General features: G+C 62.1%; 47 protein-coding genes, 5 tRNA genes and 2 pseudogenes (1 of these 54 running past the window's edge). 28 read left to right on the forward strand and 26 right to left on the reverse strand.

From position 1 onward, the window contains the following. Positions 1-7,614, forward strand: a 7,614-nt coding sequence (locus tag G7009_RS25105; RefSeq protein ID WP_181132834.1) for an Ig-like domain-containing protein, incomplete at its 5' end; no start/stop codon positions are given. Between the two features lie 42 nt (positions 7,615-7,656). On the opposite strand, the gene G7009_RS25110 is transcribed toward G7009_RS25105, so the two are convergent. Together G7009_RS25110 and G7009_RS25115 are read right to left on the reverse strand one after the other, a co-directional pair. Continuing rightward, the gene (locus G7009_RS25110) at positions 7,657-8,022 is read right to left on the reverse strand and encodes a YbaN family protein (RefSeq protein WP_181132836.1); all 366 of its coding nucleotides are present in this window, start codon (positions 8,020-8,022) and stop codon (positions 7,657-7,659) included. 7 nt (positions 8,023-8,029) lie between these two features. Further along, positions 8,030-8,617 carry a UPF0149 family protein gene (locus tag G7009_RS25115; protein WP_181132839.1) on the reverse strand — a complete coding sequence of 196 codons (588 nt, stop codon included), beginning with the start codon at positions 8,615-8,617 and terminating at the stop codon, positions 8,030-8,032. A 237-nt stretch (positions 8,618-8,854) separates the two neighbouring features. Between G7009_RS25115 and recQ the strand changes: the two genes are divergently transcribed. Further along, a complete protein-coding gene (recQ, locus tag G7009_RS25120; protein ID WP_181132841.1) occupies positions 8,855-10,996 on the forward strand; it encodes a DNA helicase RecQ in 2,142 nt (713 codons plus the stop codon). A gap of 133 nt (positions 10,997-11,129) precedes the next feature. Next, positions 11,130-11,567 (forward strand): MarR family transcriptional regulator, encoded by a 438-nt coding sequence (locus tag G7009_RS25125; RefSeq protein ID WP_181132844.1) that lies wholly within the window; start codon positions 11,130-11,132, stop codon positions 11,565-11,567. Between the two features lie 55 nt (positions 11,568-11,622). Here G7009_RS25125 and G7009_RS25130 read toward each other — a convergent pair whose 3' ends face one another. Continuing rightward, on the reverse strand, positions 11,623-13,809 hold the full coding sequence (locus G7009_RS25130) for a patatin-like phospholipase family protein (RefSeq protein ID WP_181132846.1): 2,187 nt from the start codon (positions 13,807-13,809) through the stop codon (positions 11,623-11,625). A 67-nt stretch (positions 13,810-13,876) separates the two neighbouring features. Between G7009_RS25130 and G7009_RS25135 the strand changes: the two genes are divergently transcribed. Next, complete coding sequence (locus G7009_RS25135; protein ID WP_181132848.1) at positions 13,877-14,158, forward strand: SelT/SelW/SelH family protein; 282 nt, start codon at positions 13,877-13,879, stop codon at positions 14,156-14,158. Here the strand turns inward: G7009_RS25135 and G7009_RS25140 are convergent, their stop codons facing one another. The 5 genes and pseudogenes from G7009_RS25140 to G7009_RS25160 form a co-directional block, all read right to left on the reverse strand. After that, a complete protein-coding gene (locus G7009_RS25140) occupies positions 14,159-15,049 on the reverse strand; it encodes a DMT family transporter (RefSeq protein ID WP_181132850.1) in 891 nt (296 codons plus the stop codon). Positions 15,050-15,128: 79 nt separating this feature from the next. Next, positions 15,129-15,221, reverse strand: a pseudogene (locus tag G7009_RS25145) (AraC family transcriptional regulator); the annotation flags it as partial. 138 nt (positions 15,222-15,359) lie between these two features. Further along, positions 15,360-16,037 carry a response regulator transcription factor gene (locus tag G7009_RS25150; protein ID WP_181132852.1) on the reverse strand — a complete coding sequence of 226 codons (678 nt, stop codon included), beginning with the start codon at positions 16,035-16,037 and terminating at the stop codon, positions 15,360-15,362. 49 nt (positions 16,038-16,086) lie between these two features. Continuing rightward, positions 16,087-16,386 (reverse strand): YciI family protein, encoded by a 300-nt coding sequence (locus G7009_RS25155; protein ID WP_181132855.1) that lies wholly within the window; start codon positions 16,384-16,386, stop codon positions 16,087-16,089. 1 nt (position 16,387) lies between these two features. Beyond that, a complete protein-coding gene (locus G7009_RS25160) occupies positions 16,388-16,984 on the reverse strand; it encodes a septation protein A (RefSeq protein ID WP_181132858.1) in 597 nt (198 codons plus the stop codon). Positions 16,985-17,051: 67 nt separating this feature from the next. Here G7009_RS25160 and G7009_RS25165 point away from each other — a divergent pair, with 67 nt between their 5' ends. The 6 genes from G7009_RS25165 to G7009_RS25190 all read left to right on the forward strand — a co-directional run bounded on the left by G7009_RS25165 (position 17,052) and on the right by G7009_RS25190 (position 23,733). Beyond that, positions 17,052-17,912: a PHP domain-containing protein gene (locus G7009_RS25165; protein ID WP_181132860.1), complete on the forward strand. Its 861-nt coding sequence runs from the start codon at positions 17,052-17,054 to the stop codon at positions 17,910-17,912. Between the two features lie 13 nt (positions 17,913-17,925). Then, positions 17,926-18,555, forward strand: coding sequence for an L-threonylcarbamoyladenylate synthase (locus G7009_RS25170; protein WP_308813353.1), 630 nt, complete (start codon positions 17,926-17,928; stop codon positions 18,553-18,555). A gap of 95 nt (positions 18,556-18,650) precedes the next feature. Next, complete coding sequence (locus G7009_RS25175) at positions 18,651-19,376, forward strand: segregation and condensation protein A (protein ID WP_181132928.1); 726 nt, start codon at positions 18,651-18,653, stop codon at positions 19,374-19,376. Between the two features lie 23 nt (positions 19,377-19,399). Next, positions 19,400-20,206, forward strand: a complete 807-nt coding sequence (gene scpB / locus G7009_RS25180) for an SMC-Scp complex subunit ScpB (RefSeq protein WP_181132866.1) — start codon at positions 19,400-19,402, stop codon at positions 20,204-20,206. 139 nt (positions 20,207-20,345) lie between these two features. Continuing rightward, positions 20,346-21,419, forward strand: coding sequence for a 23S rRNA pseudouridine(2605) synthase RluB (rluB, locus tag G7009_RS25185; RefSeq protein ID WP_181132868.1), 1,074 nt, complete (start codon positions 20,346-20,348; stop codon positions 21,417-21,419). A gap of 895 nt (positions 21,420-22,314) precedes the next feature. After that, entirely contained in the window at positions 22,315-23,733 is a 1,419-nt protein-coding gene (locus tag G7009_RS25190; RefSeq protein WP_181132871.1) for an amino acid permease, read from the forward strand. 57 nt (positions 23,734-23,790) lie between these two features. On the opposite strand, the gene G7009_RS25195 is transcribed toward G7009_RS25190, so the two are convergent. Next, entirely contained in the window at positions 23,791-24,675 is an 885-nt protein-coding gene (locus G7009_RS25195) for a LysR substrate-binding domain-containing protein (RefSeq protein WP_181132874.1), read from the reverse strand. Positions 24,676-24,824: 149 nt separating this feature from the next. On the opposite strand from G7009_RS25195, the gene ydiJ reads away from it, so the two are divergent. Then, positions 24,825-27,845 carry a D-2-hydroxyglutarate dehydrogenase YdiJ gene (gene ydiJ / locus G7009_RS25200; RefSeq protein WP_181132875.1) on the forward strand — a complete coding sequence of 1,007 codons (3,021 nt, stop codon included), beginning with the start codon at positions 24,825-24,827 and terminating at the stop codon, positions 27,843-27,845. 152 nt (positions 27,846-27,997) lie between these two features. On the opposite strand, the gene G7009_RS27920 is transcribed toward ydiJ, so the two are convergent. The 3 genes from G7009_RS27920 to phhA all read right to left on the reverse strand — a co-directional run bounded on the left by G7009_RS27920 (position 27,998) and on the right by phhA (position 29,577). Further along, positions 27,998-28,129 carry a hypothetical protein gene (locus G7009_RS27920; RefSeq protein WP_258198049.1) on the reverse strand — a complete coding sequence of 44 codons (132 nt, stop codon included), beginning with the start codon at positions 28,127-28,129 and terminating at the stop codon, positions 27,998-28,000. A gap of 260 nt (positions 28,130-28,389) precedes the next feature. Continuing rightward, positions 28,390-28,746 carry a 4a-hydroxytetrahydrobiopterin dehydratase gene (locus tag G7009_RS25205; RefSeq protein WP_181132878.1) on the reverse strand — a complete coding sequence of 119 codons (357 nt, stop codon included), beginning with the start codon at positions 28,744-28,746 and terminating at the stop codon, positions 28,390-28,392. Positions 28,747-28,788: 42 nt separating this feature from the next. Continuing rightward, positions 28,789-29,577 (reverse strand): phenylalanine 4-monooxygenase, encoded by a 789-nt coding sequence (phhA, locus tag G7009_RS25210; RefSeq protein ID WP_181132880.1) that lies wholly within the window; start codon positions 29,575-29,577, stop codon positions 28,789-28,791. 265 nt (positions 29,578-29,842) lie between these two features. On the opposite strand from phhA, the gene G7009_RS25215 reads away from it, so the two are divergent. Next, entirely contained in the window at positions 29,843-31,402 is a 1,560-nt protein-coding gene (locus G7009_RS25215; protein WP_181132883.1) for a sigma-54-dependent transcriptional regulator, read from the forward strand. 135 nt (positions 31,403-31,537) lie between these two features. Here G7009_RS25215 and G7009_RS25220 read toward each other — a convergent pair whose 3' ends face one another. After that, positions 31,538-31,795: a DUF2790 domain-containing protein gene (locus tag G7009_RS25220; protein WP_181132884.1), complete on the reverse strand. Its 258-nt coding sequence runs from the start codon at positions 31,793-31,795 to the stop codon at positions 31,538-31,540. A gap of 413 nt (positions 31,796-32,208) precedes the next feature. On the opposite strand from G7009_RS25220, the gene acs reads away from it, so the two are divergent. Continuing rightward, complete coding sequence (acs, locus tag G7009_RS25225; RefSeq protein ID WP_181132887.1) at positions 32,209-34,164, forward strand: acetate--CoA ligase; 1,956 nt, start codon at positions 32,209-32,211, stop codon at positions 34,162-34,164. Positions 34,165-34,488: 324 nt separating this feature from the next. Here acs and G7009_RS25230 read toward each other — a convergent pair whose 3' ends face one another. Together G7009_RS25230 and G7009_RS25235 are read right to left on the reverse strand one after the other, a co-directional pair. Further along, on the reverse strand, positions 34,489-34,971 hold the full coding sequence (locus G7009_RS25230; protein WP_181132890.1) for a GreA/GreB family elongation factor: 483 nt from the start codon (positions 34,969-34,971) through the stop codon (positions 34,489-34,491). After that, positions 34,968-35,369 carry a hypothetical protein gene (locus tag G7009_RS25235; RefSeq protein ID WP_181132892.1) on the reverse strand — a complete coding sequence of 134 codons (402 nt, stop codon included), beginning with the start codon at positions 35,367-35,369 and terminating at the stop codon, positions 34,968-34,970. Before G7009_RS25235 ends, G7009_RS25230 begins: the two co-directional genes overlap by 4 nt. A gap of 132 nt (positions 35,370-35,501) precedes the next feature. Between G7009_RS25235 and earP the strand changes: the two genes are divergently transcribed. Both earP and efp read left to right on the forward strand, forming a co-directional pair. After that, positions 35,502-36,635, forward strand: coding sequence for an elongation factor P maturation arginine rhamnosyltransferase EarP (gene earP, locus G7009_RS25240; RefSeq protein WP_181132895.1), 1,134 nt, complete (start codon positions 35,502-35,504; stop codon positions 36,633-36,635). Positions 36,636-36,683: 48 nt separating this feature from the next. Further along, a complete protein-coding gene (efp, locus tag G7009_RS25245) occupies positions 36,684-37,253 on the forward strand; it encodes an elongation factor P (RefSeq protein WP_181132897.1) in 570 nt (189 codons plus the stop codon). A gap of 133 nt (positions 37,254-37,386) precedes the next feature. On the opposite strand, the gene G7009_RS25250 is transcribed toward efp, so the two are convergent. Further along, positions 37,387-37,842: a MarR family winged helix-turn-helix transcriptional regulator gene (locus tag G7009_RS25250; RefSeq protein ID WP_181132900.1), complete on the reverse strand. Its 456-nt coding sequence runs from the start codon at positions 37,840-37,842 to the stop codon at positions 37,387-37,389. A gap of 58 nt (positions 37,843-37,900) precedes the next feature. Next, positions 37,901-38,854: a LysR family transcriptional regulator gene (locus G7009_RS25255; protein WP_181132929.1), complete on the reverse strand. Its 954-nt coding sequence runs from the start codon at positions 38,852-38,854 to the stop codon at positions 37,901-37,903. A 109-nt stretch (positions 38,855-38,963) separates the two neighbouring features. On the opposite strand from G7009_RS25255, the gene G7009_RS25260 reads away from it, so the two are divergent. Beyond that, positions 38,964-39,713 carry a sulfite exporter TauE/SafE family protein gene (locus G7009_RS25260; protein ID WP_181132903.1) on the forward strand — a complete coding sequence of 250 codons (750 nt, stop codon included), beginning with the start codon at positions 38,964-38,966 and terminating at the stop codon, positions 39,711-39,713. A gap of 11 nt (positions 39,714-39,724) precedes the next feature. Here the strand turns inward: G7009_RS25260 and G7009_RS25265 are convergent, their stop codons facing one another. Continuing rightward, positions 39,725-41,071, reverse strand: coding sequence for a class II 3-deoxy-7-phosphoheptulonate synthase (locus G7009_RS25265; protein ID WP_181132905.1), 1,347 nt, complete (start codon positions 41,069-41,071; stop codon positions 39,725-39,727). A 125-nt stretch (positions 41,072-41,196) separates the two neighbouring features. Here G7009_RS25265 and G7009_RS25270 point away from each other — a divergent pair, with 125 nt between their 5' ends. Together G7009_RS25270 and G7009_RS25275 are read left to right on the forward strand one after the other, a co-directional pair. Continuing rightward, positions 41,197-41,952: a spermidine synthase gene (locus G7009_RS25270; protein ID WP_181132907.1), complete on the forward strand. Its 756-nt coding sequence runs from the start codon at positions 41,197-41,199 to the stop codon at positions 41,950-41,952. 282 nt (positions 41,953-42,234) lie between these two features. Further along, positions 42,235-43,939: pseudogene (locus tag G7009_RS25275) on the forward strand (DEAD/DEAH box helicase). Between the two features lie 78 nt (positions 43,940-44,017). Here the strand turns inward: G7009_RS25275 and G7009_RS25280 are convergent. Continuing rightward, positions 44,018-44,785 carry a DODA-type extradiol aromatic ring-opening family dioxygenase gene (locus G7009_RS25280; protein ID WP_181132911.1) on the reverse strand — a complete coding sequence of 256 codons (768 nt, stop codon included), beginning with the start codon at positions 44,783-44,785 and terminating at the stop codon, positions 44,018-44,020. A 101-nt stretch (positions 44,786-44,886) separates the two neighbouring features. Between G7009_RS25280 and G7009_RS25285 the strand changes: the two genes are divergently transcribed. Next, positions 44,887-45,537, forward strand: coding sequence for a thiopurine S-methyltransferase (locus G7009_RS25285; protein ID WP_181132912.1), 651 nt, complete (start codon positions 44,887-44,889; stop codon positions 45,535-45,537). Positions 45,538-45,614: 77 nt separating this feature from the next. Here the strand turns inward: G7009_RS25285 and htpX are convergent, their stop codons facing one another. Continuing rightward, complete coding sequence (gene htpX, locus G7009_RS25290; protein ID WP_181132913.1) at positions 45,615-46,502, reverse strand: protease HtpX; 888 nt, start codon at positions 46,500-46,502, stop codon at positions 45,615-45,617. Between the two features lie 219 nt (positions 46,503-46,721). After that, complete coding sequence (locus G7009_RS25295) at positions 46,722-47,933, reverse strand: pyridoxal phosphate-dependent aminotransferase (protein ID WP_181132914.1); 1,212 nt, start codon at positions 47,931-47,933, stop codon at positions 46,722-46,724. Positions 47,934-48,101: 168 nt separating this feature from the next. On the opposite strand from G7009_RS25295, the gene msrB reads away from it, so the two are divergent. The 4 genes from msrB to G7009_RS25315 all read left to right on the forward strand — a co-directional run bounded on the left by msrB (position 48,102) and on the right by G7009_RS25315 (position 50,724). Continuing rightward, a complete protein-coding gene (gene msrB, locus G7009_RS25300) occupies positions 48,102-48,497 on the forward strand; it encodes a peptide-methionine (R)-S-oxide reductase MsrB (RefSeq protein WP_181132916.1) in 396 nt (131 codons plus the stop codon). A gap of 14 nt (positions 48,498-48,511) precedes the next feature. Then, a complete protein-coding gene (locus G7009_RS25305) occupies positions 48,512-49,000 on the forward strand; it encodes a glutathione peroxidase (protein ID WP_181132917.1) in 489 nt (162 codons plus the stop codon). A gap of 354 nt (positions 49,001-49,354) precedes the next feature. After that, complete coding sequence (locus G7009_RS25310) at positions 49,355-50,245, forward strand: ATP-binding protein (RefSeq protein ID WP_181132919.1); 891 nt, start codon at positions 49,355-49,357, stop codon at positions 50,243-50,245. After that, the gene (locus G7009_RS25315) at positions 50,242-50,724 is read left to right on the forward strand and encodes a GAF domain-containing protein (RefSeq protein ID WP_181132921.1); all 483 of its coding nucleotides are present in this window, start codon (positions 50,242-50,244) and stop codon (positions 50,722-50,724) included. Before G7009_RS25310 ends, G7009_RS25315 begins: the two co-directional genes overlap by 4 nt. Before the next feature lie 39 nt (positions 50,725-50,763). Here the strand turns inward: G7009_RS25315 and G7009_RS25320 are convergent, their stop codons facing one another. Further along, entirely contained in the window at positions 50,764-51,531 is a 768-nt protein-coding gene (locus G7009_RS25320; RefSeq protein WP_181132923.1) for a hypothetical protein, read from the reverse strand. A 246-nt stretch (positions 51,532-51,777) separates the two neighbouring features. Here G7009_RS25320 and G7009_RS25325 point away from each other — a divergent pair. The 5 genes from G7009_RS25325 (at position 51,778) to G7009_RS25345 (ending at position 52,341) form a co-directional block, all read left to right on the forward strand. Then, positions 51,778-51,853 (forward strand) — tRNA-Glu (locus G7009_RS25325). 2 nt (positions 51,854-51,855) lie between these two features. Then, a tRNA-Gly gene (locus G7009_RS25330) sits at positions 51,856-51,931 on the forward strand. Between the two features lie 92 nt (positions 51,932-52,023). Then, positions 52,024-52,099, forward strand: a tRNA-Glu gene (locus G7009_RS25335). Between the two features lie 3 nt (positions 52,100-52,102). Next, positions 52,103-52,178, forward strand: a tRNA-Gly gene (locus G7009_RS25340). 87 nt (positions 52,179-52,265) lie between these two features. Further along, positions 52,266-52,341: transfer RNA gene (locus tag G7009_RS25345), tRNA-Gly, on the forward strand. A gap of 37 nt (positions 52,342-52,378) precedes the next feature. Here the strand turns inward: G7009_RS25345 and G7009_RS27925 are convergent. The 4 genes from G7009_RS27925 to G7009_RS25360 form a co-directional block, all read right to left on the reverse strand. Beyond that, positions 52,379-52,807, reverse strand: coding sequence for a hypothetical protein (locus tag G7009_RS27925; RefSeq protein WP_258198051.1), 429 nt, complete (start codon positions 52,805-52,807; stop codon positions 52,379-52,381). Further along, positions 52,807-53,850, reverse strand: a complete 1,044-nt coding sequence (locus G7009_RS25350) for a hypothetical protein (RefSeq protein WP_258198052.1) — start codon at positions 53,848-53,850, stop codon at positions 52,807-52,809. Before G7009_RS25350 ends, G7009_RS27925 begins: the two co-directional genes overlap by 1 nt. Positions 53,851-53,927: 77 nt before the next feature. Further along, positions 53,928-56,123, reverse strand: coding sequence for an autotransporter outer membrane beta-barrel domain-containing protein (locus G7009_RS25355; RefSeq protein ID WP_181132924.1), 2,196 nt, complete (start codon positions 56,121-56,123; stop codon positions 53,928-53,930). Between the two features lie 187 nt (positions 56,124-56,310). Beyond that, positions 56,311-57,671: the 3' portion of a hypothetical protein gene (locus tag G7009_RS25360; protein WP_258198053.1), read on the reverse strand. The gene runs 547 nt beyond the window's last position; only the last 1,361 of its 1,908 coding nucleotides appear in the window; the start codon falls outside the window, past its right edge; it ends in the stop codon at positions 56,311-56,313.

Here is a 57,671-nt window from a genome sequence, read left to right on the forward strand (position 1 = left end):
CTTACGGGGAACGTGCTGAGCAACGATACCCAGGGTGCCGACCGGATAGTGATCAGTCCCACCACCGGGCCGATCACCGCAGGTACCTTCACCGGCACCTATGGCACTCTGATGTTGGCAGCGGATGGTTCGTACACCTACACCCTCAATCCGGAAGATGCTGACTTCAAGGGCTTGAAGGGAGGGGGTGCCGGGACCGAGACCTTCACCTACACCCTGACCGATGCCGACGGCGATACCAGCACGGCGACGCTGACGCTGAATATCAACAACCTCAATGATCCAGTCACGCTGAATGGGTTGGGTGTAGCGGGCGGTGAACTGACAGTCTTCGAGCGAAACCTGAGCGATGGCAGCACGCCCGACAATTCGGCGCTGACGCAAACCGGAACCTTCACCGTCACCGCACCGGACGGTCTGCAAAGCCTGACCGTCGGTGGCATCAATGTGCTGAGCGGCGGTATCGCCAGTGGCTTCCCGCAAACCCTGACCACCGCCTTGGGCAACACCCTGACCATCACTGGCTACAACGCCAGCACCGGCGTGGTCAGCTACAGCTATACCTTGTCCGACAACGAAGCCCACCCGACTGCCAATGGCGCCAACAGCCTGAGCGAAAGCTTTGTTGTCTCGGCCACCGACACCGATGGCAGCACGGCCACTGACAGTCTGGACGTCACTATCGTCGATGACCTGCCGACCGCCGCGAATGACGGCAACCTGGCTGCGGCGACCGAGCAGCAGACCATCCTTACGGGGAACGTGCTGAGCAACGATACCCAGGGTGCCGACCGGATAGCGATCAGTCCCACCAGCGGGCCGATCACCGCAGGTACCTTCACCGGCACCTACGGGACCCTGGTGCTGGCAGCGGATGGTTCCTATACCTACACCCTCAATCCGGACGATGCTGACTTCAAGGGCTTGAAGGGCGGGGGCGCCGGAACCGAGACCTTCACCTACACCCTGGCCGATGCCGACGGTGATACCAGCACGGCAACCCTGACGCTGGATATCAACAACCTCAACGACCCGGTCACCCTGAACGGTTTGAACGTGGCGGACGGCGAGCTAACGGTCTTCGAGAGGCATCTGAGCGATGGCAGCACGCCCGACGGCTCGGCACTAACACAGAACGGCACTTTTACTGTTACCGCACCCGATGGTCTGCAAACCCTGACCGTTGGTGGCATCAATGTGCTGAGCGGCGGTATTGCCAGTGGTTTCCCGCAAACGCTGATTACTGCACTGGGCAATACCCTGACCATCACTGGCTACAACGCCAGTACCGGCGTGGTCAGCTACAGCTATACCTTGTCCGACAACGAAGCCCACCCGACTGCCAATGGCGCCAATAGCCTGAGCGAGAGTTTTACCGTTTCGGCCACCGATAGCGATGGCAGCACGGCCACTGACAGTCTGGACGTCACTATCGTCGACGACCTGCCGACGGCTGCGAATGACGACAACCTGGCTGCGGCGACCGAGCAGCAGACCATCCTTACGGGGAACGTGCTGAGCAACGATACCCAGGGTGCCGACCGGATAGTGATCAGTCCCACCACCGGGCCGATCACCGCAGGTACCTTCACCGGCACCTATGGCACTCTGATGTTGGCAGCGGATGGTTCGTACACCTACACCCTCAATCCGGAAGATGCTGACTTCAAGGGCTTGAAGGGAGGGGGTGCCGGGACCGAGACCTTCACCTACACCCTGACCGATGCCGATGGCGATACCAGCACGGCGACGCTGACGCTGGATATCAACAACCTCAACGACCCGGTCACCTTGAACGGCCTGAACGTGGCGGGTGGCGAGCTGACGGTCTTCGAGAGGCACCTGAGCGATGGCAGTACGCCGGATAGTTCGGCGCTGACGCAGAGTGGGACCTTCACAATCAACGCGCCGGACGGTCTCCAAACCCTGACTGTAGGCGGCATCAACGTAGTCACGGCTGGCGTGGCCTCTGGCTTCCCTCAGTCCCTGACTACTGCGCTGGGCAACACCCTGACGATCACTGGCTACAACGCCAGTACCGGCGTGGTCAGCTACAGCTACACCCTGACCGACAATGAAGCCCATCCAACGGCCAACGGTGCCAACAGCCTGAGCGAGAGTTTTACCGTTTCGGCCACCGATAGCGATGGCAGCACGGCCACCGGCAACCTGGACGTCACTATCGTCGATGACCTGCCGACCGCCGCGAATGACGGCAACCTGGCAACGGCGACCGAGCAGCAGACCATCCTGACCGGAAACGTGCTGACCAATGACACCCAAGGCGCCGACCGGATTACCCTCAGTCCCACCACCGGGCCGATCATCGCAGGTACCTTCACCGGCACCTACGGGACCCTGGTGCTGGCGGCGGATGGTTCCTACACCTACACCCTCGATACGGATGATCCGGATTTTCTGAATCTGCAGGGCGGGGGAAGCGCGATAGAGACGTTTACCTACACCCTGACCGATGCCGATGGCGATACCAGCACGGCAACGCTGACACTGGATATCAGCAACCTCAACGACCCAGTCACCCTGAATGGCCTGAACGTAGCGGGCGGCGAACTGACGGTCTTCGAGAGGCATCTGAGCGATGGCAGCACGCCCGACAACTCGGCACTGACGCAGACCGGGACCTTCACGGTCAATGCGCCGGACGGCCTGCAAAGCCTGAACGTCGGTGGCATTAATGTGCTGAGCGGCGGTATTGCCAGTGGTTTCCCGCAAACGCTGATCACTGCACTGGGCAACACCCTGACCATCACTGGCTACAACGTCAGTACCGGCGTGGTCAGCTACAGCTATACCCTGACCGACAACGAAGCCCACCCGACTGCCGACGGTGCCAACAGCCTGAGCGAGAGCTTTGTTGTCTCGGCCACCGACACCGATGGCAGCACGGCCACCGACAACCTGGACGTCACTATCGTCGATGACCTGCCGACCGCCGCGAATGACGGCAACCTGGCAACGGCGACCGAGCAACAGACCATCCTCACGGGGAACGTGCTGAGCAACGATACCCAGGGTGCCGACCGGATAGCGGTCAGTCCCACCACCGGGCCGATCACTGCAGGTACCTTCACCGGCACCTACGGGACCCTGGTGCTGGCAGCGGATGGTTCCTATACCTACACCCTCAATCCGGACGACGCTGACTTCAAGGGCTTGAAGGGCGGGGGCGCCGGGACCGAGACCTTCACCTACACCCTGGCCGATGCCGATGGCGATACCAGCACGGCGACGTTGACGCTGAACATCAACAACCTCAACGACCCAGTTACCTTCAATGGCTTGGATGTAGCGGGCGGCGAGCTGACCGTTTTCGAGAAGCACCTGAGCGATGGCAGTACGCCGGATAGTTCGGCGCTGACGCAGAGTGGGACCTTCACGATCAACGCGCCGGACGGTCTGCAAACCCTGACTGTAGGCGGCATCAACGTAGTCACGGCTGGCATGGCCTCTGGCTTCCCTCAGTCCCTGACTACTGCGCTGGGCAACACCCTGACGATCACTGGCTACAACGCCAGTACCAGCGTGGTCAGCTACAGCTACACCCTGATCGACAACGAAGCCCATCCGACTGCCAACGGTGCCAATAGTCTGGGCGAGAGCTTCACCGTTTCGGCCACCGATAGCGATGGCAGCACGGCCACCGGCAATCTGGACATCAACATCGTCGATGATCTTCCTCAGGCCTATGCCGATTTCGCCAATGTCTACGAAGGCGGCACGATCAGCGGCAACGTGCTGGTCAACGATATGGTCGGTGCCGATGCCCCCACGGTGGGCACGGTCATCGGCGTGCGTGCTGGTGGCGACACGGCGACATCGGCCGTCGGTCAGCTCGATAGCCCGGTGACAGGCCAGTACGGTTACCTGACGCTGGATGCTCAAGGCAATGCGGTCTACCACGCAAATCCCGACAGCGTGGCTCCCGTTGGCGCTATCGACATGTTCACCTATACCATCCGTGATTCGGACAGCGATGAAAGCACCGCAACCGTGACCGTCAAGGTACACGACTGCTCGCTGATGACCAGCCCCGACGCAGGCGTGACCGTCTTCGAGAAAGCGCTGGACACGGTCAAGGACAGCAACGATCTGGCCGCAGGCAACGTAACCGGCAGCAACCCGTCCTCGTCTGGCGAAACCGCTTCCGGCTCCCTGGCCGGCTCGGTCAGCGGCGGTATCGGAGCGCTGACGTACAGTCTGACGAGCGCAGCCACCGGGCAGTATGGACAGATAGCCCTGGCCGCCGATGGCACGTACACCTACACCCTGACCTCCGCGCCACAGTCACCGGGTAACCTTAACGACGGTGCTGGTTCGGTGACCGAGTCCTTCACTTACGAGGTCAGGGACGCACTGGGCAACTCGACCACCAGCACCGTCGTCATCACCATCGTCGACGACGTCCCAACCGCGCACTGTGACGTCGCGACTGTCAAGGAAGGGGCCAGTGTCAGCGGTAACGTCCTGGATAATGACGTGATCGGCGCGGATGTGCCGAGCAATGGCAGTTTCGTGGTCGGCGTGCGCGCGGGCTCCGACACTACGTCTTCGGCGCTGGGGCAGCTGGGTGTGCCGATCGGCGGCACCTATGGCTACCTGACGCTGGACGCCCAAGGCAACGCGGTCTACCACGCCAACCCGAACAGCGTGGCCCCTGGTGGCGCGGTAGACACCTTCGTCTACACGCTTCGCGATGGCGACGGGGATGAAAGCACCACGACCATCACCATCAATGTCCAAGACAGCAAGCTGATCGCCTGCCCGGACACTGAAATCAGCGTTTTCGAAAAAGCGCTGGATCTGGTCAGGGACGGCAAGGACCTGGCTGCCGGCACGGCGGTCGGCAGCGACCCGTCATCCACCGGCGAAACCGCATCCGGCTCATTGGTCGGCTCGGTCGGCGGCGGCATCGGTGCCTTGAGCTACAGCCTCGAAGGCAGTACCAGCGGTCTATATGGCCAGTTGCAGCTGGACGCGAATGGGACCTATACCTACACCTTGACCTCGGCGCCCCGCACGCCGGATGGTGCGAACGCCGTCAGCGAGCAGTTCACCTACCGAGTGACCGATTCGCTGGGGAATAGCACTACCAGCACCCTGGCGATCAGCATCATCGACGACACGCCCAAGGCAGTATGCGCGCAGCGATCCATCACGCCCGGGCAACTGGACTCCAATCTGCTGCTGGTGATCGACGTCTCCGGCAGCATGAACCTGGCCTCCGGTGTGGCGCCGGGCCAGAGTCGACTGGATCTTGCCAAGCAAGCTATCGGTGTCCTGCTCGACAAGTACGACGAGATGGGTGACATCAAGGTGCAGGTGGTCACCTTCGCCACGGGTGCCAGTGTCGAATCGCCTGTATGGCTATCCGTCGCCGATGCCAAAAGCCTGGTCGCAGGACTCACCGCCGACGGGTCGACCTACTACGATTCGGCAGCCAAGAGCGCACAGGCGGCCTTCGCGACCCCGGGCAGGCTCGAGGGCGCGCAGAACGTCGGCTACTTTTTCTCCGACGGCATCCCCACGGAAGGTCATGCGCTGACGGCGGACCGGGCAGCGGTATGGGAGCGCTTCCTGGACGACAACCTGATCAAGGCCTATGCCATCGGCCTGGGTACGGGCGCGGACGCGGGCAACCTGGATCCGCTGGCCTACGATGGCAGTACCCGCACCGACACAGGTCCGGTGGTGGTGACCGATCTCGCTCAGCTCGGCGCGGTGCTGTCCGGTACAGTCCAGGGCGCGCCAATCACAGGCAGTCTGATGAGCGACGGCCATTTCGGGGCCGACGGTGGGTTCATCAAGGCGCTGCTGGTGGACGGTGTCACCTACACATTCGATCCAGGGGCCAATGATGGGCTGGGCGGCGTGAGTGGTGGGGCGGACAAGGGATATTTCGATACCCTGGCCAATACCTTGAATATCAGGACAGACCTGGGCGGGACCTGGACCGTCGACATGGACAGTGGCGAATACACCTACGCACCGCCGAAGGACACCGGCGGCGCACAGTTGGAACGACTGGGCTTCATCGTCAGCGACAACGACGGTGATACCAGCAGCGCCAGCCTGGTGGTCAACGTCAGGACCAATACCGCGCCGCTGGCGGGCGATGATCGGATCATCACCAACATCGCGGGCGCTGTGCTTGACGTTCCCGCGCAAGCCTTGCTGGCCAACGACCGTGACGTCGATCACGATCCGCTCTCGGCGGCACCCCTCCGGTTCGCGACGGGCTTTGCCGACAAGGGAGCGGGATTCACGCTGGGGAGTACGGTGCCGACCATTGCCTTCAAGGAACAGCCCGCCATCGCCGCGAACCAGCTCAGGGACCTGCCGCGCAGTGCCTTTGTCGGCGCCTCCGGGTCCATGACCGCGGCATTGGTGGTGGCCGGATTCCTTGGCCGAGTCAGCGACAGCAGCGCCAATGACGAGGACGTATTGTCCGTCACCCTGCGCAAGGGCGAAACGCTGACCCTGGACCATGACCGACCCCTGGGCAACCTGATGATGGCCTATGTTGATCCGGCGGGGACCTACCAGCTCCTCGCTGACGGTGACCATTTCACGGCCGCCGATGATGGTCTCTACCGCATCCATCTGGTCAACCTGAAAGATGCCGGTGGCTGGGATCCCAAGGCTGCCGAGTACTACAACCTGAGCCTGTCGATCGATTACAGCAAGGTCGACAACCCGGTCCATCACGCAAGTTACGTGGTAAGCGACAATCACGGGGGGACGGATACCGGCCAGGTGACCATCGCCTACCAGGCGGGCCACACCCTTCAAGGCACGGCGGCGGATGACGTGCTGCTGGCGGGCGCCGGTAATGACACCCTGCAGGGCGGTGATGGCAATGACGTGCTGGCGGGAGGCGACGGTCAGGATTTGCTGTATGGCGGCAGCGGCGATGATCTGCTGATCGGGGGAGCGGGTAACGATCTGCTCGACGGTGGAACCGGTGTCGATACCGCCAGCTATGCCTCGGCCAGCGGTGCGGTAAGGGTCGAGCTCGATCGCGTGGGTGCGCAGGATACCGGAAGCGCGGGCGCGGACACGCTGACCGGCATCGAGAACCTGATCGGGTCGGACTATGACGATGTTCTGGTCGGCAATGCGGGTGACAACGTTCTCGACGGGGGACGCGGGAACGATGCCCTCATGGGTGGGGCGGGCAGCGACACGCTCGTTGGTGGACAGGGCGACGATATCCTCACCGGCGGCGCAGGCAGCGATACCTTCGTCTGGCAGAAGGGCGATAGCGGTCACGATCTGGTTGCCGACTTCACTCCAGGGGGCGACCACCTGGATCTGTCGCAACTGCTTCAGGGCGAGAACGCCACGGCGGCCTCGCTGGATGACTACCTGCATTTCAAGGTCAGTGGAGCAGGCGCCACCGTGGTGTCGACCATCGAGGTCAGTGCCGTGGCGGGGGCGGCAGCGAACCAGACTATCGACCTGGCGGGCGTAAACCTGGCTCAGCATTATGGAGTGACGATGGGGGCGGGCGGCGTGATTTCGGCAGGACAGGATACGGCCACGATCATTACCGGGATGCTCGATGACCATTCATTGAAGGTGGATACCGTGTAGCCGGCGGTATGCGAGGGCTCCGGCATGTCTTGAGCAGGAGGCTCAAGGCGTCTGGTGCAGGGTTTTCTGCCTGAGGATATAGATCGTGACCAGCACCGCGCTGGTCAGCATGAAGACACGCGCCCAGGGATAGGGCACCAGGTAGCAGGACAAGCCGATGCTCAGCCACATCAGACCGATCGCATAGACCTTGCCCTTGAGCGGGATCCCCTGGCCATTCAAGTAATCGCGAATCCAGGGCCCCAGCCGTGGATGATTGACCAGCCAGGCGTGGAAGCGCGGCGAGCTGCGCGCGAAGCACGCAGCCGCCAGGAGCAGGAAAGGGGTGGTCGGCAGCACCGGGAGGAAGATCCCGATCACCCCCAGCGCGACGCTGAGCCAGCCGATGGCCAGCAGCAGGTAGCGCACGGCCTGCTCAGTGGTGGCGTGGCTTGAGCAGGGCCGGTTTCTCGTCTGGCGCGTGCAGCAGCAGGAACAGGGCCGTCAGCGCTTCGGGGATCTGCACCACCATGTCGTCCTGCAGGTTGGCATCGCTGGCGATGTCCGCGAACTCCGGCTGCTCGTCGAACAACCCGGAGCCGACCATGATAGGCAGCAGCATTTCGCTGACTTCTTCCTCGGCGTTCTCGAACCAGGCTTCCTCACGCAGGAAGACGCCTTCCATGAAACCGATACACCAGCCGCGCAGGTCGGAGTCGTCCGGTTCGTCACCGAGGTCGAGGTCGCAAGGCAGCTCGAATTCCTCGTCGCTGGCCAGTTGGCGACCGATGTGAGCCTTCAGTGCCGCGAGCGTGACCTCGATTTCCACGCGTTGGGCATCGCTGGCGTAGTTGGGCGTCTCGGCGAAGAGAGCGTCGATCCATTCACGCTCGGGGACCGCTTCGGAACAGATCGACAGCGCGGTCAGGTAGCCGTGTGCGGCGACGTAGTCCAGCGCTTCTTCGTGCAGCTCATCGGCGTCGAGGAAGGCTTGCAGGCGGGTCAGTTGCTCGGCGAAGGACATTACAGGCTACCTTGGGGAATAAACGATACCGAATTCTAGCACCTTGCGGCGGGTTCGATGCAAAGGAACACGCCTGTCACCGAGCAGCCTGCCATGCATTGCGCTGGGGTATAATCCGCGATTTTCATCCTGGGTACCCCTGACGGCGCCCTGGTAAAAGCTGCTTACGCATTAGGGTGTGTGGACGGCGGGTTTTTCGTCCAACCTGGGATGGTATGGCGATTTCTGGAGTTTCCAATGCTCGAACAGGCTCAGCGCGTCCTCAAGGATATCTTTGGCTACGACAGTTTCCGGGGGCGCCAGGCTGCGATCATCGAATGTGTGGCCAACGGTGGCGATGCATTGGTATTGATGCCCACGGGCGGCGGCAAGTCGCTGTGTTTCCAGGTGCCCGGCCTGCTGCGCCAAGGGCTGACGGTAGTGGTTTCCCCGCTGATCGCGCTGATGGACGACCAGGTCGCCACCCTCGATGAATTGGGCGTCGCGGCTGCCGCGCTCAACTCGACCCTCAGCAACGAACAGCAGCGCGAACTGGCCGGGCGCCTGCGCCGCGGTGAGGTGAAGATGCTCTACCTGGCGCCCGAGCGCCTGGTGCAACCGCGTATGCTGGACTTCCTGCGGACCCTGGACATCGCCCTGTTCGCCATCGATGAAGCCCACTGCGTTTCGCAGTGGGGGCACGACTTCCGTCCCGAGTACCTGCAGCTGGGCCAGCTTGCCGAGCTGTTCCCGCAGGTGCCACGCATCGCCCTGACCGCAACGGCCGACATGCGGACCCGCGAGGAGATCGTCCAGCGCCTGCACCTGCAGGGCGCCGAACGCTTCCTGTCGAGCTTCGACCGGCCGAACATCTTCTATCGCATCGTGCCCAAGGAACAGCCGCGCAAGCAATTGCTGGCATTCCTGGCCGAGCGTCGAGGCAACGCCGGCATCGTCTACTGCCTGTCGCGCAAGAAGGTCGACGAGACCGCCGCCTTCCTCTGCGCACAGGGTTTTCCGGCATTGCCCTATCACGCCGGGCTGGCCGCTGAAACCCGTGCCGCCAACCAGCACCGCTTCCTCAACGAGGAAGGCTTGATCATGGTCGCGACCATCGCCTTCGGCATGGGCATCGACAAACCCAACGTTCGCTACGTTGCCCACCTCGACCTGCCCAAGTCGCTCGAAGCCTATTACCAGGAGACGGGTCGTGGGGGCCGTGACGGCCTGCCTGCCGATGCCTGGATGGCCTACGGCCTGCAGGACATGGTGATGCTCAAGCAGATGCTGCAGAACTCGGAGGGCGACGAGCGTCACAAGCGTGTGGAACAGCACAAGCTCGATGCCATGCTAGCCTTGTGCGAAGAGACCCGCTGCCGGCGACAGTCGCTGCTGGCCTACTTCGACGAGGTCCTCGAGCAGCCGTGCGGTCATTGTGACAACTGTGTCGATCAGGTCCAGACCTGGGATGCCACCGAACCCGCGCGACAGGCCCTGTCGGCCATCTATCGCACCGGCCAGCGCTATGGCGTGGGTCACCTGATCGATGTGCTGCTCGGCAAGGACACCGACAAGGTGCGCAACTTCGGCCATCAGAAGCTTGCCGTGTTCGGTGTCGGCAAGGCCCTGAGCGAGAGCGAGTGGCGTTCCCTGTTCCGGCAATTGGTGGCGCGCGGGCTGGTGGATATCGACCTTGAGGGCTATGGCGGCTTGCGCCTGTCCGGCAGCTGTCGACCGCTGCTGCGTGGCGAGGTCAACCTGCAGCTGCGTCGCGACCTCAAGCCGCAGACCACGGCCAGATCCTCTGGCAGTGGCGGCAGCCCGGCGAGCCAACTGGTGCGTGGCGACGAGCGCGAACAGTGGGATGCCCTGCGCGCCCTGCGTCGCAAGCTGGCCGAAGAGCATAGCGTGCCGCCTTACGTGATCTTCCCCGACTCGACCCTGCTGGAGATGCTTCGCAGCCAGCCGACCAGCCTCAGCGAGATGGCCACGGTCGGTGGTGTTGGCGCGCGCAAGCTGGAGCGCTATGGCCAGGCCTTCCTCGAAGTGCTCAATGGCGGTGCGACGGACGAAGCGCCCAAGGCGGTGGTCGACATTCGCCACGAACTGGTCAGCCTGGCCCGCGCCGGCATGACGCCGCTGCAGATCGCCGGCCAACTCAAATGCAGCGAGAAGAACGTCTACAGCCTGTTGGCGGAATCGTTGGGCCGTCAGGAGCTGAGCCTGGATCAGGCGCTGGATCTGCCCGAAGACCTGATGATGGAAATACAGGACGCTTTCCTCGACGGCGAAGGCGAGTTGCCGCCCGTTTCGGCAATCAGCGAACAATTCGCCCAGCGGGTACCAGAAGGGGTGTTGTATTGCATACGCGCGGCACTGGCGGCGGAGTTCGAGCTCTAGTGACCACGGGCCGTCGAAAGCGCCAGGACGGTCGATCTGGCAAAAATCGGTCAATCCGGAGCGCATGCCCCTTGCCTGTTGGCGAGGCTCATGGTTAGCTCACTAATAATTAGTTTCATTGATCGAGTTGTTTATGCCTGTGACCGACAATCAACACCGCTTCGGCATGCAATTGGCCCAGATGTCTCGAGGCTGGCGTGCTGAGCTGGATCGCCGCCTGGCCGGGCTCAACCTGTCCCAGGCGCGCTGGCTGGTGCTGTTGCACCTGGCCTGTTTCGAGGAAGCACCGACCCAACGTGATCTGGCACAGAGCGTGGCGGTGGAAGGACCGACCTTGGCTCGCCTGTTGGACAGCCTGGAAGCCCAGGGCCTGGTCAGTCGCCAGCCGGTGCCGGAAGATCGCCGGGCCAAGAAAATCCTGCTCTGTCCGTCGGCCAGGCCGCTGATCGAGCAGATCGAAACCATTGCCAACTCCTTGCGCATCGAGCTCTTCTCGGGGGTCGACGAAGCTGACCTGGAGATCTGCATGCGCGTGCACGCGAAGATCCTGGCCAACCTGGAAAAGACTTGAACGCCTGACCTTCGGGTCCCGGCTCGGCATCGTCCGAGCGCCTTGTGCCGCGGGCTCAGAACGTGTGGCCGAGGTTCAAGTACACGGCTTTTTCGTGCTCGGTATTGGCGCCGTAGCTCAGGTTCAACGGACCCAGCGGCGTTTCGATCCCCAGGAAGATGCTCGCGGCATTGATGTAGCTGCTGTCGAATTCATTATCGTTGTTCCAGGCGCGGCCACGCTCCAGCGAACCGCCCAGGTAGAGCGGGAAGTCCAGCGGCAGGTAGGCGCGCGGAGTCAGGCGACGATAGTAGACCATGCGCAGCAGGCTGACGTTCTGGCCCGACACCGAGTCCTGCCGAAAGCCCGACAATTGCCGCGCCCCACCGAGCACGAAGCTCGACGTCACCACTTCCGCGTCATCGAGAGTGCGGCCATAGCGTCCGCCCAGCACCCAGGTATCCGCGCCCCGGCTGATAGCCTTGTCCAGATTGAATTGCCACTGGCGGTAACGCTGGTCCGAGTCCAGGGCCTTGTCGTACTGGCGCAAGGTCAGGCTGATGTCTTCGCCGCTGTGAGGGAAATACAAGTTGTCGAGGGTGTCGAAGGAATACTTCAGCTCATAGAAACCTTCGTTGAAGCTCAACCGGGGCAGGTCTTGCTGGCCAATCCGCACCTCGGCCTCGCCCCAGGCCTTGCCCACTCCCAGGCGGACCTCGCCATAGGTGCCGATCTGCCGGCCCAGGTTCAGGCCGAAACCGTAGCGTTCGAGGCGATACTCGGCGACCGGGTCATTGTCCAGGGTGGCTTCTATGTTCTGCGAACCAAGTTCGAGGTAGGGGGCGACGAACCATCGCGAGCCCGTGTCCAGGGGCTGATAGAACTCGCTGTACAACTCCTGCTGATCGCCGATCTGGGCGCGCGTCAGCCATTCCGCACCCAACCGGTTGATGCCATTGACCCGATAGCTGGCGCCCAGGTTGAAAGCACTGTCGCCGCGCATGTCGTCGGACAGGTTCAGGCCCAGACGCAGGTAATCGGTGCCTCCACGCTTGCCACGGGCGCTGATCACCAGGGTATGGTCGTCACCTTTGTGGACTATGCGATATTGCACCCGATCGAAGTAGTCCAGGCCGTACAGCGTGCCCATGTCGGTCTGCAGCCGGTCGAGCTCCAGTGGCTGGCCGATGGGCTGGCGGATGTAGTAACGGATCACGTCGTCGCCGACCTTCGAATCGTTTTCCACCTTGATGCCGGTGATCACCGGGGTGCGCTGGCGCGGTGAGCGTGCCAGCGCCAGCTCGCTGTCGCCTTCCGCCTGGCGCAGGCTCGCCAGGCGGCCATCCAGTACCCGGGTGGCGCGATAGCCTGCTTCGATCATCGCTGTGGCACGTCCGAAATCGGTGCCGCCGAAGGCCGCCAATGATGGTTGGATGAGAATGTCGTCCGGACGCAGGCTGGCCAGTTGCTCCTCCGAATTGCGCCGTGTCATCAGGGTGATCGACTGGTTGAGCACATCGACCACGGTCGCCAACTGCCTGCGGTCGCGCAGCGGTGTGCCAATATCGACGACGATCGCCAGGTCGACACCCATGTCCCTGGCCACATCCAGAGGAATATTGTCGACCATGCCGCCGTCGACCAGGAGCCGACCGTCCAGCTCGACCGGCGCGAACACCGCCGGGATCGACATGCTGGCGCGAATCACCTGGGGCAGGTGGCCGCGGCGAAATACCACTTTCTCGCCATTGGCGATATCGGTGGCCACCGCGCGGAACGGGATCGGCAGCTTGTCGAAATCGCGCGTATCGGCCGTGTGCGCCAGCTTGCTCTCGAGCAACAGCGCCAGGTTCTGGCCCTGGATCACTCCGAGCGGCAGGCCCAGGCTGCCGTCGTCACGGAAGCTGAGCTTCTGCTTGACCAGAAAGTCGCGATCGTCCTGCTTGCGTCGGAACGGCACGTCCCTGCGCGGCGGTGCATCGGAGAGCGCCTGTTGCCAATCGATGGTAATGGCCAGCTCCTCCAGTTCCGCGACGCTGTAGCCCGAAGCATACAGGCCGCCGATCACCGCCCCCATGCTGGCGCCGGCGATGGCATCGATACGCACGCCTTGCTCCTCCAGTGCCTTGAGGACGCCAATGTGGGCCAGGCCGCGCGCAGCCCCGCCGGACAGCACCAGGCCGACCTTCGGTCGGGCCTGCTCGGTTGCCTGCAAGGAAAACGAAAGGAGTGCCAGCAAGAGGCAGAACAGCGGACAATGCATCGGGTATCTCGGGCGCAGGTAAAAGACCGTTAGTATAAGCGGCCCACCCCGCTGGAGATGTGTCCCGATGTCCCAAGACAAAGCGCAAATCGTCATCACTTATTGCATGCAGTGTCAGTGGCTGCTGCGGGCCGCCTGGCTGGCCCAGGAGCTGCTCAGCACCTTCGCCGACGACCTGGGACGCGTATCTCTCGAGCCCGGCACCGGTGGCGTTTTCCGCATTACCTGCGATGGTGTGCAGATCTGGGAGCGCAAGGCCGACGGCGGTTTTCCAGAGGCCAAGGTGCTCAAGCAGCGCGTGCGTGACCAGATCGACCCGCAGCGGGCGCTGGGGCATAACGACCGCTGATCATGCTCCCTCGGCCGCCGCCTTGGTTTTTCCCGGCTGGCTGGCGGCCAGGCGGCTCGACAGGATGATTGCGAAGATGATCAGCGCGCCGCCAAGCAGCATGCGCACGGTCGGCGTTTCAGCGAAGACCAGCCAGGCAACGGCGATGCCGTAGACCGGTTCCATGCCAAACACCACGGCCGCGGTTCGCGCCTTGATCACCGCGAGGCTGGCGACGAACAGGCTATGGGCGACGCCGGTGCAGAAGATGCCCAGCAGCGCGATCCACAGCCAGTCCGGCGGCGCTACCGCCGACAGCCCGGAAATCGATACCGGCAGCAGGCACAGGGCAACCACCAGGTTCTGGCACAACGCGGCCTGGACGGCTGGAATGCGCCCTGAGCCTGCGCGGTTGGTCAGTGACAGCAAGGAGAACAGCAAGCCGGAAAGCAGCGCCCAGAGCAGCCCGGTAGTGGCCTCGCTGGCGAGGTCGAAGGCGGGTGTCACCAGTACCAGGCCAATACTGACCAACGCTACCAGAACGATCTCGTTGCGCCGGATGCGTTCGCGGAACAGCACACCTTCCAGAATCACGGTGAAGGCCGGAAAGCTGGCGAAGCCCAGTGTCGCGATGGCCACGCCGCCTACCTTGACAGCGACGAAGAAGCTTACCCAATGTCCCGCCAGCAGGATCCCGCCCAGCGTCAGGCGGCCCAGGTCCTGGCGACTCAACGCCTGCCAGCCGCGCCGCGCCAGGCCCGCGAACAAGCTCAGGGCGAGTACGGCGAACGCGGCGCGGCCGAAGACGATGATCGAAGGGCTGGCGCTGGCCGCCAGCTTGCCGAATACCCCGGTCAGGCCGAAGAACAGTGCGCCGATGTGCAGGGAAGCGAGGGCGGTACGGTGATTCATGATGATCCTTGTGGCGACTGGATGACAGCCTGCCCAGTCTAGGATCTGGCCGGGTGCGTTGTCTGTCGCGATCCTTGCGTCATTTGTCGCCGGACTCGCGCCTTAAAACCAGGGGAGCGCTACCGAAAGCTCGCAGTACCGCCGCGCTGAAGGCGCTCTGGGAACTGTAGCCATCGTCCCGATAATGGCGCAGGGAAAGGATGGAGCCGAACGTCATGGGCGGGTCCTCACGGGGCGGGCGGGCACTTTGCGGTTGGGCGAGCATACCGGGCCGATAGTAACCGGCCTGGTCCATTGCGCGCAGGCTGTATCAGAGACTGTAGTAGTAGCCCCGGCTACGCAACGCCACGATCCGCGGGCGTCCATCCGAATGCGGGCCGATCTTCTTGCGCAGATTGCTGACATGCATGTCCAGGCTGCGGTCGTACAGGGTCAGCTTGCGACCCAGGCTGATCTGCGCCAGGTCCTGCTTGTCCAACGGTTCGCCAGGCTGGCGCAGCAGGGCTTCGAGAATGCGGCTCTCCGAGAGGGTAAGGGTCATCTCGCGCTCATCGATACTGACCACCCCGCGCGCCGGGCTGAACGCCAGGTCGCCCAGCTGCAATTGCGTGGTGGCCGCCGCTGGATGGCTGCGGCGCAGTACCGCGCGCAGGCGGGCGGTGAGTTCGCGTGGATCGCAGGGCTTGGCCAGGTAGTCGTCGGCACCGAGCTCCAGGCCGAGGATCCGGTCCAGGGGCTCGCCGCGAGCCGACAGCATCAACACCGGCAACTCAGCATGTTCGGTACGCAACTGCTTGAGCAGTTCGAGGCCGCTGCCATCCGGCAGCATCACGTCCAGGACCACGGCCGCCGGCGCTTGCTCGGCCAGGGCCAGGCGGGCGCTTTGGCCGTCGTGGCAGGCACGCACGGTGAAACCTTCCTGGCTCAGCCAGCTGCAGAGCAGCTCGCAGAGCTCCTGGTCGTCATCAATCAGTAACAGCTCGCTCATGACTCACTCGATGAAGCCTGGGCGGCGCCAAGGTGCGCGCCGCGAAAGATCAGGGCAGGACTTGCTTGAAGGGTTTGACCACGACCTGCTCGTATACGCCCGCGGCAAGATACGGGTCGGCATCGGCCCAGGCCTGGGCAGCGCTCAGGGAGTCGAATTCGGCAACGATCAGGCTGCCGGTGAATCCGGCCGCGCCTGGGTCGTTGCTGTCGATGGCCGGGTGCGGACCGGCCAGGACCATTCGGCCTTCGGCCTGCAGCTGTTGCAGGCGCTCGAGGTGCGCCGGACGGGCGGCGAGGCGTTTTTCCAGGGAGTCTGCAACGTCGCTGGCGATGATTGCGTAGAGCATGTCATTCCTCGGGTTTGGAGGTGGAAGGATCATTGTCGTGCAGGTGGCGAGACAGATAGATGCCCTGGGCGACCATGAACAGGACGGTCATGCCCAGGCTGCCGAACACCTTGAAGTCGACCCAGAACTCCTCGAAGGTGAAGGCAACGAACAGGTTGGCGGCGCCACTGAACAGGAAGAATACGACCCACGCCACGTTCAGGCGCAACCAGACCGGCTCCGGCAGGCTCAGTGCGTGACCCATGATGCGCTTGATCAGCACACGGTCGCCGATGAAATGGCTGGCCGCAAAGCCCAAGGCGAACAACCAGTTGACCACCGGCGCCTTCCACTTGAGCACGGTCTCGCTATGAAACGCCAGGGTCAGGCCACCGAACACCAGGCAGGCGACCAGGGTCAGCCACTGGCCCTTTTCCAACCGGCGCTGACGAATGAACAGGGCGCCATAGACCAGCACCGAACTGGCGATCAGGACCTTGGTAGCGCTGTAGATGCCCCCCAGTTCGAAATCATGGCCCGCCAGGTCGACCATGCGCGGGTCGAGCTTGTAGACGATGAAGAACAGCAGCAGCGGGATGAAATCGACGAATTGTTTCACAATGGCAGCCAGAAGCGGGATGTGGCGGCATAATAACAAACATCAATCCCGGCGAAAGCGCTCCTCCATGAATGTTGATCTGCACTGTCACAGCACGGCCTCCGATGGCGCCCTGGCGCCTTCGATCCTGGTCGCCCGCGCCCATGAGCACGGGGTGCGGACGCTCGCCCTGACCGACCATGACACCCTCGAAGGCCTTGCAGAGGCTCGCCAGGCCTGCCAGGCGCTGGGCATGCAGTGGGTCAGCGGGGTGGAATTGTCCTGCACCTGGGGGGGCGCCACCATCCATATATTGGGTTACAACTTTCCTCTCGATGCGCCGCCGTTGCTCGAGGCCGTCGAAGCGTTGCACCGCGGTCGCTGGCTGCGCGCCGAAGAAATCGATCGGCGCCTGGCCGCCAAGGGCATGCCCGGCGCCCTCGCGGGTGCTCGGGCTGTTCAACAGGAACTGGGTGACAGCGGCAACGCACCGGCGCGGCCGCATTTTGCCGAGTTCCTGGTGCGCGCCGGTCACGTCAAGGACCGTGGCGAAGCGTTTCGCAAATGGCTGGGGGCGGGCAAATTGGGCGACGTGAAGTTGCACTGGCCGACGCTCGAGGAAACCGTCGCCACCCTGCGACGGTCGAATGCCTGGGTGAGTCTGGCGCATCCCATGCACTATGACCTGACCCGCAGCAAGCGCCGACGCCTGATCGCAGACTATATTCAAGCAGGCGGGCAGGCGCTTGAAGTGGTCAACGGGATGATGCCGGCCGAGCAGGTAGGCACCCTGTCCATACTCACCCGCGAGTTCGGTCTGCTGGCAAGTGCCGGCAGTGACTTTCATGGCCCCGGCACCTGGGGCGAGATAGGTGCCTACCGGCCAGTGCCCGAGGACCTGCCACTCCTGTGGCGCCGATTCAGCCATGAGCAGCCTACTGCGGTTTGAACAGGACGAGAATGTGAGCCAATTTTTCCAGATCCATCCGGACAATCCCCAGTCGCGGCTGATCCGCCAGGCGGTGGATATCATCCGCAAGGGTGGCGTGGTGGTGTATCCGACCGATTCGGCCTATGCGCTGGGTTGTCAGATCGGCGACAAGAATGCGATCGAGCGGGTGCGGCGTCTGCGTAATCTCGACAAGCAGCACAATTTCACCCTGATGTGCTGCGACATGTCGCAGCTGGGCCTCTACGCCAAGGTCGATACCGGCACGTTCCGGTTGCTCAAGGCCCATGTGCCCGGGCCCTATACCTTCATCCTCAACGGTACCCGCGAGGTGCCGCGGCTGCTGCTGCACGAAAAGCGCCGGACCATCGGGATCCGCGTCCCGGACCACGCGATCACCTTGGCGCTGCTGGCCGAGCTCGGCGAGCCGCTGATGAGCGTCAGCCTGATCCTGCCTGGCGACGACGAGCCCATGACCGATCCCTACGAGATCCGTCAGCGCCTTGAGCACCATGTCGACCTGGTGATCGACGGTGGCTTCGGCAACCTCAAGGCTTCCACGGTCATCAATCTGGCCGATGAAGAACCGGAAGTGATTCGTGTCGGATGCGGTGACCCGACACCCTTCATGGCGTCCGCGTGAGCGAGATCGAAGAGGCGCAGCCAGTCGCCGAGGCACCGGCGGCACAGTCTTTGTCGCCTGCGCTGGTCTACGGCGAGGCCTTCACCGAGCTGCCGATGGACCTGTACATCCCCCCGGATGCCCTTGAGGTGTTCCTCGAAGCGTTCGAAGGGCCGCTGGACCTGCTGCTCTACCTGATTCGCAAGCAGAACATCGATATCCTCGACATCCCGGTGGCGGAAATCACCCGCCAATACATGGCCTATGTCGAACTGATGAAGAACGTGCGCCTGGAGCTGGCCGCCGAATACCTGGTCATGGCCGCCATGCTGGCCGAGATCAAGTCGCGCATGCTGCTGCCCCGCTCGATCGAAGCCGAGGTGGAAGAGGGCGATCCACGCGCGGAGCTGATGCGCCGCCTGCAGGAGTATGAACGGTTCAAGGCCGCCGCCGAAGGCATCGATGAGTTGAGCCGGGTCGGTCGCGATGTCGTCGTGCCGCGCCTGGATGCGCCTCAGGCCAAGGTGCGCAAGCTGCTGCCGCAGGTCAGCCTGGAAGAATTGCTGATGTCGATGGCCGAGGTGATGCGCCGCAACGATCTGTTCGAAAGCCATCAGGTCACTCGCGAGGCGTTGTCGACGCGCGAACGTATGAGCGAGGTGCTGGACCGGCTCAAGGGCGGTGGCTTCATGCCCTTCGTCGAGCTGTTCACGGCCGAGGAAGGCAAGCTCGGCGTGGTCGTGACCTTCATGGCGATTCTCGAGCTGGTGAAGGAATCCCTGATCGAACTGGTGCAGAATGAGCCCTTCGCACCGATCCATGTCCGCGCCCGGGCAGAATGACGCTACGAGTAACCCTTGACCCCATGAACCTGAATGAACCACGCGACCTCGCTTCGCTGATCGAGGCCTTTCTCCTGGCGTCCGGCAAGCCGCAGTCCCTTGAACGTCTGTATGAACTGTTCGAGGAAGCCGAGCGCCCCGCGCCCGCGGTCTTCAAGAAAGCCCTGGATGCGCTGGCCAAGTCCTGCGCCGGACGGGCCTTCGAACTCAAGGAGGTCGCGACCGGCTATCGTCTGCAGATTCGCGAGAACTATGCGCCCTGGGTCGGCAGGCTATGGGAGGAACGGCCACAGCGTTACTCGCGCGCCCTGCTGGAAACCATGGCGCTGATCGCCTACCGTCAGCCGATCACGCGGGGCGAAATCGAGGACGTGCGCGGGGTTGCGGTCAACACCAACATCGTCAAGACACTCATGGAGCGTGAGTGGATTCGTGTCGTCGGCTACCGTGAGGTACCCGGCAGGCCCGCGATGTTCGCGACGACCAAGGCGTTCCTTGATCACTTCAACCTCAAGAGCCTTGACCAGTTGCCGCCATTGGCCGAGCTGCGAGAGCTGGAACTCGCACCGCTTCTGGACGAGGAGGACGCCCCCGTGCCCGCGCGCTTGCAGGCCCTGGCCGACGCCAGCCTGAGCGATGACGAGGCGGGCGAGCCGAGAGAGGAGACCAGCTTCCGCACGTTGCTCGGTGAGCTCGATGCCATGGAGGAGGGCCTGAAGATCGACTTCGAAGACCTGCTGGACGAGACGCGGGAGGCCGAAAAGGCGGGTATGCGCGAGGGCAACGCCGAAATGGCCGCGGCAGCCGAGCCTGGCTTGCCGGACGCTTGAGGCGGCCTTCGGGCGGAAACCCGCGACGCGCCATCGAAAAGCCGTTGGTCTCGGATGCGTTCGCGCGGTGATCGGCGTATGATGCGCGACCTTTTGGCGCGTCCGTCGCCAGAACATTCCTACACCGGGAGGTGCCCCTATGAATGACAAAGACCTGCAAGAAGCCCAACCCCTGCCGCCGTCCGGCGAAAAGCTCCAGAAAGTCCTGGCACGGATTGGCGTCGGCTCGCGCCGCGACGTCGAAGCCTGGATCAGCCAGGGCCGCATCAAGGTCAACGGCGTTGCCGCTACCTTGGGCCAACGCGTCGACCTGCATGACGCCATCGCCGTCGACGGCAAGCTGATCAAGCGCGAAGAGGCTGCCGAGTCGGTGCGCCGCGTGATCATGTACAACAAACCGGATGGCGAAATCTGCACCCGTGACGATCCGGAAGGCCGTCCGACCGTGTTCGATCGCCTGCCGCGTCCGAAGGAAGGCCGCTGGATCAATATCGGTCGTCTGGACATCAACACCACCGGTCTGCTGCTGTTCACGACCGATGGCGAGTTGGCCAATCGCCTGATGCACCCGTCCTACGAGATGGACCGCGAGTACGCGGTTCGCGTGCGCGGTGAAGTCGATGACGACATGCTTGATCGCCTGAAAGCGGGCGTAATGCTCGAAGACGGTCCGGCAAAGTTCACCGACATCCAGAAAGCACCTGGCGGTGAAGGCTTCAACCACTGGTACCACTGCGTGGTCATGGAAGGTCGCAACCGTGAAGTACGCCGCCTGTGGGAATCCCAGGGCATGGTGGTCAGCCGCCTGAAGCGCGTGCGTTTCGGTCCGGTGTTCCTCAATGCCGACCTGCCGATGGGCCGCTGGCGTGAGATGACCCAAGGCGAAATCGACATTCTCGCCGCCGAAGTCGGCTTGCAGCCGGTGGCGTTGCCGTCGATGAACCTCAAGACCAAGGACAAGCTGGAGCGCCTGCAGCGCAAGTCCACCCGCCCATTGGGTCGCGGCGAGCGCGTGCGCAACCTGCGTCCTGCCCAGGAAGGCGCTACCGAGCGACCTGCCCGCGCTCCACGCGAAGAAGCGCCTCGCAAGAGTGGCCGTACCAGTACCGTTGCCCAGCGTCCGAGCGAGATGCGCAAGGGTAGTGGCAAGCCGGGTGGTGGCAGACCATCGGGTGGCAAGCCGTCCGCGGGTCGTGGCAAGCCGCGTGACTGAGTGATGTAGCCGCCTGGCGCATGCCTTCAGGTTTATTGCGCCTATGAGACCGAGCGCCGCTCACGCGGCGCATCGCGGGACAAGCCCGCTTTCCACCGGAAACGGTCGCTTCGAGACACCGCTTTTGCCGGTGGCGGTGTTTCAAGGCAGTGCTCACCACCCCCTTCGATACACTGCATACCGGTGGTGAGCGGGCTTGTCCCGCGATGCGGCGCGTAAGCGGCGCTCGATCTCAAGACCGTCAAAGGTCCTACGTCATGCGCTCGCCAACCGTCGCCTGACCGCTAATCTGATATTTTCAACTGCATCAATGCCAAAGTTTTTTCTTTCATCCCAAGGTGTTGCACACCGTTCGGAAAGATTTCTTACCGCCTTGTAAGGGAATGTTTACAAGCGGTGGTCGGTTTTGCCTCTGAAACCGATTAATCAACCTTTCTGTAAACAGAATGTTCCATCCCCTCCAGCCTGACCTCTTCCAAGCGCCATTCGGCCTCTTGCAGACACTTCCCTCACCCGCTGAAATGCCCTCCATTGCTTCGTGCAAAGCCCGCCCTCGATGGCGTGCACAGATAACAACAATTGGAGGCGCAATGTACGCCGATCATCCTGCCTGTCCCGGCCAGTACCTCAGGACCGCTGCGTTTTTTTCTTCGCGAAGGACGCAACGCGTTGACGCCTGCGCGTCTGCAGGGGTATACAGAGCGCCGCGTTTTATCTGTGACTCCCTTGCGTACCGCGCACTCTCGCCGACTCCCGGCTGATACGCCACGGGCCTTGCCCCGCCGAATCGCCACAGGTCCGAGAAATCCAAGGTAATCACCTTGCCATTCCGCTGCGCCACGAGTGCGGTGGGTCCGATCCCGTCACAGATAAAAACAAGCAGGTGACATCGTTCATGAGTGGACAAAACTCGCATTCAGGCGAGCTCAAGCGCGGCCTGAAAAATCGCCATATCCAGTTGATCGCCTTGGGTGGCGCCATCGGCACCGGATTGTTCCTTGGGTCGGCCGGCGTGATGAAGAGCGCCGGTCCTTCGATGATCCTGGGTTACGCCATCTGCGGCTTCATCGCTTTCATGATCATGCGCCAGCTTGGCGAAATGATCGTCGAGGAGCCGGTCGCCGGCTCCTTCAGCCACTTCGCCCATAAGTACTGGGGCGGCTTCGCCGGGTTCCTGTCAGGCTGGAATTGCTGGGTCCTGTACATCCTGGTCGGGATGTCCGAATTGTCCGCGGTAGGCAAGTACGTCCACTATTGGTGGCCGGAGATTCCGACTTGGGTCACCGCGGCGGCATTCTTCCTCCTGATCAATGCCGTCAACCTGATGAACGTCAAGGTGTTCGGCGAAACCGAATTCTGGTTCGCGATCATCAAGGTCGTGGCCATCGTCGGCATGATCGGCCTTGGCAGCTACCTGCTGGTCAGTGGTTCGGGCGGGCCGCAGGCCTCCGTCAGCAACCTGTGGGAGCACGGCGGTTTCTTCCCCAACGGCGTCAGCGGGCTGGTCATGGCCCTGGCGATCATCATGTTCTCCTTCGGCGGCCTGGAAATGCTCGGTTTTACCGCTGCCGAGGCCGACAAGCCCAGGACCGTGATCCCCAAGGCGATCAATCAGGTCATCTACCGGATCCTGATTTTCTATGTGGGGGCGCTGATCGTACTGCTGTCGCTGACGCCGTGGGACAGCCTGGTCGCCAGCATCGATGCCGCGGGTGGCAGCTACGGCAGTAGCCCGTTCGTCCAGGTCTTTTCCCTGCTGGGTAGCGATGTGGCCGCGCACTTGCTGAACTTCGTCGTCCTGACGGCCGCCTTGTCGGTCTACAACAGCGGCACCTACTGCAATGCGCGCATGCTCTTCGGCATGGCCGAGCAGGGCGATGCGCCGGCAGGTCTTGCGCATATCGACAAGCGCGGTGTGCCTGTGCGGGCGATACTGGTATCCGCGGCGGTGACGCTGGTGGCCGTGCTGCTCAACTACTTCATGCCACAGCATGCGCTGGAGCTGCTGATGTCCCTGGTGGTCGCGGCCCTGGTCATCAACTGGGCGATGATCAGCTATTCGCACCTCAAGTTCCGCCAGCACCTGGACCGCACAGGGCAGAAGCCGCTGTTCAAGGCCTTGTGGTATCCCTATGGCAACTACCTGTGCCTGGCCTTCGTGGTGTTCATCCTAGGCATCATGTTGCTGATCCCGGGCATCCAGGTATCGGTCTACGCGATTCCGGTCTGGCTGCTGGTGATGTTCGGCCTGTACCAGCTCAAGCGTCGACGTGATCCCGACCATCACACTGCCGCGGGATCTGCCGCCAAGTAAGCGCGACATGGCACTCGCTCCCAGCCCCGCGTCGCGGGGCTGTTTCCCCTCGCCGTTTCAGATCTGTTCCAGCAACCAGCCACGAAATGCTCGCAACGAGGGCAGCGCTTCATTGCGTGGTGGGTAGATCAGGTAATAGCTACGCTGGCTGGCGAACGCCTCCCCGGCGCTGAACAGCTCGCCATTGGCCAGTTCTTCCTCTACCAGAATGCGCGGCACCAGGCCGATGCCGATCCCCGCGCGTACCGCCTGGATCAGGTGCGAGGTCAGCTCGAAGCTCGGCCCCAGGCGCATGCCCCGATGCGGCAGGCGGTAATGGGAGAACCACTCGCCCCAGGCGTGAGGGTTGTTCGCCACGTTGAGCAACATCTGCTCGCCGATACGCGCTGGAGTCCACGCTTGCGTGTGCTGCCTGGCCTCTGGCGGCAATATGACCACCAGTTCCTCGGCGTGCAGGCGGTGGCAGATCAGCCCTGGCAGGTCGCCGGAGGCGACGCCGATGGCCGCGTCGATCTCGCTGGTGGCGAAATCGATCGATTCGATGCGCGAATGTATGTGCACCAGCATCCCGGGGTGCGCGGCATAAAAGGCATGCAGTCGTGGCAGCAACCATTTCGAGCCGAAGGTCGGCAGGGTGGCCAGGCGCAACGTGCCGACGCCTGATTGGTAGGCCAGGGCCTGGAGCGTGGCGCTGCGGATACGCCCCAGCGCATCGCTGAGTTCGCGCTGGTACAGGCGCCCCACGTCGGTCAGTTGCACCTGACGGCCTTCTCGACGGAACAGGGTCAGTCCCAGTTGTTGCTCCAGTGCCTGGACTTGACGGCTCACGGCGCTCTGGGTCAGGGATAGCTCTGCGGCGGCTCGTGTGTAGCTCTCGTGTCGCGCGGCGGCTTCAAAGGCCAGCAGAAGCGACATGGAGGGCGTCAGGTAGCGGTAATTCATTCATTAAAGTCATCGATAGCGGCAGGATTATCCATTTGCCCCCGGCTTGAAAGTACAGGAGCATTGCCTCAGTCGTCATCCCTGCAAGATCTACTCATGCCGGGATGGCAGGATTTCCGTGAATCAGCCGATAAAGAGGCCATCCCTCGATGATTGCCCAGTTGCCTACCAGCGCCCCCGACGCGCGTTACCCAGAATTCCTCGAAGCCCTGCGTGCCAGCGGCTTCCGCGGTCAGCTCAGCGCTGATTATGCGACGCGTACGGTCCTGGCCACCGACAACTCCATCTACCAGCGCCTTCCCCAGGCCGCGGTGTTTCCGATGGATGCCGACGATGTGACCCGCGTCGCCAGGTTGATGGCGGAGCCGCGCTTTCGCGAGGTCAAGCTCACGCCTCGTGGCGGTGGTACCGGGACCAATGGCCAATCCTTGACCGATGGCATCGTGGTCGACCTGTCGCGCCACATGAACCAGATCCTTGAGATCAACGTCCAGGAGCGCTGGGTGCGCGTCCAGGCCGGAGTGGTCAAGGACCAGCTCAACGCGGCCCTCAAACCCCATGGGCTGTTCTTCGCGCCGGAACTGTCGACCTCCAACCGCGCCACGATCGGCGGCATGATCAATACCGATGCCAGCGGCCAGGGCAGTTGTACCTATGGCAAGACCCGTGATCATGTGCTCGAGCTCGACAGCGTGCTGCTGGGCGGCGAACGCCTGCACAGCCGTCCGCTCGATGACCAGGCGCTGGAGCAGGCTTGCGCGGCGTCGGGGCGTATCGGCGAGGTCTACCGCATGGCCAGGGAAATCCAGGAAACCCAGGCCGAGCTGATCGAGAGTACCTTTCCCAAGCTCAACCGCTGCCTGACCGGTTATGACCTGGCCCACCTGCGCGACGAGCAGGGGCGCTTCAACCTCAACAGCGTATTGTGCGGCGCCGAGGGCTCGCTGGGCTATGTGGTCGAGGCCAAGCTCAACGTCCTGCCGATCCCGCGATATGCCGTGCTGGTCAACGTCCGCTACGGCAGTTTCATGGAAGCCCTGCGTGACGCCAACGCACTGATGGCGCACAAGCCGCTGTCGATCGAGACCGTGGATTCCAAGGTGCTGATGCTGGCGATGAAAGACATCGTCTGGCACAGCGTCGCAGAGTACTTCCCAGCCGATGCCGAGCGTCCGACCCTGGGCATCAACCTGGTGGAATTCTGTGGCGACGACCCGGTGGAGGTGAACGCCCGGGTCGAGGCCTTCGTCGCTCATTTGCAGACAGACACCAGCGTCGAACGCCTGGGGCACACCCTGGCACAAGGCGCCGAGGCAGTCACGCGTGTCTATGTGATGCGCAAGCGCTCGGTGGGGTTGCTGGGCAACGTCGAAGGCGAAGTGCGCCCACAGCCGTTCGTGGAGGATACCGCCGTGCCGCCGGAGCAACTGGCGGACTACATCGCCGAGTTCCGCGCCTTGCTCGACAGCCATGGCCTGGCCTATGGCATGTTCGGCCATGTCGATGCCGGCGTACTCCACGTTCGCCCGGCGCTGGACATGAAGGATCCCGCCCAGGCCGCCCTGATCAAGCCGATTTCCGATGCGGTGGCGGCGCTGACCAAGCGCTATGGCGGCCTGCTCTGGGGCGAGCATGGCAAAGGCCTGCGCTCGGAATACGTCCCGGAATACTTCGGCGAGCTTTACCCGGCCCTGCAGCGCCTCAAGGGTGCCTTCGATCCGCATAACCAGCTCAACCCAGGCAAGATCTGCACGCCGCCGGACAGCGCGCAGGGCCTGATAAAGGTCAACGAGGCGACCCTGCGCGGCGATCTCGATCGCACCATCGACGAGCGTGTCTGGCAGAGTTTCGGCAGTGCCGTGCACTGCAACGGCAACGGGGCCTGTTACAACTACGATCCCAACGATGCCATGTGCCCGTCGTGGAAAGCGACCCGCGAGCGTCAGCATTCTCCCAAGGGTCGGGCATCGCTCATCCGTGAATGGCTACGCCTGCAGGGCGCGGCCGACATTGATGTGCTGGCCGCCGCGCGGCAACCGGCTTCCTGGCTCAAGGGCCTGCCCGCGCGCCTGCGCAACAGCCGTGCCCGTCGGCAGGGCCAGGAAGATTTCTCCCATGAGGTGTACGACGCCATGGCCGGCTGCCTGGCGTGCAAATCCTGCGCGGGGCAATGCCCGATCAAGGTCAACGTGCCTGATTTCCGTTCGCGCTTTCTCGAGCTCTACCACGGTCGTTACCAGCGTCCATTGCGCGACTACTTGATCGGCTCGCTGGAATTCACCATTCCCTATCTGGCCTACGCACCCGGCCTGTACAACGCAGTGATGAGTTCGAAATGGGTGAGTGGGCTGTTGGCAGACAAGATCGGCATGGTCGACAGCCCGCTGATCAGTCGTTTCAGCCTGCAGTCGACCCTGTCCCGCTGCCGGGTCGGCGTGGCCAGCGTGCCTGCTCTGCGTGAACTGACCCCGGCTCAGCGCGAGCGCAGCATCGTCCTGGTTCAGGATGCCTTTACCCGGTACTTCGAAACGCCCTTGCTGGCCTCGTTCATCGAGCTCGCCCATCGCCTTGGGCATCGGGTGTTCCTCGCGCCTTACAGCGCCAACGGCAAGCCCCTGCACGTACAGGGTTTCCTCGGCGCCTTCGCCAAGGCGGCCATTCGCAATGGCAGCCAGCTCAAGGCCTTGGCTGATTGCGGCGTGCCGCTGGTGGGCCTGGATCCGGCGATGACCCTGGTCTATCGGCAGGAATATCAGAAGGTCCCAGGCCTGGAAGAGTGCCCCAAGGTCTTGTTGCCGCAAGAATGGCTGATGGATGTATTGCCCGAACAAAGCGCTGCGGCGGTGGGCAACTTCCGTCTGATGGCGCACTGCACCGAGAAGACCAACGTGCCGGCCAGTACCCGGCAATGGGAGCAGGTTTTTTCCCGCCTGGGCCTGACGCTGGTAACCGAGGCGACCGGATGTTGCGGCATGTCCGGGACCTACGGGCACGAGGCACGCCACCAGGTGACCTCGCGAACCATCTTCGAACAGTCCTGGGCGACCAAGTTGGACAAGGAAGGGGAGGCGCTGGCGACCGGTTACTCATGCCGCAGTCAGGTCAAGCGCCTGGCTGATCGCAAGTTGCGTCATCCTTTGGAAGTGGTTCTGCAGTACGCCCAACGTTAGATGTAAGGCCACAGACTCGCGCTCTGTAACGCGCCGGGTATGGCGGAAGGCTTGGCATGTGCATCAGGAAGGGTGGTCGTGACGGTGTGAAAACGCGATGACGGGGTAACCCGCTGGTCAGCCGTTTTCACACAGTCGGAGGGTGTGCGCGATTATTCCTGGTCGGCGCTGGAAGGATCGTCGCCATTCTGCTCGACGGCCTGTGAGGGCTCGGCGGTATGGGTGGCAACGGATTGCTCTTCGGGGTTCAGGCTTGGGAAGGGAAGATTCGGGATTTCGTGCATCTCGTCGTTCCTCGCAAGTGTGAGAGATCGGGATTGCGCCGAGGCGCGTGTGGCTTCGAAAAGCCGGGGCAGGATACAGCAGTCCGCGTGACAGTATTAATTTTTTGCGGATCGCTGGGCGGGAGATGGGCGATTATCGGCAGATCTCCCTCGCAAGCTGGAGTCGCCGAGGGCAGGGCAGGCGTGGCAGCCAAGGCGCAGAGGCTTCTGCTCGAACGCTGCCGTACAGGAGACGTGGCCTCCTGTACGGGTAAGGGGTATTACTTGCGTCCTTCGGCCGTCTCGGCCACTTCGTCGGTGCGCGCCGCCATGATGAAGTCGTTGCGGTGCAGGCCCTTGATCGAGTGGCTCCACCAGGTCACGGTGACCTTGCCCCATTCTGTCAGCAGGCCCGGGTGGTGACCTTCGGCCTCGGCGATCACGCCCACGGCATTGGTGAACGCCAGAGCATGCTTGAAGTTCTTGAACAGAAAGACCCGTTCCAGTTGCATGACACCGTCACGGACCATCGGGCTCCATTCGGGGATCTGGCGGATCAACTGCGCCAGTTCTTCATCGGAGACTTTCGGAGCATCGGCGTGGCAGGCTTCGCAATGGGCTTGATTCAGGGCATTCATGGGCGATTCCATCATTATCGTTGTCAGGTCGTGCAAGGCGGCTCAGGCGGCTACCTTGGGTGGAAACTTCGGCGCGTGCAGTCCCAGTCGCATGGCCTGGTGCACCATGGCCATGATGTCCTCATGGGCCAGGTCGAACAGACGCTTGAGCTCAGGCAGGACAAAGTAGACCGGCTGCAGGATATCGATACGGTACGGCGTGCGCATGGCCTCCACGGGGTCGAACGCCACACGCTCGGGTTCGTCGGACAGGCTGTATACCGTCTCCTTCGGTGAGGACAGGATGCCGCCTCCGTAGATTCTCATGCCCTGCGCAGTGTCCATCAAGCCGAACTCGATGGTCATCCAGTACAGGCGCGCCAGGTAGACGCGCTCTTCCTTGGTGGCCTTGAGGCCGAGCCGTCCATAGATATGAGTGAATTCGGCGAACCATGGATTGGTCAGCAAGGGGCAGTGGCCAAAGACCTCATGAAAGATATCGGGCTCTTGCAGGTAGTCCAGCTCTTCAGGGGTCCGAATGAACGTAGCCACCGGAAAGCGCTTGCTGGCAAGGAGCTCGAAAAAGGTCTGGAAGGGAATGAGCGCGGGTACACGGGCAACCTGCCAACCGGTGGTTGCGCCCAATACCTTGTTGATTTCGCCTAGCTGCGGAATTCGTTCGCTCGGCAGCGCGAGCTGCTCCACGCCGTCCAGGTACTCTTGGCAGGCACGGCCCTCGAGCAGCTTCATCTGGCGCGTGATCAGCGTCTTCCATACCGCGTGCTCGGACGGGGAATAGTCGATAAAACCGTTCGCATCGGGCTCGCGCGCCACGTATTGCGTCTGTTTCATGTGGCTCTCCTGGTGAGGGCTTTTATTGTTATGAGGTCACGACATGACCTAGTAATAACCTTTCCCCAAGTTTTTTGTTGGGCAGGTGGCCAGAGGAAACACATCGATCAAGCCGTTTTCGTAAAGATAATTTTACAATCCTGAAGGGTTGGCGGAAAATCAAGCGGCTTTGGCCCTGAATTTGGCTAGGTTTGGCATTTTTTCTTTACGATTTTTCTGATGGTGACGCAGAAAACGGCGTCCCTCCCTGATTCGAGAGCTCTTCATGCGCATCAAAGTGCATTGCCAGAACCGCATTGGCATCCTGCGTGACATCCTTAACCTGCTGGTCGAATACGGTATCAACGTGGCGCGAGGCGAAGTCGGCGGGGAGCATGGCAATGCTATCTACCTGCATTGCCCGAACCTCATCAACCTGCAGTTCCAGGCCCTCAGACCCCGGTTCGAATCCATCACCGGGGTCTTTGGCGTCAAGCGCGTGGGATTGATGCCCAGCGAGCGTCGGCACATGGAACTCAATGCCCTGTTGGGAGCGCTGGATTTCCCTGTGCTGTCCATCGACATGGGCGGTTCGATCGTGGCGGCCAACCGCGCTGCGGCGCAGCTGCTCGGCGTGCGAGTCGACGAGGTGCCCGGTATCCCGCTGTCACGCTATGCGGAAGATTTCGACCTGCCCGAGCTGGTACGGGCCAACCAGTCGCGCATCAATGGGCTGCGAGTAAAGGTCAGAGGCGATGTGTTCCTGGCTGATATCGCGCCGCTGCAGTCCGAGCACGATGACAGCGAGGCGCTGGCGGGGGCCGTGTTGACCCTGCATCGGGCCGATCGCATCGGTGAGCGCATCTACAACGTGCGCAAGCAGGAACTGCGCGGCTTCGACAGCATCTTCCAAAGCTCGCGCGTCATGGCCGCGGTGGTGCGTGAGGCGCGACGCATGGCGCCACTGGATGCACCGCTGCTGATCGAAGGCGAGACCGGCACCGGCAAGGAGCTGTTGGCCCGTGCCTGTCACTTGGCCAGCCCGCGCGGTCAGTCGCCGCTGATGGCGCTCAATTGTGCCGGCCTGCCGGAGTCGATGGCCGAGACCGAACTGTTCGGCTATGGTCCCGGCGCCTTCGAGGGCGCGCGGGCCGAGGGCAAGTTGGGGCTGCTGGAGCTGACAGCAGGTGGCTCGCTGTTTCTCGATGGCGTCGATGAGATGAGCCCGCGCCTGCAGGTCAAGTTGCTGCGCTTTCTGCAGGATGGCTGCTTCCGCCGGGTCGGCAGCGACGAAGAGGTCTATCTGGATGTCCGGGTGATCTGTGCGACCCAGGTCGATCTCTCGGAACTGTGCGCCCGCGGCGAATTTCGTCAGGATCTGTACCACCGCCTCAATGTCCTGTCCCTGCACATTCCGCCACTGCGCGAGTGCATGGATGGCCTGGCGGGGCTGGTCGAGCATTTCCTCGACCAGGCCAGTCGGCAGATCGGCTGTGCGTTGCCGAAGTTGGCCTCGGCGGCCATGGAAAAACTCAGCCAATATCACTGGCCGGGTAATGTAAGGCAATTGGAGAACGTATTGTTTCAGGCGGTATCGCTGTGCGAGGGCGGGATCGTCAAGAGCGATCATATTCGCCTGCCCGATTATGGGATACGAAAACCCTTGGGTGATTTCTCGCTGGAAGGCGATTTGGCAACGATCGTGGGCCGCTTTGAAAAAGCGGTACTCGAAAACTTGATGGGCGACTATCCAAGTAGCCGTGCCTTGGGAAAACGCCTGGGCGTTTCCCATACGACCATTGCCAACAAGTTGCGCGATTACACGCTGAACAAATCGGCAGAATAACAAAGCGAGGCTGTGCGTTCTCTAAGGGCGCGCACGCCGGCAACTTTCAGCTATTTTATCTGGCAATGACAACCGGCAACTTTAGCGCTGCGCGCCTCGCGGAAGGTCGGCAAGGCGCGTCGAGCCTGCTTGGGATCAGCCGTTGGAGCAGCCGTTGCCCATTACCCGGTATTCGAGGGTGTGCTTCTGGCCCTTGGAGTCTTCGTAGGTCATGTGGGCCGGCACGACTTCGCAGACATCGGGGACTTCTTCCATGGAAATGACTCGCGCAATATCCAGGTGCTGCGAATAACTATACTGTTCAACCGGAATCTGCTCGGCGTCCTGTGCAACTTCCGCGGCCATCGCCGAGCTGCAAAGACCACCCAGTACCAGTACCAGTAACGCTTTCATTTTCAATTTACCTGTTCGAGGTCGAGAAGGGGCGCGCGACACCTGAGGTGCCGCGTGTACATCTAAGTTTGAATAAGTCAGCTGATACAGAATCAACAGGCCTTCGTGGGGCTGTCATCAAAGTTAATTACTGTGCCTTAGCTGGCGAGACGAATTTTATGCCTCGTCCCGAGGTTGAAAAAGAGGTCATTCTGATAAGGTTTTTTCAACTTTTGACAAAACTTGTAACAATCCTCCTGTCCTGACAATCGCTGCCCTGCCTCGCCCCTTGCGGCACACGGTCCAGAACGGTTCCTGTCGGGCTTGGGCGTAAAGGACGGTTCTGGTACTACCAACGTCGAATGGCCTTCGGCGCCCTGGTACAGTTACAAACGGTCCCATACAAAAACAACTATTTCACCGAGGTAACACAGATGAGTGCGGCTCCACTGTATCCCGTTCGTCCCGAAGTTGCGGCCAATACCCTGACCGACGAGGCCACCTACAAGGCCATGTATCAGCAATCGGTGATCAACCCCGACGGGTTCTGGCGCGAGCAGGCCCAGCGCCTCGACTGGATCAAACCCTTCACCAAGGTCAAGCAGACTTCCTTCGATGACCATCACGTGGACATCAAGTGGTTCGCCGACGGTACTCTGAACGTTTCCTACAACTGCCTGGACCGTCACCTCGAAGAGCGCGGCGATCAGTTGGCGATCATCTGGGAAGGCGACGACCCTTCGGAACACCGCAACATCACCTACCGCGAATTGCACGAGCAAGTGTGCAAGTTCGCCAACGCTCTGCGTGGCCAGGACGTGCACCGCGGTGACGTAGTGACCATCTACATGCCAATGATCCCCGAGGCCGTGGTGGCCATGCTGGCCTGCGCACGCATCGGCGCGATCCACTCGGTCGTGTTTGGCGGCTTCTCGCCCGAGGCACTGGCGGGTCGCATCATCGATTGCGCCTCCAAGGTGGTGATCACCGCCGACGAGGGGCTGCGCGGCGGCCGTCGCACGGCGCTCAAGGCCAATGTCGACCTGGCCCTGACCAACCCTGAAACCAGCAGCGTGCAGAAGATCATCGTGTGCAAGCGCACCGGCGGCGAGATCGCCTGGCACCAGCATCGCGACATCTGGTACGAAGACCTGATGAAGGTCGCCTCCAGCCACTGCGCGCCGAAGGAAATGGGCGCCGAGGAAGCGCTGTTCATCCTCTACACTTCCGGTTCCACCGGCAAGCCCAAGGGCGTACTGCATACTTCCGGGGGTTACCTGCTGTACGCGGCCCTGACCCATGAGCGTGTCTTCGACTATCGTCCCGGAGATGTCTACTGGTGCACCGCCGACGTCGGTTGGGTCACGGGGCACAGCTATATCGTCTATGGTCCGTTGGCCAACGGTGCCACCACCTTGCTGTTCGAAGGCGTGCCGAACTATCCCGACATCACCCGCGTGTCGAAGATCATCGACAAGCACAAGGTGAACATTCTCTACACCGCGCCAACCGCCATTCGCGCCATGATGGCCGAAGGTCAGGCCGCGGTCGCCGGCGCGGACGGCTCCAGCCTGCGTCTGCTCGGTTCGGTGGGCGAGCCGATCAATCCGGAAGCGTGGAACTGGTATCACCAGGCCGTCGGCAAGGAGCGCTGCCCGATCGTCGACACCTGGTGGCAGACCGAGACCGGCGGCATCCTTATCAGCCCGTTGCCGGGGGCCACTGCCCTCAAGCCGGGCTCGGCGACGCGTCCGTTCTTCGGCGTGGTGCCGGCGCTGGTGGACAACCTGGGCAACCTGATCGATGGCGCGGCTGAAGGCAACCTGGTGATTCTCGATTCCTGGCCTGGCCAGTCGCGCTCGCTGTATGGCGACCACGACCGCTTCGTCGACACCTACTTCAAGACTTTCCGCGGCATGTATTTCACGGGCGACGGTGCTCGCCGCGACGAAGATGGCTACTACTGGATCACCGGGCGGGTCGACGACGTACTGAACGTCTCCGGCCACCGCATGGGCACCGCCGAGATCGAAAGTGCCATGGTTGCCCACCCTAAGGTCGCCGAAGCCGCCGTGGTCGGTGTGCCGCATGATCTCAAGGGGCAGGGCATCTACGTCTATGTCACCCTCAATGTTGGCGAAGAGCCGAGCGAAGCGCTGCGTCTCGAGCTGAGGAACTGGGTACGCAAGGAGATCGGCCCGATCGCCTCGCCTGACGTCATCCAGTGGGCGCCAGGCCTGCCCAAGACCCGCTCAGGCAAGATCATGCGTCGCATCCTGCGCAAGATTGCCACGGGTGAGTATGACGCCCTGGGGGATATCTCGACCCTGGCCGACCCGAGCGTGGTGCAGCACCTGATCGATACGCATCGAACGATGAAGGTGGCCTGACGTCTTGCAGCCCCCGGAGGCATTTAGCTCCGGGGGTCTGCGCGGCTGACGCGCAGTCCCATCGCCATGCGCGATCGCTGGTAGCAGATCACCCAGCCCGCAAGCGCGCCGCATCCCTGTGGAGGCGGGTTTGCCCGCGAACACCGGCGAAGCCGGTGCCATAAACCGCAGCGCCTACTTCGCGGGTAAACCCGCTCCCACAGGGATGCGGCGCGTTTGCGGGCTTTGGGTAATCTGCTACCGGGAGTGCGCATGGCATCACCGCCAGCCTCGGGTCCGGCGTGGGCATACTCCGTAACGTTCCACGCGACCACGGCTCGCGCGTCAAGCCACTTCTATCACGACCCGCACCTGCCTCACCCCCGCCAGCACCCATTCCACCTCATCGTCGACGAACTTCCCCAGCAACTGTCGCCCCAATGGCGAACGGGGAGTGATCACGGTGACCTGTCGATCCTTGTCCCCAATCTTCAACCCCGCGCCTTCAGGACCGATGAACAGCACCTGCCGAGCGCCGTGCTCATCTTCCAGTGTCACCAGGTTGCTGACCTGGATACCCTTGGCAGGGTCGTAGTCACGCAGCAGGAGCTGCTGGAAAGCCAATAGCGCCTGGCGAATCTCGGCGGTGCGACGCGCCTGCCCGGTAGCCAGATAGGAAGCCTCCAGGCTGAGCGTGTCGTACTTGTTCTCGGCCACATTCTCTTCGGCGGTCGCCGTCTCGTACGCGACCTGGGCCGCGCGGCGCGACACATCGAGGTCATGTTCGAGGGTGATGCAGATGCGGTGCAGCAGATCGGTCTTGGTCATGGGCGATAGCAAAACTGCAGGACGTTGGCCTGGCTCTTGTCGGTCGGAGCGGTACGATGTTGCTGCAGCCAGAACTGACAGCGTGGGTTATCCAGATGACGCGGGCCACCTTCGGCCGCTGCCGCGGCCTGCTCGGCTTGTTGCTGATCCAGGATTTCCTTGTAGCGCTCGAACATTTCTTCCTGCCCCGGCAGGGCGGGTGCGGCGGAATCGGGGCGTGCGGTGGCAGCGGAGGGGGCGATCGATCGGGTCACCGGCAGCACCTGCTCCGGCCACATGCGCAAGGCGAGCCACAGGCTGAAGGCAATGGCCAGGGCGCCGAGCCACAGGCCCGCCGCCACGCTAAGGATCAGCGGCAGCGACTTGAGGGTGATCTTGAGTTCGCGGTGTCGATGCATGGGGGCCTCCTGGCTGGACGGGCAGGGTGCCATTGTCGCACGGCGCGGGAAGGAAATTTCAGCCCCGGCGCTTTTGTCCGTGCGTATTTATCCGCAGAATCTGCAGTTTTTCGCCCGGTGAGGGGAACGCGCATGAAAGCCACCTGGGACATCTTTTGCACGGTCGTCGACAATTATGGCGACATCGGCGTGACCTGGCGCCTGGCTCGTCAGCTGGTGGCCGAGCATGGCATTGCCGCGCGCTTGTGGGTGGACGACCTGTCGGCCTTCGTGCGCTTGTGTCCGGCAGCGGATCCCACGGCTGCGCAGCAATGGCAGCAAGGGGTCGAAGTGCGGCAATGGCCGCAGCCTTGGCAGGCGACGGTGCCGGCCGACGTGGTGATCGGGGCGTTCGCTTGCCAGCTGCCGACAGGCTACGTCGACGCCCTTCGGCAACGGGCTCATCCCGCATTATGGTTGAACCTGGACTACCTGAGCGCGGAGGATTGGGTCGAAGGCTGTCATGGTTTGCCTTCGCCGCAGCCCGGCGGGTTGCGCAAGGTGTTCTTCTTTCCAGGGTTCACCGACCGAACTGGCGGGCTCCTGCGCGAAAACGGCCTGCTGGAGCGTCGCGACGCTTTCCAGGCCGACCCGACGGCACGCGCGCGCTTTCTCCAGGCGCTCGGCGTGCAGGCGCAGCCGGGGGCGCGATTGGTCTCGCTGTTCGCCTACGAGAACACCCGCCTGGCATCTTGGCTCGATGCCCTGGCCATGCCAGGCTCGTCCGTTCATCTGCTGGTGCCGGAGGGGCGGATCCTCGGCGATGTCCAGGCTTGGTTGGGCGGGCAGCCGCTCGCTGTGGGAGATGTTCGGCGCAAGAGTGGGGTAACGGTCCAGGTCCTGCCTTTCGTCAGCCAGGATGACTACGACCGGTTGCTCTGGAGCTGTGATTTCAATGCCGTGCGCGGAGAGGATTCGTTCGTGCGTGCCCAGTGGGCGGGTCAGCCAATGCTTTGGCATATCTACGTGCAGGATGAAAACGCGCATTGGGAAAAGCTCGACGCCTTCCTGGCGCTTTATCGACAAGGCCTGTCGGAGCAGGCGGGACAGGCGCTGGTCGGACTTTGGCGGGCGTGGAACAAGGATCAGGACATGGCTCGCGCATGGAACGAGGCGATGCTGCATTGGGAGGAGTTGCGGCAGCACGCCCGTCGCTGGTGCGCCGAGCAGGCCGCTCGACCGGACCTTGCCACGACACTGGTACAGTTTTACCGAAATTGGCTATGATACGCGGCCTCGATTTCTATAAATCCATCCAGATTCGGATACTTTGCAATGAAAACTGGTAAAGAACTCAAACCCGGTACCGTACTGCGGATCGACAATGACCCGTGGCTGGTTCAGAAAGCTGAATTCACCAAGTCGGGCCGTAACAGCGCGATCATGAAGACCAAGCTGAAGAACCTGCTGACCGGCTACAAGACCGAGACCGTCTACGGCGCGGACGACAAGCTGGATGACGTGATCCTCGATCGCAAGGAAGCCACCCTGTCGTTCATCAGCGGTGATTCCTACACCTTCATGGACACTACCGACTACACCATGTACGAGCTGAACGCCGAGGACATCGAAGCCGTTCTGCCTTACATCGAGGAAGGCATGACCGACGTCTGCGAAGCCGTGTTCTTCGAAGATCGCCTGGTATCGGTCGAGCTGCCGACCACCATCAGCCGCAAGGTTACCTACACCGAGAATTCCGCGCGTGGCGATACCTCGGGCAAGGTCATGAAGCCAGCCAAGCTGAGCAACGGTACCGAGATTCAGGTTGCCGACTTCATCGAGATCGATGAAATGATCGACATCGACACCCGTGACGGTTCGTTCAAGGGTCGCTCCAAGAAGTAATCTTCTTGTGAGTCCAAAAACCCGGCTTATGCCGGGTTTTTTGTGCCTTGCGCAAAATCTGGATGCCCAGGCGCCAGCGGCAGGCCAATGCTTGGCGCGATGACAGGTCGCGGACCCTAGGCCAGGGCAGTGCTCACAGGTTTTTTTGCAGGCTCGCCCGCAACACCAGCAGATCCGTCTGTAATTTATGCAGCTGTTGCTCGCTCAGGCCGCTCGCCGCCAGGATGGACTGCGGTACTTGCCTGGCCTCGACGTGCAGGTCGCGGCCCTTGTCGGTCAGCTGGACCAACACCACGCGTTCGTCTTCTCGGCTACGGGTACGCTTGAGCAATCCTTCGCTCTCCAGCCGCTTGAGCAGCGGCGTGAGGGAACCGGGGTCGGTGAGCAGGCGCTGGCTTATCTCCCCGACGGTCAGGCCGTCCTCTTCCCAGAGCACCAGCATCGCCAGGTACTGCGGGTAAGTGAGGCCCAGGGCCTGGAGCAGCGGCTTGTAAACCTTGGTCATCAGCAATGAAGTCGAATGCAAGGCAAAGCAGACCTGATTGTCCAGCAGCAGCTCGTCATGGGGGGCTTGAGTGTCGGCGTTCATGCAGGTCCTTGGAATCTCTCAGAGTGGACATCCAGCGCGCTATCCATTAGCACGTTCTCTACCAACGCAGCTCGCTGCGCAGTGCCAGGTCCCAAGGGGGCACAGGACTGAAGCGGCTCTTGAGAAATTCGAGCAGCAAGCGGCTCCGAGAGTTCGTTTCATGTTCCAAACGTAATGCATAGATTCCGCTGGTTTCAGCTTCGGGCAGGCCGTTCTCACAGAAAAGCGGCAGCAATTCGCCACGCAGCAGGTAGTCGCTGACCAGCCAGCTGGGTAAATGGGCGATGCCAAGGCCGGCTAGCGCCCCGAACAGCAACGTCTCGGCATTGTTGGCGGTCATGCGCATGCGCGACGGGCGATGCAGGCGTGTCTGGCCTTTCACCGTAAAGCGCCAGGCGAAGGGGGGCGCCAGGCCATCCCAGTCCAGGCCATCGTGATCGGGCAGCTCGCTCGGATCGGCAGGCACTCCACGGCGCGCCAGATAAGCAGGGCTGGCGCAGGCGATACGCACCATGTAGGCAAGCGGTATCGCGACCAGGCGCGTATCGGCCAAAGGGCCGGCACGCAGGACCAGATCCACTTCGCCCAGATGGCTGCCGTGAAGATCGACGAAGCTGTCGATCAGGCGCAACTGGACGTCCAGGCCCGGGTAGGCGACCAGGAAGTCGGCAATGGCAGGTGCGAGATGGCGGCGACCGAAGGCTGCGGGGGCGTCGATCCGGATGAGGCCTTCAGGCGCGCTGCTCAAGGAAACGGCTTCTGCGCGCGCCAGACGCAGCTCTTCGACAATGCGCCTTGCGCGTTCCGCGAATGCCTGGCCCGCAGGCGTGGCGCGCACCGCATGAGTGCTGCGCACGAAGAGCCGGCTGCCGATCGCGCGTTCGAGGTTGTCGATGCGCCTGGCAACGGCCGAAGGGGTCAGTGGATGGCGACGAGCTGCGGCGGAGAAGCTGCCCGTCTCCAGGACATCCAGGTAAAGATTCAATTGATCGGTAAGGGCGTCGGGATGCATGGCTACCTGCTTGTGCGAACTACGCACAGCCATTGTGCGTTGCTATGCGTTTCCGTGCCAGCCGCGAATGGTTAGGATGGCGCCCAATGACCAAGCGGATGAGACGCTGATGATCGAGTGGGTGATGTATCTCGGATTGGGCGCGGTGCTGGGTACGGTGGGTGGCGTGTTCGGCATTGGCGGAGGGCTGATCGCCATTCCGGCGCTGGGCGTGCTGTTCGGTCTGGATCAGCAGCTGGCCCAGGGCACGGCACTGGTGATGGTCGTGCCAAACGTGCTGTTGGCCTTGTGGCGTTATCACCAGCGCAACCGTATCGAACTGCGCCATGCGTTGCCGCTGTCATTGTGCAGTTTCGTCTTTGCCTGGTTCGGCTCCATTTGGGCGGTAGGCCTGGATGCGCACAGCATGCGCGTCGGCTTCGTGGTCTTTCTGGTGGCGCTGTCTACCTGGAACCTGGCGCGGATGTTCATGCGTTCGGCGCCGCCGAGCAGCGAGCTGCGCTATTCATGGCCTTGGTTGGGCGTACTGGGTAGCGTCGCCGGTACCATGGGTGGTCTGTTCGGCGTAGGCGGGGCCGTGGTGGCTACGCCCGTGCTGACCAGTCTTTTCGGCACCACCCAGGTGGTCGCGCAGGGTCTGTCCCTGGCCCTCGCCGCGCCGAGCACCCTGGTTACCCTGGTGACCTATGGTCTGCACCGGAGCGTCGACTGGCAGATCGGCTTGCCCCTGGCCGTGGGCGGGCTGCTGAGCATCAGTTGGGGCGTGAAACTGGCTCACGCCCTACCGGAGAAACTGTTGCGTTCGTTGTTCTGCGGTTTCCTCGTGGTCTGTGCGGTGATGCTCGCGCTGGAGCTTTGAGGCCCCTGCGCTCAGGCGCGCGCCTGTTTCAAGGTTTCCGCGATCAGGAAAGCCAGTTCCAATGACTGGTCGGCATTCATGCGCGGGTCGCAATGGGTGTGATAACGGTCCGACAGGCTATCTTCGGTGATTGGGCGAGCGCCGCCGATGCACTCGGTGACGTTCTGACCGGTCATCTCGATATGGATGCCCCCCGCATGAGTGCCCTCGGCCTGGTGCACCTGGAAGAACTGCTTGACCTCGCTGAGGATCTGCGCGAAATCGCGGGTCTTGTAGCCGCTGCTGGCCTTGATGGTATTGCCGTGCATGGGGTCCGAACTCCATAGCACGTGCCGCCCCTCGCGCTCGACACCGCGGATCAGCCCGGGCAGATGGTCGCCGACCTTGCCTGCGCCCATGCGCACGATCAGGTTGAGACGGCCCGGGTCGTTGTGTGGATTGAGTACGTCGATCAGGCGGGTCAGGTCCTCGGGGTTCATGCTAGGCCCCACCTTGACCCCGATGGGATTGTGCACTCCGCGCAGGAACTCGACGTGCGCCCCATCGAGCTGACGGGTGCGATCGCCGATCCAGAGCATGTGCGCCGAGCAGTCATAGTAGTCACCGGTCAGGCTGTCACGGCGCACGAAGGCTTCTTCATAGTTCAGCAGCAAGGCTTCGTGTGCGGTGAAGAAGCTGGTCTCGCGCAGTTGCGGCGCGCTGTCCAGGCCGCAGGCGCGCATGAACGCCAACGTCTCGTCGATACGATCGGCCAGTTGGCTGTACTTTTCGGCCAGGGCGGAGTTGGCGATGAAGTCCAGGTTCCACTGGTGCACCTGATGCAGGTCGGCGAACCCCCCCTGGGCGAAGGCGCGCAACAGGTTGAGACTGGCGGTGGCCTGATGGTACGCCTGCAGCAGGCGCTCCGGGTCCGGCACGCGGCTTTTCTCGTCGAAACCGATGCCGTTGACGATGTCGCCGCGATAGGCGGGCAAGGTCACGCCGTCGAGCGTTTCGTCACCCGACGAGCGCGGCTTGGCGAACTGCCCGGCCATGCGTCCGACCTTGACGACCGGGCAGCCGGCGGCAAAGGTCATGACGATGGCCATCTGCAGCAGCACCTTGAAGGTGTCACGAATCTTGGCCGCCGAAAACTCGGCAAAGCTCTCTGCGCAATCGCCGCCTTGCAGCAGAAAAGCCCGGCCCTGGGTCACCTCGGCAAACTGGCGACGCAGTTCGCGGGCTTCACCGGCAAACACGAGCGGCGGATAGCTTGCCAGGGTCTGCTCCACCTTGAGCAGGTGCGCGGCATCAGGATAGACAGGTTGCTGCTGGATCGGCAAAGCGCGCCAGCTGTCGGGGCTCCAGGGTCGGTTCATCACGGGCTCGATCTTGTCGGTGGTGGGCTCGCATCATGGTATCAGTTGCCGGCTTGCTTGTTGCACACGAGGCATTGACGGACAATGCAGGCTTTTCGCGGGCAGCCAGGATGACGGGAGCAGACATGACAGCGGAGCGGGAGGAGCGGTTGCTGGCGCGGGTCGAAGATGCATTCGGGATCATCAGCGTGTACGAGGTCGAGGATTACCGTTTTCTCGAATTCGGCGAGGCGATCGAGCAGAGTTGCGTGTTCACCGCCGACCCCGGCTGGCTCGAGTACGACTACACCCGGGCCATGCTGGTCGGTGCCTTGTGTCACGCGCAGCCCGAGAGCGCGCTGTTTCTCGGTCTTGGCGCGGGTACCCTGACCCAGGCTTGCCTGAAATTCCTGCCCCTTGAAGACGTCGAAGCCATCGAACTGCGCCCCGACGTTCCGCGCCTGGCCATGGAATACCTGGGGCTGGCGGATGATCCGCGCTTGTACATCCGCATCGGCGATGCCATGGCGCTGTTGCCGACGGCGGAAAAGGCCGACCTGATCTTCGTCGACCTTTATACCGACCACGGGCCAGGCGTCGCGCACCTGGCCTGGCGTTTTCTGGAGGATTGCCAGAAGCAGCTCAATCCCGGCGGCTGGTTGGTGATCAACCAATGGGCGGGCGATGACGGCAAGCCACTTGGCGCGGCCTTGCTGCGCGGGCTGTACCACCGTCACTATTGGGAATTGCCGGTGAAGGAGGGCAACGTGATCCTGATCGTCCCGTCCGACCTCGAACAGTCCCTCGACCTCGAAGGGGTACGCGCGCGCTCGCAGGGCTTGGCTCCCCGGCTCGGCTATAACCTGGAAACACTGATCGGCGAGATCCGCCCGGCCACTTGAACACAGAGAACAAACGATTCAGCCGGCAGAGACGATCGCCCGAGGTCCGCCCCTCCACTGGAAAAAAATCTAACTGCGAAGCGCGGATTCGGGTATAGTACGCGCCGGTCTTTAGCGGGCCCCCGTTGCAGGTGGTTCACAGCCCCCCGATTCAGCCTCGGCTGCGCGTTCGCTAGTCGGACCATCCCAAGACTTTCTTTTTTCAATCGTTTTCGCAAATCCCCGCCGCCAGAGCTGCCTGGGTGACCTCATGGTCTTTCAAGGCATGTGCAGCTTTGGAGCATGGGTCTTTGCGGATGCACCTAGAGGCAGACCCATGACCCAGGAAATCGGCGGATTCGCCGCTCTCGAACTCAATCCGAATATTGTTGCCGCCGTACTGGCGACTGGCTATGAAGAGCCGTCGGCCATTCAGCAGCAATCGATCCCGATCATCCTCGCCGGTCACGACATGATCGGCCAGGCGCAGACTGGTACCGGCAAGACCGCTGCCTTCGCTCTGCCGATCCTGAATCGTATCGATACGAGCAAGCGCGAACCGCAAGCCCTGATCCTGGCGCCAACCCGTGAGTTGGCGTTGCAAGTAGCTACCGCTTTCGAAACCTACGCCAAGCAGACGCCGGGCATTAACGTGGTGGCTGTATACGGTGGTGCCCCGATGGGCCCACAATTGAAGGCCATTCGTAACGGCGCGCAAATCGTCGTGGCGACCCCAGGCCGTCTGTGCGACCACCTGCGTCGCGACGAGAAGGTCCTGTCGACCGTCAAGCACCTGGTGCTCGACGAAGCCGACGAGATGCTCAAGCTGGGCTTCATGGATGACCTGGAAGTCATCTTCGCGGCGCTTCCCGAGACTCGTCAGACCGTACTGTTCTCGGCGACCCTGCCATCTTCGATCCGCAGCATCGCCGAGCGTCACCTGCGCGATCCGAAGCACGTCAAGATCCAGAGCAAGACCCAGACCGTCACCGCGATCGACCAGGCTCACCTGATGGTTCATGCCGATCAGAAGATCGCGGCCGTGCTGCGTCTGCTGGAAGTCGAAGAGTTCGACGCGCTGATTGCCTTCGTGCGCACCAAGCAGGCTACCCTGGACCTGGCGAGTGCGCTGGAAGCCAAGGGTTACAAGGCCGCCGCGCTGAATGGCGACATCGCCCAGAACCAGCGCGAGCGTGTCATCGAGTCGCTCAAGGATGGTCGCCTGGACATCGTCGTCGCCACCGACGTCGCTGCCCGTGGTCTGGACGTACCGCGTATCACCCACGTGTTCAACGTCGACATGCCGTACGATCCGGAGTCCTACGTGCACCGTATCGGCCGTACTGGCCGTGCCGGTCGCGAAGGCCGCGCGCTGCTGCTGGTGACCCCGCGCGAGCGCCGCATGCTGCAACTGATCGAGCGCGTGACCGGCCAGAAAGTGGCCGAGGCGCGCCTGCCTGACGCGCAGGCCGTTCTGGACGCTCGTATCAAGAAGTTGACGTCGAGCCTGGCGCCACTGGTAGCCGAAGCGGAAACCACCCATGGCGAGCTGTTCGACCGCCTGACCACCGACCTGGGTTGCACGCCGCGCGCCTTGGCCTCGGCCCTGCTGCGCAAGGCTACCAACGCCCAGGCGCTGGATCTGGCCGCCGTCGAGCGCGAGCAGCCGCTGGTCCCGACCGGCGCGCCACGCGAGCGTTCCGCGGAGCGCGGCGAGCGTCCTGATCGTGGCGATCGCGAGCGTCGCGCGCCACTGCCGCTGGCAGAAGGTCGCGTACGTTGCCGTACTGCCCTGGGTGCCCGCGACGGCATCGCCGCCAAGAACCTGCTGGGCGCGATCCTCAACGAGGGTGGCCTGGCCCGTGATGCCATCGGCCGCATCCAGGTACGTGACAGCTTCAGCCTGGTAGAGCTGCCGGAAGACGGCCTCGAGCGTTTGCTGACCAAGCTGAAGGACACCCGCGTAGCGGGCAAGCAGCTGAAGCTGCGTCGTTATCGTGAAGATTGATGCTTAAGCGATAACAAGAAATCCCCGACTGGTTCGGGGATTTTTTTTGTCTGTGGATCAGGGGGTATCAAGGCATGTTCAATCGAACCGGTAGATATCCATTCCCAATGCCCCTAGCGTAAAACCTTGGTGCACGATGCTGAACCGTTCTCCCGCGCCCAGGGCGAAGAACAGCGGCAGCAGGTGCTCTTCGCTGGGATGATTGCGCATTGCAAAAGGAGCCTGCTGCCGATAGTCGACCAGGGCTGCCTGATCGTCCTGACCCAGCCGGGACACCACCCAGTCACGAAACGCCAGTGCCCAGGGCTTGGCGACTTCAGAGCCTGCCTGCCTGTCCAGTTCCCCCAGGTTGTGGGTGATGCTGCCTGAGCCGATCAACAGAATGTCTTCACGGCGCAGTTCGCCCAGTGCCTGGCCGACCCGCAGTTGCAAGGTCGGGCCAAGCTGGCTGGGCAGGGACAGCTGCACCACTGGAATGTCGGCGTTCGGATACATCAGTGACAATGGCACCCAGGTACCATGATCGAAGGGCCGTTGAGGGTCAAGGCGGTTTGGTAATCCTGCGGTCTGCAGAGCGTCACTCAGACGCTCGGCCAGTGCGCGGTCACCTGGCGCGGGATACTGCACGGCGTGAAGTGCCGGTGGGAAGCCGTGAAAGTCATGCCAGGTTGCCGGGTTGGGATGTCCGGTAACCAGCAGCTCGCGACTCTCCCAGTGCGCCGACACTACCACGATCGCCTTGGGACGGGGCAGCGAAGCGGTTAATGCGGCCAGCGCCGGGCCACTGGCGCCGGGTTGCAGGGCCAGCATCGGCGAGCCGTGGGAAATGAACAGGCTGGGTAGCATGGTAGTGTCCTGAAAACCGAGAGAGCACCATTTTCAGGCTGTTGCTGCATCGAAATCCAATATAAGTTTTGCGTGTTATCTATCGAATCTACGGAGGTATCATGGAGTCCGCATTCTGGAACAAGCGGTGGGAAGACAACCAGATCGGCTTTCACCAGTCTCAGGTAAATCCTTACCTGCAGACGCATTGGCCCCGGCTTGAACTGACCCCAGCCAGCCGCGTCCTCGTACCACTGTGCGGCAAGAGCCTGGACATGATCTGGCTGGCAGCCCAAGGCTACCGTGTAAGGGGCGTCGAACTCGCCGAGCGAGCGGTACTGGACTTCTTCCACGAGCAAGGCCTGGAAGCGGAAGTATTCCAGCACGGTGCTTTTACCGTATGGCGCAGCGGCGAGATCGAACTCTGGCAGGGTGACATCTTCGACCTCCAGCCCAGTGACGTCGACGATTGCGAGGCATTGTTCGACCGCGCCGCCCTGATCGCACTGCCTCCCGCGATGCGAGAACGTTACCTGCGCCTGCTCTCGACTATCCTGCCGCCTACCTGCAAAGGGTTGCTGGTCACCCTGGACTACGACCAGGCCCGGGTCGACGGCCCTCCGTTCTCCGTGGCGGACGAGGAGGTGCGCCGCGGGTTCGATCCTTGGCATGTCGAGGAAGTGGAGCAGGTACAGATCATCGAGCAAAGCCCCAAGTTCAGCCAGGCGGGCGTACCCTCACTGCTGGAGCGGGTGTACCGGGTATCGCGTTAGACCGGCGCAAAAGAAAGCGGGGCTGGATTCCGGGCGCTTGGAGCGCCCTGGAAACCAGCCCCGCTATCGTTTGAGAATCAGCCGCGACGACGCAGTGCGTCGATTCGATCTTCCAGCGGTGGATGGCTCATCAGCAGACCGGCCAGGCCCTGCTTCAGGCCACCGTTGATCCCGAATGCCTGCAGGGTATCGGGCATGTGCACCGGCATGCCCTGCTCGGCGCGCAAGCGTTGCAGCGCGCCAATCATCGCACTGGTGCCGGCCAGGCGAGCACCCGCTTCATCGGCACGGTATTCGCGGCGGCGCGAGAACCACATGACGATCATGCTGGCCAGGATGCCGAGGATCAGTTCGGCAACGATGGTCGCGACGTAGTAGGCAATGCCTTGGCCTTCCTCGTTCTTGAAGATGACCTTGTCGACGAAATTGCCGATGATTCGGGCAAAGAACATCACGAAGGTGTTCACCACGCCCTGTACCAGCGCCAGGGTGACCATGTCGCCATTGGCCACGTGACCGATCTCGTGGGCCAGCACGGCACGGACTTCATCGGGCGAGAACCGCTCAAGTAGGCCCTGGCTGACGGCCACCAGAGCATCGTTGCGATTCCACCCGGTCGCGAAGGCGTTGGCCTCGTAGGCCGGGAAGATGCCGACTTCGGGCATCTTGATGCCGGCCTCGCGGGACAGCTCCTCGACCGTCTGCAGCAGCCACTGCTCGTGACGGGTGCGCGGCTGGGTGATGATCTGCGTACCGGTGCTCATCTTCGCCATCCACTTGGAGATGAGCAGCGAGATCAGGGAACCGGCGAAGCCGAACACGGCGCAGAAGACCAGCAGCTGGCTGAGGTTCAGGTCGACGCCATTGGCGGCCATGAACCCGTTGAAGCCGAACAGGCTCAGGGTAATGCTTGCAACCAGTACCACCGCAAGGTTGGTGGCCACAAACAACAAGATGCGCATCATGGTTGTTACGTTCTCCTGACGGATGAAAATGTCGCTTACTGCGGCGTATATAAGGGGGCGAGCGCGGGGTTTCAACCTGACGACTATTTCAAACTGTGTAGGCGGGAGTATGACAGAGGATAGGGGGAGGGCCGTGGGACATAGCATTGCAGGATGTAAGAAACATCCTGGCCACGCTTCTTCCGCGATCCGCCTGCGCGGACCGCGGCCTACATGAATCTACTGCTGATAGGTTTTGAGGAAGTTTCCGATACGACCGATTGCCTGTTCCAAGTCATCGACACGCGGCAGGGTCACTACCCTGAAATGGTCCGGCCATGGCCAGTTGAAGGCTGTGCCCTGAACGATCAGCAAGCGTTCGGAAAGCAGCAGGTCCAGGACGAATTTCTCGTCGTTGTGGATCGGGCAGACCTTGGGGTCGATGCGCGGGAAGGCATACAGCGCGCCCATCGGCTTGACGCAGCTCACACCGGGGATGTCATTGAGCAGTTCCCAGGTGCGGTTGCGCTGTTCCAGCAGACGGCCGTTGGGCAGGACCAGGTCATTGATGCTCTGATAGCCGCCCAGGGCGGTCTGGATCGCGTGCTGGGACGGCACGTTGGCGCACAGGCGCATGTTGGCCAGCATGTCGATGCCTTCGATATAGCTCTGGGCATGCTGCTTGGGTCCGGAAATGATCAGCCAGCCCGAGCGGAATCCGGCCACGCGATAGGACTTGGACAGGCCGTTGAAGGTCAGGCAGAGCAGGTCGGGGGCCAGTGAGGCGGTGCTGATATGCACGGCTTCGTCGTAGAGGATCTTGTCGTAGATCTCGTCGGAGAAGACCACCAGGTTGTGCTGCCGAGCCAGCTCCAGCATGCCCAGCAGCAGCTCGCGCGAGTACACCGCGCCGGTCGGGTTGTTGGGGTTGATGATCACCAGGGCCTTGGTGTTCGGGGTGATCTTGGCCTTGATGTCTTCGAGGTCGGGGAACCAGTCGGCCTGCTCGTCGCACAGGTAGTGCACCGGATTTCCGCCCGCAAGGCTGACCGCGGCGGTCCATAGCGGATAGTCCGGCGCCGGAATCAGCACCTCGTCGCCGTTGTTGAGCAAGGCCTGCATCGACATCACGATCAGTTCCGAGACGCCGTTGCCCAGGTAGATATCTTCGATACCCACGCCATCGATCTGTTTCTGCTGGCAGTACTGCATCACCGCCTTGCGCGCGCTGAACAGGCCCTTGGAGTCGCTGTAGCCCTGGGCTGTCGGCAGATTGCGGATCACGTCCTGGAGGATTTCCTCGGGCGCTTCGAAGCCGAACGGCGCCGGGTTGCCGATGTTCAGCTTGAGGATGCGGTGGCCTTCTTCTTCCAGGCGTTTGGCGTGCTTGAGCACCGGGCCGCGGATGTCATAGCAGACATTGGCGAGCTTGTTCGATTTGCTGAACTGCATGATGTGATCCCGATTGGAGAAGTCGCCGCGTTGCGTGGTCAAAGGGTTTGAAATGCGCAGGTCGCGGGTGCCAGACTGATGGCCCGGACAGAGGCGCAATAATATACGTGCCCCCCGCGCCAGGGAAAAGACAGGGCGCGGGTTTTTCCAGCCTGTTGAGGTCAAGTCATGCAGAAGATCGAGAAAACCCTGGACGAGTGGCGCGAGATGCTCGATCCCGCCCAGTATCAGGTGTGCCGCCTCAAGGGCACCGAACGGCCGTTCAGCGGCAAGTACAACGGACACAAGGCGGACGGTGTGTACCACTGCATCTGTTGCGAGGCGCCGCTGTTCGATTCCGACACCAAGTTCGATTCCGGCTGCGGGTGGCCGAGTTTCTATGCGCCGATCGCCGACAACGCCATGATCGAAATACGCGATACGACCCACGGCATGATCCGCACCGAAGTCACCTGCGCCCAGTGCGACGCGCACTTGGGGCATGTGTTTCCGGACGGGCCGCCGCCGACCGGCCTGCGTTACTGCATCAACTCGGTGTGCCTGAATTTTCAGGCGCGTGACTGACCGGAGAACGACCGATGGTCGATGTACTGTTGAACATACCCTGCAGGACCCTGAAGGGCGAACACAAGGTCCTGGGGGACTTTGCCGGCAAGGCGATGCTGATCGTCAATACCGCCAGCCAGTGCGGGTTCACTCCGCAATACAAGGGTTTGGAGCGCCTGTGGCAGGACTACCGCGCGCGCGGGCTGGTGGTGCTAGGCTTTCCCTGCAACCAGTTCGGTCGGCAGGAGCCGGGCGATACCCTCGAGATCACTCAGTTCTGCGAGCGCAGTTTTGGCGTGAGTTTCCCGATGTTCCGCAAGATCGAGGTCAATGGTCCCATGGCCCATCCGGTCTTCGCGGAGCTGAAGCGGCGCGCGCCTGGGCTCTTCGGGACCGAGAAGGTCAAGTGGAACTTCACCAAGTTCCTCGTCGATCCAGTCAGTGGCAAGGTCGAGCGCTTTGCCCCGTCCACCAAGCCAGAAGCCTTGAAAGTGGCGATCGAGACGCTGCTCGACCGCTAGCCTCAGGTTACTGATCGTCCGCACCTGGCAGGGTCGATCGGCGCGAGAGCCTGGTGGATGGTGCTCGGGCCGTGTTGACGATATAGGCAAAGCCTGCATTCGAAGGTTGATGAAGGCGTCCTGGCTGGCATAATCAGTGCCGATCTGATGAAAGCGAGCAGGGCTCACGGCTGAAGCCTAATCGGACCGTCAACCTGGCCTGCTTGCAGACAGGCGTCGGGGTACCCTGAGATCCAAGGTTCCCCACGCCGGACCCTGTGCCGTATACCACGCACGCCTGGCCGATCACCTGTCGGCGCCGCACGACCTGTCATCTATTCAGCCTTGCCCCCTTGTATGCCTTGAGGAGTTGTCGTGGACACTCGTTTGATTGCTTTCCTGGACCGCGCCGAAGCCGTGCTGGCGCGTCTCGAGCCGCTGTTGCCGGTCGCTCGTCCGACCATCGATTGGGGCCGGACCCTGGCCGCGCGCTGGCAGCGTGATGGCCGCAGCGGCTACCTGATGCCGCTGGAAGTCAGCCTGGACATTCGCCTGTCCGACCTGATCGGCGTCGACCGGCAATGTGAGCAACTGGGTCGCAATACCCATCAGTTCATCGCCGGCTTGCCTGCCAACCATGCCTTGCTATGGGGCTCGCGCGGTACCGGGAAGTCATCGCTGGTCCGTGCGCTGCTGGCCGAACACGCCGCTGCCGGGTTGCGTCTGATCGAAATCGAACGCGATCACCTGGCGGATCTTCCGCGCGTGGTCGAGCAGCTGCAAAAGCTCGAGCAGCGTTTCATTCTGTTCTGCGACGATCTGTCGTTCGAGGCGGGGGAGGGGGACTACCGCGTGCTCAAGAGCGTGCTGGATGGCTCGCTGGAGCAGGCGCCCGATAACGTCCTGCTGTACGCGACTTCCAACCGTCGCCACCTGGTGCCGGAAAAGCAGAGCGACAACGAGCACTGGACGCGGGTCGACGGTGAGCTGCACCCCAGCGAAGCCGTCGAGGACAAGATCGCGCTTTCGGACCGCTTCGGTCTGTGGCTGTCCTTCTATCCCTTCACCCAGGAACATTACCTCGACGTGGTCGAACACTGGATCGGGCAGTTGGCCAAGGCCGCCGGGCTTGCCTGGCAGCGTGACGAAGCGCTGGACACGCTGGCCGTGCGCTGGGCGACCGGGCGCGGCAATCGCAATGGCCGTTGTGCCTACCAGTTCGCCCGCTATTGGGTCGGGCTGCAACTGCTGGAACAACGACCATGATCGATCTGAATGCCCGCGGCGCGGGCCTGGACGGTTATGCCTTGTTGGCTGCGCAAGTACAGTCGCTGTTCGCCGACGAAAGCGACTTCATTGCCAATGCCGCGCAGTTTTCGGCGTTTCTGTATCACCAGCTCGAGGACCTCAACTGGGCAGGTTTCTACCTGAACCGTGACGAGACCTTGGTGCTTGGCCCGTTCCAGGGGCAGGTAGCCTGCGTGCGCATTCCCTTCGGCAAGGGCGTCTGTGGCGCCGCCGCCGCCACCCGGCAGACCCAGCGGGTCGAGGATGTGCATGCGTTTCCAGGCCATATCGCCTGCGACAGCGCCTCCAACAGCGAGTTGGTGGTCCCGTTGATCAAGGAAGGTCGGCTGATTGGCGTTCTGGATCTGGACAGCCCGCGGCTGGCGCGATTCAGCGAGGCCGACCAGGCAGGGATCGAGCAACTGGTGGCGGTCTTTCTGGAATTGACCGACTGCTGATCTAAAAGGGGCATGGGCCGTGAGCGGCTCATGCCTCGACTAGTCGTAAAGCGCCTTTTTCTTCCAGTTTTCTTCGGTGTCGGTCTTGAGGCCTTGGGTCAACTCGTTCTCGTCCATCGTGGCCGGCTCCATTTGGTCGAGCACCATGGCGTTGGCGCGGGCCAGGAGCTTTTCCATATAGGTCAGCTGTTCCTGGTAGAGCGCCGGCTCCGGTTGTTTGCGCAGGTACTGCACGCCACGTTCGAACGCCAGGCGTGCCTGGCCAGGTTGTTCCTGCTGCAGCGCCAACTGACCGAGGTTGTTGAAGAACTCGATGTGCAGCAGCACCAGGATCTGGCGGATCACTCGGATCCAGTGCTTGGCTTCGCTGGCTGTCAGGAAGCCTTCCTGGGCGGCACGGGTGATCTGGTTGTGCAGGGCTTCGAGGAGGAAGCGCACATCCTTGGCCTTGGCTTCGGTCTGGATAGGGCTAGGCGGGTTGTTCACCGCGATGTTCTCACCCTGGCCGATCAGCCCCTCGAGCTCGATGATGTGGGCCTTCAGGTCGGCGCTCTGCTTGTCCAGTGCCAGTTGGCGCTGGTTGAGGTTGAGCTCCAGGCGCGTCAGCAGCAGTTTCAAGGCCGGGGTCATCAATTGGCCGGGGAAGGTGTCGTTGATCTCGCCGCAACGGCGCAGGCGCTCGGCCAGTTCGATCTTGAGCCGTGCCCGTTCGAGCTTGCCGTTCTCGACCACGTTGTTGAGGTAGCCGATCACGATCAATAGCGTGATACCCGCAACGATGAGCAGGGTGATCAGGAGTGGAGTCACCGTTTACGCCTCATAAAGAAGTTCTACCCCGTGAGTGTAGTGAGTTCGTCGTGGGTCCGATAGAGCGGGGAACAGAAGCTTTGCCTGTGCATGGACCGGCCATCAGTACCTTTTGAGGCTGGAAGTCATTGATTTGAATATATTTATACAAAGGGGTTGACGAGTTTCCAAGGCATCCATAGAATGCGCGCCACTTGCAGCGTAAAGCACATCGCTTCTCGCGGCAGGTAGTGAATGTTGTAGTGTGTCCCCTTCGTCTAGTGGCCTAGGACACCGCCCTTTCACGGCGGTAACAGGGGTTCGAGTCCCCTAGGGGACGCCATTGCGGGAATAGCTCAGTTGGTAGAGCACGACCTTGCCAAGGTCGGGGTCGCGAGTTCGAGTCTCGTTTCCCGCTCCAGTTTACAAAGGCAACGCTTTCGGCGGGGCCTGTAAAGAAAATCCAGAACTGGTCGCAAGGCCTTGTCTCTGGTGCGCTGAAAAGCGTTGTGTGTCCCCTTCGTCTAGTGGCCTAGGACACCGCCCTTTCACGGCGGTAACAGGGGTTCGAGTCCCCTAGGGGACGCCATTTGCGGGAATAGCTCAGTTGGTAGAGCACGACCTTGCCAAGGTCGGGGTCGCGAGTTCGAGTCTCGTTTCCCGCTCCAGTTTAAATACTGTGGCGTCTATGCGGTGCAGTGGTGGTGAAGGTCGTCAAGGCGCTTCACGCTGATTAGCGGTAAAAGCTTCACATTGCGGGAATAGCTCAGTTGGTAGAGCACGACCTTGCCAAGGTCGGGGTCGCGAGTTCGAGTCTCGTTTCCCGCTCCAAATTAAAAAACCACTCTGTAAAGAGTGGTTTTTTTTGTCAGTTCACCAGGGTGGCGGTCGAATGCGGGAATTCGATCCAGCTGTTCTGGTTGTCCACACTTAGAAATGCAAGGATCTCCAGCGTTGTTGGTACGACAAACACTTCCAGATCCTGACGGGTGACGGTGCCCACTGTCATCGTCCCGGTGGCTGAGGGTACCGGGACCGCCCCCCCGACCATGACCGGATCTTTGTTGTCGTCCTTGCGCTTGCCGGTAATGTACAGCTTGATGAACTGGCTGGTGTTCCTGTGTTGCCAGGCTGTCAAGGTAAATGCTGCGGTGCCCGTACCGATGTTGCCAAGGCTCAACTGGGTGCCCGTGATCTTGTCGCACTGGGGATTTGGCAGGTTCTTGGGAGCCTCTACCTTCAGGTCGTGACGGGTTGATTCGTAGGTTTTGCCGCGACGTGTCACTTGGTAGTACATCACCAGCTGGCTGGCGAGTCTTGCCGAGATATTCGCTTGGGGATGGCATACTCGCGGGAGCCGGACGATACCGGCAGGGTCGTGCTGTAGGCGCCGTGTTCACCCGGCTCAGCCCAGAAAATTTCGACAGTGTCGCCAGGTTCGAAAGTCGCTTCGGCCTTGATGACCAGCGTTGCGCCGTTCAGCGCTCCGCTGGGGTCGAGTGTGCTACTGCTGCCGGTGCTGCCCGTTTCCTTGAGGTAGGGGGCGGGGAAGTTCGGTGGTATGGGTGTCGCGTTGCTTTGCAAGGGCATGGGTAGCGACCGTTGCGCCGCGGTACCTGCACGGTCCTGTACCGTGTAGCGGGCATAGCGAATGCCGTCTCCCGAGGCGCGAATGAACTCACCGGGAAAGCTGATCTTCAGGCTCTCGACGGTATCAGCCAGCGTCAGGGTCCAGCTGTCCACCTGGTCCATACCGCCAGGTGTGGTGGTCCAGTACCAGGTCAACACATCGCCTGCTCTGATGCCCTGGTAGGCCGGCACGGTAGCCGGCAGCTTGTCGTCTTGGGCCTGCAGATAAGCATCGGTCACCCCGCCGGTAATAACCTCGTTCTCGAAAATCAGCGAGCTGTCATCCGGTAGTGCCGGTGGTGTTCTGTCGACTGTGATGGTCAGCGGCATGGACTCAGCTGTGTTGCCATTGTGAAGCAATACCCTGTATCGCAAGGTATGCGTCCCTTCGACGAGCAAATGGGTTTCCGGCAGCAGGATGAACAGCTCGTTTTCAGAAATGGGCGCGGTCCATGTTTTGCTGTCGATTTCGAGGTCGTCCCAGTACAGCGTCAGTCTTTCGGGTTCTTCCGGAGACGGAAAGGACGAATCCCACAGCTCGAATTCGACGCGCAGTGGCTGTTGTGTGGCGCTGAAGGGCAACAGGTTGGTTTCGCCGCCTTCGATGTCGGCAAGTAGCGCCTTGACGTGCGCAGAGGCAAGTCTGCCGGTAGGGACTTCTCGCTCGAAAAGGCGGGGCATGAAAGAACGGAGAAGTGCGATCAGCGACATGACTTCATCTCCTTGCAGGAGCACGCATTCATTGGCAGCCCTGCAAGCACCATGGGGTGCCGCAGGGGATTGATTCATTACCAGTTGTACCGCACGCCTACGCTGGCACCCCATGGCTGTTCCAGCTGCTCGCCGTTGGCGTAGTCGAACTCCGCATGCGCCTGCCACTGCTGTGCCCAGGCCACCACGACACCTGCGCCCAGCTCGCCGCGCGAGCCCGCCAGGTTGTTGTCGAAGCCGTTGCCGTTGATCCGCACGCGGTTGTTGTTGGCAAACTCGTGAGCGGCTGCGACGCGCACATAGGGCTGGATCATGCGGCCGTCACCGTGATCGAACGTACGTCCAACTGTTGTGCCCAGTTTGCCTTGCAGTGAGCGAGTGTGATCGCCGCTGGCCTGTAGCCCATTGTCCAGGTGATAGGACTGGCCCTCGATGGTCATGGCCGCCAGTTGGGCATAGGGCTCGATGAAGTAGCCATCGTTGAGTTTCAAGTGACGGCCGACTTCCAGCGAAAGCCCCACCCCGTTGTTGCTGTAGTCGCCCTTGGTCCTGGTGCCATCGCTCAGCTGCACGTCGGCACTGTTCTGGTAGCGGTTGAGCTTGGCGACGCCATCGAAGTAGTAGCCGCTTTGGGGGTCGAGCCAGGTGGTGTATGCGCCGATGTGATAGCTGTCGACCCGGCCTGAGCTCCCCCCCTGCAAGTTCAGGTCGGAATTGCTGTAGCCCGCCGTCACGCCAACCAGCCAGTTGCCGTCACCGACAGGCAGACGGCCATCGGCGCCGAACGACAGCCCCTGCTGCTGCTGCTTGTAGCCGAAGCCTGAGGTAGAGGCGTTGAACTGGTTGCCATAGCTGCGCATCCAGCCTCCGGCCGCGCCGCCGTTGCGGCGCACTTCGCCCATGCGGCTGCGCAAGGTGGTGAGTTCGCCATACCAGACGGTCGGAGCCGTGTTGAACAGGGCCAGGGCAGTCTGGGTGCTGGGGGTGAGGGTGCGCAACGCGGCGTCCAGGTACCAGTCGTTGCCACGCTGTACCAGGCCATAGGCGTACGTACCCAGGTCGACCGGCCCGCCCTGCAGCGAGAAGCTCGCGTCGCCCGCAGCGGTATGCACCAGGTGCAGTTCGGTATCGTTCAGCGGGTCTTTGCCGGTACTGGTCACCAGAATCTGGTGGTTGCCGGTGGCAGTGCCGGTCACCTCGAGGAAGTCGCTCTGGCCGTCGGCAAGATCGGTGTTCATCACGAATATGCCATTGCCGGCCAGGTTGTTCACCTGCAGCGTGTAGAACTCGCCCTGGTCGCCAAACGCCACCGAACCGCCATCCATCGCCAGCTCGTTGAGTTGGGCGTCGCCAACCAGGGTCCACTGGCCGCCGCTGTTCAAAGCAAGGCGGTCGAGATTTTCCAGGCGACCTTTGAAGGTGGCCTGGTTTTCCAGGGTCAGTTTTGCCGTGCCGCCTTCGGCGACGATGATATCGCCTAGCAGATCGCTGGCGTTGACCTTGATGTCGCTCGTGCCGGCGGCGCCGATCTCCACCAGCGTACCGTCACTCGCCTTGAGGGTGGAGCCATTGCGGATGTCGATGTTTGCGCTGACCGGAGCGGTGCCTACGGTACCCACGGCGATGGCGGAGCCGGCCAGCCCCTCGACATGGCTGGCGTCGAGCAGCAGTGTGCCAACCTTGTCCGGCTGTCCACTGTTGCCACGGAAACGCACGCCATTCTGCCCGCCGACGATACGGCTGCCGGCGCTGGCCTGTAGGTCACCGTCGAACATGTCGGCACCTACGCCGTTGGCATTGCTGCCCAGCAACTGACTGCCCGCGAGCGTGAGCCGGCTGTTGTTGATCTGCGCACCGGCGATGCCGCCGCTGATGACGCTGTTGTTGACGTCGACCATCGAGGCGGCAAGGTTCGGATCATTCTGACTGAAGCCGATGATCAGGCCGCGCTGCTGCGCGGTTACGACGCTGCCATCGATGCTGGCCGTGGCGCTGGTGACGCGCACCCCCGGCGCGGGGCCGATAGCGTTGACTTGGCTGCCAGTGAGCACCAATGCCGTCCCCGCGTTCAGCGTGATATCGCGAGTGATGGCGCCATTCGCGGTGAGGGTGGCCGCGTTGGCCACAAAGTAGTTGTCGAGCGCTGTGTTACCGTCGATCGTCGTGTCTTTGTCGATGGTTTGCGCCAGGGACACCGGGCTGAGCAACAGCATGGGTGCCAAGGATGCGGCGCGCAGGGCGCGGGGCAGAGGTGAGAGGCTGAAGGCCGCCATATCATTACCTGTGAAGGGTCCAAGTCAATTTCTGGTCGGCCTTTCATTGCAAGGCCTTACCATCGGCGGGAAAGTCTAGGGATCAAGTTGTGTTACCTGTGTAGGAAAAACCCTATGTCGAGCGCGACTTTCCTGATACACAGGGGCTGCAGGTAAACCTTCATGCAGCCCAGGCGCTGAGATGGCCTCAAGGGATAGGGCAAGTTCCAGAGCCAGTGGCCAGGCCCACCAAGGCTTCGGCCGCCTCCGAGGTGATGGTTTCACCCTCGTAGTCGAGGGAGTAATGAACTCGTCCACGACCGTCTGCCCCCATGCCCGCGGGGTCGTAGATGGGCAGGATATGTGTCGAGTAAGGTTTGATTTCCCAATGGAAACCTTTATCCGCCTCTGCCTTGGTGATCGTCAGAGCTTCGGTTTTCTTGGCGGGTACGATCTCGGTGTCTCCGGTACGACCGCCCAGCGCGCTCCAGACCATCGTCACGGCACCACCATTGGGCAGGTATTTGGCGAGCGGCTTGACGAAGACCTTGAAGGCCGGATCACCCGCTGGATTGTTCGGTTCCTCCCATAATGAATTGCAGTTGAGCCAACGGCTGTTAAACAACCGTTGGAACTCAGCGGTATCAGGTACTTCGGTTATAGCATCGGCCTTTACCGAGGCGCTGAGGGAGCGCTGTTCATTACCTGCGTCCAGTGCCTTGCGAATGGTGTAGTACACCGGCAAATCGGTTTTGTTGCCGGCATTCAGGATGTAGGTCCATGGAATTTCCCGCTCGATTTGCGGGCCATCGCTGGTATCGACGGTATAGGTGGCTTCCGTTACCAATGTGCCATCCCAATAGAAGTCCACTACCTCGCCATTCTTGGCTGACGGGTAGAGGGCGAAGGTCAAGGTGGCAGGCTGGCCTGCATCGCTACGGTGCAATTCGTTTTCCACTGCCGACACCTTGCCCTTGGTGATGGGGGCAAGCAAAAGCTTATTGATCGGATTGGGCCAGTTCGGGTCCGGATCCGGTCGTGGTGGGCCGATGACCGAGAAGTCGACGTCCACCTCGATGCTATTGGGGCCGTATGGTACGCAATGGCGTAGTACCCGGTAGCTGACAGGCGTTACCACTTCGCTGTCCGCCTTGCCGTAAGCCGCCAGCAGCCGGTCAGGGGGTACGACGATGGAGAGCGGGAAGGACCGTGAGCCGATTTGCTCGGTAAGGAGTTGCGAAGTGCCCCAGGTCACTTCGATCACATCGGTGGGACGGTGATTGTCGAATGCTGGGATTTCGACAGTCACGCCGGCCTGCGCATCTGCCAGGTCGATCAAACCGTCCGCGGCCAGGGGAACCACCGGATCCTTCAGGTTGGTGGGTAGGTTGCCAAGGTTCACGAAAACCTCGGCAACCTCGGAGATCCGGCTGCGATTGGTGGCTTTGTCGAGCAGCAAATAGACGATATAGAAGTGGCCATCATCGCGCTTTTCGATCTCTGCCTTGGGAATCAGCAGTTTCCGATCGGCCGGCAACAGGCCGGCCTCCAGCGGGTCGGGGTAAGGGG

It is taken from the genome of Pseudomonas capeferrum, assembly GCF_013523055.1.
Classification (GTDB): Bacteria; Pseudomonadota; Gammaproteobacteria; order Pseudomonadales; family Pseudomonadaceae; genus Aquipseudomonas; species Aquipseudomonas capeferrum_A.

Excerpts from the sequence above, each read along its gene's own strand:
- G7009_RS25115 (WP_181132839.1), bottom strand. The coding sequence starts at position 8,617 with ATGTCCTTCGCCGAGCAACTGACCCGCCTGCAAGCCTTCCTCGACGCC.
- recQ (WP_181132841.1), top strand. The coding sequence starts at position 8,855 with ATGCTCGAACAGGCTCAGCGCGTCCTCAAGGATATCTTTGGCTACGAC.
- G7009_RS25125 (WP_181132844.1), top strand. The coding sequence starts at position 11,130 with ATGCCTGTGACCGACAATCAACACCGCTTCGGCATGCAATTGGCCCAG.
- G7009_RS25130 (WP_181132846.1), bottom strand. The coding sequence starts at position 13,809 with ATGCATTGTCCGCTGTTCTGCCTCTTGCTGGCACTCCTTTCGTTTTCC.
- G7009_RS25135 (WP_181132848.1), top strand. The coding sequence starts at position 13,877 with ATGTCCCAAGACAAAGCGCAAATCGTCATCACTTATTGCATGCAGTGT.
- G7009_RS25140 (WP_181132850.1), bottom strand. The coding sequence starts at position 15,049 with ATGAATCACCGTACCGCCCTCGCTTCCCTGCACATCGGCGCACTGTTC.
- G7009_RS25150 (WP_181132852.1), bottom strand. The coding sequence starts at position 16,037 with ATGAGCGAGCTGTTACTGATTGATGACGACCAGGAGCTCTGCGAGCTG.
- G7009_RS25155 (WP_181132855.1), bottom strand. The coding sequence starts at position 16,386 with ATGCTCTACGCAATCATCGCCAGCGACGTTGCAGACTCCCTGGAAAAA.
- G7009_RS25165 (WP_181132860.1), top strand. The coding sequence starts at position 17,052 with ATGAATGTTGATCTGCACTGTCACAGCACGGCCTCCGATGGCGCCCTG.
- G7009_RS25175 (WP_181132928.1), top strand. The coding sequence starts at position 18,651 with ATGGACCTGTACATCCCCCCGGATGCCCTTGAGGTGTTCCTCGAAGCG.
- scpB (WP_181132866.1), top strand. The coding sequence starts at position 19,400 with ATGAACCTGAATGAACCACGCGACCTCGCTTCGCTGATCGAGGCCTTT.
- rluB (WP_181132868.1), top strand. The coding sequence starts at position 20,346 with ATGAATGACAAAGACCTGCAAGAAGCCCAACCCCTGCCGCCGTCCGGC.
- G7009_RS25190 (WP_181132871.1), top strand. The coding sequence starts at position 22,315 with ATGAGTGGACAAAACTCGCATTCAGGCGAGCTCAAGCGCGGCCTGAAA.
- G7009_RS25195 (WP_181132874.1), bottom strand. The coding sequence starts at position 24,675 with ATGAATTACCGCTACCTGACGCCCTCCATGTCGCTTCTGCTGGCCTTT.
- ydiJ (WP_181132875.1), top strand. The coding sequence starts at position 24,825 with ATGATTGCCCAGTTGCCTACCAGCGCCCCCGACGCGCGTTACCCAGAA.
- G7009_RS27920 (WP_258198049.1), bottom strand. The coding sequence starts at position 28,129 with ATGCACGAAATCCCGAATCTTCCCTTCCCAAGCCTGAACCCCGAAGAG.
- G7009_RS25205 (WP_181132878.1), bottom strand. The coding sequence starts at position 28,746 with ATGAATGCCCTGAATCAAGCCCATTGCGAAGCCTGCCACGCCGATGCT.
- phhA (WP_181132880.1), bottom strand. The coding sequence starts at position 29,577 with ATGAAACAGACGCAATACGTGGCGCGCGAGCCCGATGCGAACGGTTTT.
- G7009_RS25215 (WP_181132883.1), top strand. The coding sequence starts at position 29,843 with ATGCGCATCAAAGTGCATTGCCAGAACCGCATTGGCATCCTGCGTGAC.
- G7009_RS25220 (WP_181132884.1), bottom strand. The coding sequence starts at position 31,795 with ATGAAAGCGTTACTGGTACTGGTACTGGGTGGTCTTTGCAGCTCGGCG.
- acs (WP_181132887.1), top strand. The coding sequence starts at position 32,209 with ATGAGTGCGGCTCCACTGTATCCCGTTCGTCCCGAAGTTGCGGCCAAT.
- G7009_RS25230 (WP_181132890.1), bottom strand. The coding sequence starts at position 34,971 with ATGACCAAGACCGATCTGCTGCACCGCATCTGCATCACCCTCGAACAT.
- G7009_RS25235 (WP_181132892.1), bottom strand. The coding sequence starts at position 35,369 with ATGCATCGACACCGCGAACTCAAGATCACCCTCAAGTCGCTGCCGCTG.
- earP (WP_181132895.1), top strand. The coding sequence starts at position 35,502 with ATGAAAGCCACCTGGGACATCTTTTGCACGGTCGTCGACAATTATGGC.
- efp (WP_181132897.1), top strand. The coding sequence starts at position 36,684 with ATGAAAACTGGTAAAGAACTCAAACCCGGTACCGTACTGCGGATCGAC.
- G7009_RS25250 (WP_181132900.1), bottom strand. The coding sequence starts at position 37,842 with ATGAACGCCGACACTCAAGCCCCCCATGACGAGCTGCTGCTGGACAAT.
- G7009_RS25255 (WP_181132929.1), bottom strand. The coding sequence starts at position 38,854 with ATGCATCCCGACGCCCTTACCGATCAATTGAATCTTTACCTGGATGTC.
- G7009_RS25260 (WP_181132903.1), top strand. The coding sequence starts at position 38,964 with ATGATCGAGTGGGTGATGTATCTCGGATTGGGCGCGGTGCTGGGTACG.
- G7009_RS25265 (WP_181132905.1), bottom strand. The coding sequence starts at position 41,071 with ATGAACCGACCCTGGAGCCCCGACAGCTGGCGCGCTTTGCCGATCCAG.
- G7009_RS25270 (WP_181132907.1), top strand. The coding sequence starts at position 41,197 with ATGACAGCGGAGCGGGAGGAGCGGTTGCTGGCGCGGGTCGAAGATGCA.
- G7009_RS25280 (WP_181132911.1), bottom strand. The coding sequence starts at position 44,785 with ATGCTACCCAGCCTGTTCATTTCCCACGGCTCGCCGATGCTGGCCCTG.
- G7009_RS25285 (WP_181132912.1), top strand. The coding sequence starts at position 44,887 with ATGGAGTCCGCATTCTGGAACAAGCGGTGGGAAGACAACCAGATCGGC.
- htpX (WP_181132913.1), bottom strand. The coding sequence starts at position 46,502 with ATGATGCGCATCTTGTTGTTTGTGGCCACCAACCTTGCGGTGGTACTG.
- G7009_RS25295 (WP_181132914.1), bottom strand. The coding sequence starts at position 47,933 with ATGCAGTTCAGCAAATCGAACAAGCTCGCCAATGTCTGCTATGACATC.
- msrB (WP_181132916.1), top strand. The coding sequence starts at position 48,102 with ATGCAGAAGATCGAGAAAACCCTGGACGAGTGGCGCGAGATGCTCGAT.
- G7009_RS25305 (WP_181132917.1), top strand. The coding sequence starts at position 48,512 with ATGGTCGATGTACTGTTGAACATACCCTGCAGGACCCTGAAGGGCGAA.
- G7009_RS25315 (WP_181132921.1), top strand. The coding sequence starts at position 50,242 with ATGATCGATCTGAATGCCCGCGGCGCGGGCCTGGACGGTTATGCCTTG.
- G7009_RS27925 (WP_258198051.1), bottom strand. The coding sequence starts at position 52,807 with ATGTACTACCAAGTGACACGTCGCGGCAAAACCTACGAATCAACCCGT.
- G7009_RS25350 (WP_258198052.1), bottom strand. The coding sequence starts at position 53,850 with ATGTCGCTGATCGCACTTCTCCGTTCTTTCATGCCCCGCCTTTTCGAG.
- G7009_RS25355 (WP_181132924.1), bottom strand. The coding sequence starts at position 56,123 with ATGGCGGCCTTCAGCCTCTCACCTCTGCCCCGCGCCCTGCGCGCCGCA.